The organism is Paludibacterium sp., from assembly GCF_019232825.1.
Classification (GTDB): domain Bacteria; phylum Pseudomonadota; class Gammaproteobacteria; order Burkholderiales; family Chromobacteriaceae; genus Paludibacterium.
Genome location: NZ_JAFAND010000110.1, coordinates 1 through 51,983, shown reverse-complemented (window position 1 = coordinate 51,983; position 51,983 = coordinate 1). Strand labels below are relative to the sequence as shown.

The window sequence follows — 51,983 nt, the reverse complement described above, 5'->3', positions numbered from 1 at the left end:
GGAATCAGCCCCTTGTCGCGGATGCGCGCGGCCGTGTCCCGTGCGCACTGCCGGTCGGCATCGGGACAGTAATCGATGGCAATCACCGGCAAACGGTAGTCGTCGATGACGGGCTTAAGCTGCGCCATCAGCCAATCGCGGTCGTTTTGCGGCACGTCGACGAAACGCTTCTTGCCTTGATCCCAGCCTTTATAGAGCGACTCGAACGCCACGGCATCAACCCATTGATGCGCTTGCGGCAAAATCTCGAAGCCGCGGTTGAATATCAGCCGCGCCTGGGGATAGCGCGTCTTGATGGCATGGATGACCCGAACGAGACCGGCAATCTGCTGCTGCCGTTCGCTCTCGGTCTTGGCGATCAACTGAAAGGAATCGAGCGTATCAAGGAAAAAGCCGCGAAAACCGCGCTGCCACAGCGGCGCGACGACATGCTCGACGAAAAAATCCGGCCAGCCGGGCGCCGACTGATCGACAACCTGCGAGCCCCAGGCTTGGTTGCCGCCTTTGAGCCACGCCTTGGGAATGGCGGAGAAATAACTGCGGGCATGCGTGACTTCGCCGACGCTGGCATAAGCCAGCCAATCGGTATGGGGCGTATCGACTTGCGACGGATCGAAGCCGCTGTCCGGCTCGACCACCACGTGGTCGAAGGCCGACAACGCCGCGACCGGAATCGGTGCCGCGCCATAGTAAAAGGCGTAAGAAGACTGAGTCGCCGTCTTCGCGCCGGCAGGCAGCGCGCTGGCCGGGCGCATCAACAGCAGCAGACCAGACAAGACCAATGCCAGCGGCCGGGCGACGCGGCCCACCCACCCCGTTTTACTCACACACACAGCCATATCCTTGAGGACCTATTTTTATACTTTTTGTTTAAAGTAAATTATCATTGACCATATGTTAAAGAACTTATTGAATAAAGATCAATAAAACATTTTCAATAAGCGTGCTTTCTTTATGACCACGATCAATGACGTACAATTAAACGCCGCCATGCCGTCATTCCAAAATGATTGACACCCGCCGCCACGCCGTGGCAAAGATGTCACACGCACAACGACGCTCTCTCACTCATGCCATATGCATTCAATATATGCGCACACCTTTCGAGACTCAAACCGCTAGCGTACAGTCTCGCACTATATAATGCTGAGATGACCGATTAACGAAGGTTTCCCGTGCCGCTCGCCTGCCCGCCTCTCCCGCCCAAAGCGCTTGCCTGGTTGCATCAACAGGGCATTCGCACCCGCGAGGATCTGCTTCGCCGGGGGGTGGTCCCGACTTTCTTACAGTTCAAGGCGGCCGGACAGCCCGCGAGCGCGCGCCTGTTGTTTGCCCTGGAGGCAGCCGCGCGGGGCGTGCACTGGAATCAGCTGAGCGATGAAGACCGCCTGCGGCTCAAGCGCGCTTTGGCGGCTCACCCACCGGTGCGCATGCCACCCGGCGTCGAGCCCGGCGAACGCTTCATGCGTCATGCCCTGGCACTGGCGGCGCGAGCCGCCGCCGAAGGCGAGGTGCCGGTGGGCGCGGTGGTGGTCTGTGCGGGAGATATCGTCGGCGAGGGCTATAACCAACCGATCGGCCGCGCCGACCCCTCGGCGCACGCCGAACTGCAGGCGATACGTCAAGCGGCCGCAAAGCTCGGCAATTACCGGCTGGCAGGCTGCGATCTTTATGTGACGCTGGAACCTTGTCCGATGTGCAGCGGCGCCATACTGCACGCCCGCATGGACCGGGTGATCTATGCCGCCGCCGACGCCAAGACGGGCGCCGCCGGCAGCGTGGTCGATCTGTTCGCCGAACGACGTCTGAATGCGCACACCGCCTGCTTTGGCGGTGTACTGGCGGAGGAGGCCGGCGCCATGCTATCTGAATTCTTTCGCGCCCGGCGCGCGTCGGCGCCGACATGAAAGCCGGCAGGTGCGCCGGACTGATCGGCTGGCTCGCGGCCATGGCCTGTGCCGCCCCGCCTCCCGAAGCGGACTTCGTGCTGCAACAGGAGCGCAGCGCGCCGATCCAGGTGCTGCATCCCAACCCGCACACCCACGGCCAGCCCTGGCTACGGGTCAGTCTGGCACGGCAAACGCTGACACTGTTCGACGGCATGGGCCGCGCGCAGCGCGTCTATGACGTCTCGACCGCCACGCTCGGCGCGGGTGCGAAAGTGGGCAGTTTTCAGACGCCGCTGGGCTGGCACCAGGTCTGCGCCAAAATCGGCGACGGCGCCGCGCCGGACAGCATCATTTATCATCGCGAAGTCACCCCCTGGCATTACACCGCCGCGTTGCACACGCAATATCCGGACAAAGACTGGATCTTGGCGCGCATCCTCTGGCTATGCGGCATGGAGCCCGGCAAGAATCAGGGGGGCGATGTGGACAGCCATGACCGCGCGATCTACATCCACGGCGCCGGCGCGCACGTGGCGTTCGGCACGCCGACGTCGCGCGGCTGCGTGCGCATGTCCACGGGCAACGTCATCGAGCTCTACGACCAGGTGCCGCTCGGCACGGATGTGGTGATCGATGCGGACTAGCGGGAGTGGAGGCCGGCGTTTACTCCCGCCGTTGCGCTTGCGCGCCCCTCTACTGCGGGAGTAAGAGCAACACCTTGAAAGCGGGAGTGGGACGGGCTTTTACTCCCGCCGTTGCGCTTGCGCCCCCCTCTACTGCGGGAGTAACGGCAACACCTTGAAAGCGGGAGTGGGGACGCGCTTTTACTCCCGCCGTTAAGGTTTTGCTTCTACTCCCTACTCCCTACTTGTGCTTGAACGTCATCCGGCGCAGCGTCTCGTCCTTCACCACAAAGTGGTGCCACAACGCGGCCAATGCATGAATCCCCACCAGGAAATACACCGCGTTGCCGAGCAACTCGTGCACATCCCGCACCGATGTGCGCAGCGCCGGGTTCGGCGCGACCAGATGCGGCAACGTCCAACCGAACAGCGCCACATCGTGGCCGCCGGCCTGCGAGAACACCACACCGGTGATCGGCAGCAGGAACATCACCAGATACAGCACGCCATGCAACGCGCTGGCAGCCGCGGCCTGCAGGCGCGGACCGATGGGCTTGGGGCCGCCGAAACCGACGCGAGAGCCGACGCGGACGAACGCGAACAACAACACCAACAGACCGGCATCGACATGCCAGCCACGCAGCACATCGCGCAACGGCGAACCCTTGGGGACATTGCCGCGCAGTTCGATGAACAGCAGCGCGGCGGCGAACAACAGGAACATCAACCAATGCAACGCGATGGAGACTGGGTGGTAATCACGGCGATCCATAACATTCCTTCATAACCAGATGCGTCAAGGATACGCCGAACGCCTTAAGAAAACATTATTTGCCTGGCATGGCCGCATCACCAAAAAACACGGCCGGGCAATGCCCGGCCGTATGTCCGCCATCCGGCGCGATCAGGCTTCCACGACGGGAATCTTGCCGATGCGCGCGCGCCATTCGGCCGGGCCGGTCTGGTGCACCGAGGTGCCACAGGCATCGACCGCCACCGTCACCGGCATGTCCTTGACCTCGAACTCGTACACCGCCTCCATGCCCAGTTCCGGGAACGCCAGCACGCGCGAGGCCTTGATCGCCTTGGAAACCAGGTAGGCGGCGCCGCCGACGGCCATCAGGTAGACGGCCTTGTTATCGCGGATCGCCTCGATCGCCACCGGACCGCGCTCGGACTTGCCCACCATGCCCAACAGCCCCGTCGCCTCCAGCATCTGGCGCGTGAACTTGTCCATGCGCGTGGCGGTGGTCGGGCCGGCCGGGCCGACGACTTCGTCACGGACCGGATCGACCGGGCCGACGTAATAGATGAAGCGGTTGGTGAAGTCCACCGGCAGTTTCTCGCCACGGTTGAGCATATCGGTCATGCGCTTGTGCGCGGCATCGCGGCCGGTCAGCAACTTGCCGTTGAGCAGCAGCGTCTCGCCCGGCTGCCAGGACGCCACTTCCTCGCGGGTGATGGTATCCAAATTGACGCGACGCCCCTTCGAGGTGTCGAAGGTCAGCGCCGGCCAGTCTTCCAGCGACGGCGGGTCGAGCCGGGCCGGACCGCTGCCGTCGAGATGGAAATGCACGTGGCGGGTGGCGGCGCAGTTGGGGATCATCGCCACCGGCAGCGACGCGGCGTGCGTCGGATAATCCATGATCTTGACGTCGAGCACGGTGGTCAGGCCGCCCAAGCCCTGCGCGCCGATACCCAGCGCGTTGACCTTCTCCATCAACTCCAGGCGCAGCTGCTCGACGCGCGTGAGTTCAGCGCCGCTCGCCGCCTTGTCGCGCAGCTCGGCGATATTCACCGGCGCCATCAGCGACTCCTTGGCCATCAGCATGGCCTTTTCCGGCGTGCCGCCGATGCCGATGCCGAGAATCCCCGGCGGACACCAGCCGGCGCCCATGGTCGGCACGGTCTTGAGGATCCAGTCGACGATCGAGTCGGACGGGTTGAGCATGACGAACTTGGCCTTGTTCTCCGAGCCGCCACCCTTGGCGGCGCAGATGACTTCGATGCCATTGCCGGGCACCACTTCCATATGCACCACCGCCGGCGTGTTGTCCTTGGTGTTCTTGCGCGCGCCGGCCGGGTCGGTCAGCACCGAGGCGCGCAGCTTGTTGTCGGCGTCGGTGTAAGCACGGCGCACGCCTTCGTTGACCATCTCCTGCACGCTCAGCGTGGCGTCCCATTGCACGTTCATACCGACCTTGAGAAACACCAGCGCGATACCGGTGTCCTGGCAGATCGGGCGGTGGCCTTCGGCGCACATGCGGCTATTGATCAGAATCTGGGCCATGGCGTCGCGCGCGGCGCTGCTTTCCTCACGTTGGTAGGCGTCGGTCAAAGCCTTGATGTAATCGACGGGATGGTAGTAGCTGATGTACTGGAAAGCATCGGCAATGCTTTGGATAAAGTCATCCTGGCGGATAAGGGTCATGGGGCTAATCTCGCAATTTCTGAGGACGGGAAGGCGGTCGCGACACGTCTGGCCGGCGGCCGGTCAGTCATCGATTGTAGCACCATGGCTACACGATCGCGCTCGCTCGTTATGCTGCTGTGATGCATATTTTGCATTTGCCGATACCCCTGGCGCGCCAGGTCAATCGGATTGGCACGGCATAGCGATAGGAAAATACCGACCGCCTCCATTCAAAAAACTAAAATTCCCGCAACAGCGCGCAATGCGTGCTCGCCACCAACTTTCCCGCCAACCCCCGGTCTACCTCTCAGCCATCTCGCACCCCATGCCGCACCCCTCAACGCGGATGGCCGTCACCCAGAAGGAGAGGCGCATCATGCATATCATCGATATCCAGCAACTCGACAAAGTCAGCGGTGGGCGGGAATACCGCGAAAGGCAGTCCAGAAAGGATGCCAGCCGGGAGCGCCAAGCGCGCCCAAACGCCTCCGGAGGGCGCCAAACCCTGCCGCCCGGGGATGGTAGCAAGCCCAAGAAGAACTAATCGTCCTGTCTTCTGACCTCAATGGACCCTAGGCATCGGGGCGGCCCGCCCACGCGGACCGCCCCGATCCTTTCACGGGAGAATCGCCGCGCAATGACGAACCCCTCCTTTCCGCCGCTCTTTCGTCCAGCGGCGGTCGAAGCCCAGTCCGACCAGCGGCTCGGCCGCCCCGACTGCACGCTGCCGCTGCGCACCACGCTGTTGGTTTATCTATTTAGCCTACTGATCGCGCTGGCCATCGCCTGGCTTTACTGGGGCAGTTATACCCGGCGGGTGACCGTCGCCGGGCAGATCCAGCCCGGCGACCAAGTATTGCGGCTCTATCCGGGACAAGCCGGCATCGTCGAGGCGCGGCATGTGGAGCAAGGCGAGACCGTGCGCGCCGGGCAGGCGCTGTTCACGCTCAGCGCCGAGCGGCAAAGCGCCCTCGGGCCAACCCAGCAACGCATCGCCGAGGCGTTGGCCGCCCGGCTGCAATCGCTGGCGGCCAGCATCGCGGCCATGCAACAGCTCGGCGCCATGCAGCGGGCCGACCTGCAACGGCGGCTGCGGCTTCTCACCGGCGAGATCGCCCGCGCGGAACAGGAGGCGCATCTGTTGGCGCGCAAACGCGCCTTGGCCCAGCAGGCTTGGCAGCGCTTCAACCAACTCGCAGCCGAGGGCTTCATTTCCCCCGCGCAGCTGCAGCAAAAGGAAGAGGAGCGCCTGGAAGCACAGCGCGCCTGGCTGGCGCAGACGCGCGCGCTCGACGGCTTGCGGCGCGAACAGGCCGGCATCGCCGCCGAGCTCGGCGAGCAGCCGCTGCGGCAGCAAGATCAGCACGAGACGCTGCGACGGACCACCGAAGCGCTGCGGCAGGAAACCGCGCAGCATCAAGCCGGCCACCGTTGGCAAGTGACCGCGCCACGCGCGGGCACCCTGGCGGCGGTCACCGCCAGCGCGGGCGCCCCGGCCGCCGTGCAACAGCCGCTCGCCTTGCTGGTTCCCGCCGATGCGCGACTGGAAGCGCATCTCTATGCGCCGAGCAAGGCGGTCGGCTTCATCCGCCCCGGCACGGCGGTCAAATTGCGCCTGGATGCCTTTCCCTATCAGAAATTCGGCCACATCAGCGGCCGCGTGGTCTCGGTCGCCCGCTCCGCGCTGTTGCCGCAAGAAATAGATCTGCCGACCGACGCGCGCGAATCCCTCTATCGCATCCGCGTACAGCTGGACCGCGCCGACATACAGGCCTATGGCCGCGCCATGCCGTTGATGCCGGCCATGCGGCTCGAAGCCGATCTGCTGCTCGACAGACGCCGGCTGTATGAATGGGTGCTGGAACCGCTCTATAGCGTGAGCGGCAAATGGTGAATCTGGCCGCCATGTTCGGCGGCGGGCATCGTCTCCCCCTTTATTTGCAAAGCGAAGCCGCCGAGTGCGGCTTGGCGTCGCTGGGCATGGTCGCGGCCTTTCACGGCCATCGCGTCGACCTGCCCTTGCTGCGGCAACGTTTCGCCACGTCGCTCAAAGGCGCGACGCTGGCCGACCTGGTGCGCATGGCCGATACCCTCGGCCTGGCTGCGCGTGCATTGCGGCTGGAACCGGCGGAGTTGGCGCAGCTCCCCTGCCCCTGCATCCTGCACTGGGAGATGAACCACTTCGTCGTCTTGGCCGCAGTCGATAAACAGGGCATCCGCATTCACGACCCGGCGCAAGGCCGGCGCCATGTCGGCTGGTCGGAGCTCGATCGCGCCTTTACCGGCATCGCCTTGACGCTGACGCCGACCGACACGTTCCGTCCCACCGAACAACGGCGGCGCTTTCCCTGGCGGCAATGGTTCACCGGCTTCGAAGGGCTGCGCCACGCCATCGCCCAGGTGTTCATGCTGGCACTATCGTTGGAGCTATTGGGTTTGAGCGCGCCGCTGTTCACGCAATGGCTGGTCGACGGCGTCATGCTGGCGGCCGACCGCGATATGCTGCTGGTGTTGGTCAGCGGTTTTCTGCTGGTCTTGCTGGGCGAGGTCGGCATCGGCGCGGTGCGTGCCTGGAGCGTCTTGCAGATCAGCCATATCGTGGGCATGCACTGGTATTTGCGCGTGTTCCATCATTTGCTGCGCCTGCCGTTGTCCTTCTTCGAAAAACGTTTCATCGGCGACATCAGCGCGCGTTTCGGCTGTGTCGGCACCATTCAGCAAACCTTGACCAATCAATGCATCGAGGCGTTGCTCGACGGCTTGCTGGCGCTCGGCACCTGCGCCTTGATGCTGGTCTACAGCCCAACGCTGACGTTGATCTCGCTGGCGAGCCTGGCGCTGTACACGCTGCTGCGCTGGGCGGGCCAGCGGCCGCTGCGCGAGCGCGCGGAGCGCGAAATGATTCAGTTGGCCAAACAGGAAGGACACTTCCTGGAAAGCCTGCGCGGCATGCAGGCGATTCAGTTGTTTCAGCGCCAGGCCGAGCGGCAGGCGGTGTGGAGCAACTTGCTGGTGGAGCAGATTCATGCCGCGGTGCGCGCCGACCGGGCGGAGATTCTCTACAACAGCCTGCAGCGGCTGCTGACCGGGCTCGAATACGCGGCGCTGCTGTGGTTCGGCGCCGAGCTCGTACTGGCGCAACATTTCTCGGTGGGCATGTTCATGGCCTTCTCCGCCTACGCGCGCCAATTCTCGGAGCGCACCAAGGCGCTGATCGACAAGGCGTCGACATTGGCGATGCTGCGCCTGCAGGGCGAGCGGCTGGCCGACATCGTCCTGACCGCGCCGCAAGCGTACGCGGCCGCCGCCTGCGCCTTGCCTCAGCAGGCGGATATCGCGCTACGCGACGTCTGGTTCCGCCACGACGACAACGCGCCCTGGGTGTTGCAGGGGCTCCATTTCCAGGTGGCCGACGGCGAATCGGTGGCGCTTACCGGCCCGAGCGGCTGCGGCAAAAGCACGGTGCTCAAACTGCTGCTCGGGATTCTTACGCCGACGCGCGGCGAGATTTTGATCGGCGGCGTGCCGCTCAAGCAACTGGGCAGCGACGGCGCGCGCACGCTGTGCGCCACCGTCATGCAGGACGACCAGCTGTTCGCCGGCTCGCTGTTGGACAACATCACCTTTTTCGATCCCGCGCCGGACACGGCCCGCGCCGAGCGCTGCGCGCGCCTGGCCGCCGTGCACGACACCATCGCCGCCATGCCGATGGGCTACCACACGCTCTGCGGCGACATGGGCTCGGTACTGTCCGGCGGGCAAAAGCAGCGGCTGCTGCTGGCGCGCGCGCTGTACAAGCAGCCGCGCATCCTGCTCCTGGACGAGGCGACCAGCAGTCTGGACTGCGCGCTGGAACAACAGGTGAATCAGGCCGTGGCGGCCTTGAGACTGACGCGGCTCATCGTCGCGCACCGGCCGGAAACCATCGCCTCGGCCGACCGGGCGGTGTCGTTGGCGGACGGCGCGGCGTCAGGCAATGAAGGGGTAAAAGGCTAAGGCCCCTCTAACAAAACATATTTCGCGGTTGGGTAGCGTGCGTTCGCGAAGCAACGCACGGCCCTAGGGCTCACGCAAGCCGTGCATTGCCTGCGGCGAATGCACGCTACAAGACCTGGGCAGATGCCTTGCCGGTACTTTTGTTAGAGATTCTAAGTCTACGGCGTAAGCGGCATCGAACCGGCACATTTTCAACGGTGCGTCAGGCGACGGGCAACAGCTTTTCAACATGAGGGCGCGGACGCAGGGAGGCCTGCCAAAGGTCGTAGTTCATCTGCATTTGCAACCAGCTTTCCGCACTGGTCCCGAGCGCCTCGGCCAACCGTAGCGCCATATCAGGGCTGATACCGGCATGGCCATGCAGAATGCGGGATAGCGCGGTGCGGGTGATGCCCAATTTGCGTGCCGCTTCAGTCACGCTAACGCCCTCCAGCCAGTTTTGCAGCACCTCACCAGGGTGCGCCGGATTGTGCATGCCGCTCATGATGTTCTCCTAAGGCCTATCGTCAGGTGTTCGGCGCAATGCCGCGCGTCGCGCGTCGATTACGCCCTACCCAACGGGGCATCCTTTCGCGTAGGGTGCACTCGCCGAAGGCAGTGCACCGCCCTATTAACGACACCCCCTAGTGGTCATCAAGGGCTTCCGCCACTTAGGCGGGCCCATCCGGCACGGGCGGCCTGGCCGCCCGCCTCCGTTAGCGCCTTACTCGGCGGTTAAGATCACGCATCCCGCCACCCGTCTCGTGCGCACCACTTCCGGGAAATACAGCCAAGATCGCTCCGAATCGACCCGTAGTGACGCCCACGGCAAGCGGCTGTCGACGATCAGCCGGCACACGCCGGGATCGGCTTGGCCCGCGCGCGGCGCGCACAGCTCGGCGATCAGAGAGAACAGCGGCAGTTGCCGGAGGTCGCGGTTTGAAGCGGCGGTGGGGACTGCAGTACCATGGCAAGTAGCCATATCAATTCTCCTTGGGTTAAGGATGAAGAGTTGATTTGGTCAGCGGGCTCCGGGGTGTTCCAGACCTCGGGGCCCGCGCCTTTTGCGGCAAACGCCGCAATCACCAACGATATCCAGCAAGCGGGGGAATGACAAGGAAGCGCGGCTGACAGGCGGACTTAAGCCGGGAGTCGGGAGTCGGGAGTCGCAGCGATTATCCCCGACGCCCTGCTTTACCACTCCCTACTCCCTACTTCCCACTCCCCCCACTTACACCCCACCCGTCAGCTGATACAGCTGACCGGGGTGCCACAGCTCCGCCTGCGAGGCGACGCGGTCCTCGGTGCGCGTGGTGCGCAGCACCACCAGGCAAGGGTCCTTGGTACTGATGGCCAGGTGCGCGGCGATTTCCCTGCCGGGCAGGCGCGCCTCGACGGTATAATGCGCGCCGGCCAACGGCGCCACCATCGATAGGTAAGCGCTGGGGGTTTGGGTTTTGAAACGCTGCGCCAGATAGTGCGGCGCCACCTCGGGGTTGACCAAGCGGTCCTCCACCTGGATCGGCACGTCGTTCTCGCGATGCACGATCACCGAACGGAACAGCGGCGCGCCGGTTTCGATGCCGAACAGCAACGCCTGGTCGGCGCTGGCCGGCACCGACTCCAGCCGCAGCAGCGCGCTGTCGTAGCGATGGCCCCGCTCGGCGATTTCGTCGGCAATGTTGCGGATTTGCAAAAGCGACGTGTGCACGCGCGGCGGCGCGACGTAGGTGCCCGAACCGCGCCGGCGCACCAGCACGCCGGCTTGGGTCAGCTCCTGCAACGCGCGGTTGACCGTCATGCGCGCCACGCCGAAATCGCGCGCCAGCGTTTGCTCCGGCGGAATCGCCTCGCCAATGCCCCACTCCTTGGCGGCGATGCGGTCGAGCAGATCCTGCTTGATCTGTTGGTAGCGCGGCGTGGCGCTTTTCTCTGCGGAGGTCATGTTGTCTGCCAAAATTTGTCTATACAGCTTCTCAGAACGCAGTGACGTGTCTATATTAGTCTATACAAATCACACGATATGGAGGAGAAACCAATGTCCCACACCGATCCGCGCTTCGACCCGACCCGCCACATCCGCGCGCCGCGCGGCCCCGAACGCACCTGCAAAAGCTGGCTGACCGAAGCGGCCTACCGCATGATACAGAACAATCTCGATGACGAGGTGGCGGAAAACGCGCAGGCGCTGGTGGTCTACGGCGGCATCGGCCGCGCCGCGCGCAATTGGGAATGTTTCGACAAAATCCTGGAAACCCTGCGCCGGCTGGAAGACGACGAAACCCTGCTGGTGCAATCCGGCAAACCGGTCGGGGTCTTCCGCACGCACGCCGACGCGCCGCGCGTATTGATCGCCAACTCCAATCTGGTGCCGCACTGGGCCAATTGGGAACACTTCAACCAGCTCGACCGCCAGGGTCTGATGATGTACGGCCAGATGACCGCCGGCAGCTGGATCTACATCGGCACGCAGGGCATCGTGCAAGGCACCTACGAAACCTTCGCCGAAGCCGGCCGCCAGCATTTCGGCGGCGACAACCCCTGGCAGGGGCGCTGGATTCTGTCCGCCGGGCTTGGCGGCATGGGCGGGGCGCAACCGCTGGCGGCGAGCTTCGCCGGCGCCACCTCGCTGATGATCGAATGCCAGCAATCGCGCATCGACTTCCGCCTGCGCACGCGCTATCTCGACATGCAGGCACGCGATCTGGAACACGCGCTGGAACTGATCGCCCACCACACCGCCCGCGGCGACGCCGTCTCGATCGGCCTCAAGGGCAACGCCGCCGAAATCCTGCCCGAACTCGTGCGCCGCGCGCGCGCCGGCGGCTTGCAGCCGTCGCTCGTCACCGACCAGACCTCGGCGCACGATCTGATCAACGGCTATCTGCCGGCCGGCTGGACGCTGGAACAATGGCAGGCCGCGCAGCGCGACCCCGCGCAACACGAGACGCTGCGCGCCGCCGCCGCCCGCTCCTGCGCCGCGCACGTGCAGGCCATGCTCGACTTCCAAGGCATGGGCATTCCGGTCACCGACTACGGCAACAACATCCGCCAGGTGGCGTTCGACCAAGGGGTGAAAAACGCCTTCGATTTTCCCGGCTTCGTGCCGGCCTACATCCGGCCGCTGTTTTGCGAAGGCAAGGGGCCGTTCCGCTGGGTAGCGCTGTCCGGCGACCCGGCCGACATCCAGAAAACCGATGACAAGCTGCGCGAGCTGTTCCCGGAAAACAAGGCGCTCGCGCGCTGGCTCGACATGGCGGAAGAACGCATCGCCTTCCAAGGTTTGCCCTCGCGCATCTGCTGGCTGGGCCTTGGCGAGCGCCATAAGGCGGGCCTTGCGTTCAACGAGATGGTGGCGCGCGGCGAACTGTCGGCGCCGATCGTCATCGGCCGCGACCATCTGGACACCGGCTCGGTGGCAAGCCCGAACCGCGAGACCGAATCGATGAAGGACGGCTCCGACGCGGTATCCGACTGGCCGCTGTTGAACGCGCTGCTCAACACCGCCGGCGGCGCCACCTGGGTGTCGCTGCACCATGGCGGCGGCGTGGGCATGGGCTTCTCGCAGCATGCCGGCGTGGTCATCGTCGCCGACGGCAGCGCCGCGGCCGCCAAGCGGCTCGAACGGGTATTATGGAACGACCCCGGCACCGGCGTGATGCGTCACGCCGACGCCGGCTACGACATCGCCGAGCAATGCGCGCGCCGCATGCGGCTCGACCTGCCGATGCAAGGAGACAAGTAATGCGTAGCTTGATGTTGAAACCCCAACAACTGACTCTCAAAGACCTGCGCGCCATCTGGCAAGGCGAAGTCGTGCTGCAAATGGACCCGGCCGCCTGGCCGGCGGTGGAGGCCTCGCACCGCGCGGTGGCCGCCATCGTCGAGCGCGGCGCGCCGGCCTACGGCATCAATACCGGCTTCGGCAAGCTGGCCAGCACCCAGATCGCCGAGGCGCAGCTCGCGCAGCTGCAAACCAATCTGATCCGCTCGCATTCGGTCGGCGTGGGCGAGCCCATGGAAGACCGCGTGGTGCGCCTGATCATGGCGACCAAGATCGCGAGCCTGGCGCGCGGCGTATCCGGCATCCGCCGCACGGTGCTGGAAACCATGCTGGCGGCGTACAACGCCGGCATTCTGCCGCTGATCCCGTCCAAGGGCTCGGTCGGCGCCTCGGGCGACCTGGCGCCGTTGTCGCACATGACGCTGGCGCTGATGGGCGAAGGCCGCGTGCGCGTGAACGGCGCCGAACAACCCGCCGCCGAAGCGCTGGCCGCGGCGGGCATCGCGCCGATCGGCCTCGCGGCCAAGGAAGGCCTGGCGCTGATCAACGGCACCCAGGCATCGACCGCGCTGGCGCTGCAGGGGCTCTTTTTGGCCGAGCGCGTCTTCGCGGCGGGCATCGCCGCCGGGGCGCTGACGGTGGATGCGGCGCGCGGCTCGGACGCGCCGTTCGATCCCCGCATCCACGCCGTGCGCGGTCAACCGGGCCAAATGGCCGTGGCCGACCACTACCGCGAACTCTTGGCCGGTTCCGCCATTCGCCAGTCGCATCTCGAAGGCGACGACCGCGTGCAGGACCCCTACTCGCTGCGTTGCCAGCCGCAAGTCATGGGCGCCTGCCTCGATCTGATGCGCCAATGCGCGCGCACGCTGGAAATCGAGGCCAACGCCGTGTCGGACAACCCGCTGATCTTTGAAGAGCGGGACAGCCACATCGTCGTCTCCGGCGGCAATTTCCACGCCGAGCCGGTGGCGTTCGCCGCCGACACGCTGGCGCTGGCGATCGCCGAGATCGGCGCGCTGTCCGAGCGGCGCATCGCGCTGCTGATCGACGCCACCCTGTCCAAGCTGCCGCCTTTCCTGGTGCAGAACCCCGGCCTCAACTCCGGCTTCATGATCGCGCACGTCACCGCCGCCGCGCTCGCCTCGGAGAACAAGTCGCTGGCGCATCCGGCGAGCGTGGACAGCCTGCCGACCTCGGCCAACCAGGAAGACCACGTCAGCATGGCCACCTTCGCCGCGCGCCGCCTGACCGACATGGCGCAAAACAGCGCCCACATCGTCGGCATCGAACTCTTGGCCGCCGCCCAAGGGATCGATTTCCAGCGGCCGTTGAAAAGCTCGGATAAACTGGAAGCGGTACATGCGCAATTGCGCGCCAATGTGCCGTTTTATGGTGAGGACCGCTACCTGGCCCCCGATCTCAACGTGGCACAGCAGATGGTTCTATCGGGCAAATTCGACTTTGCCGCGCACCATCTGCTGCCTTCGATCGAGTAGTGCGCTATGACGACGAACCCGAAACTGGAGTGCAGCGAATTCAATGTCGATTACTGGCATGGCCGCTGCGATGACGAGGAAGCGGGCTTTACCCATCGCTGGCATCAGCAGATCGGCCCGGTCGAGGCGGGCCGCGCCGGCACCACGCTGTTGGGCTTTGCCTGCCATGCCGGCGTGGTGCGCAACCACGGCCGCGCCGGCGCCGAAATCGGACCGCGCGCCCTGCGGCGCGCATTGTCCAATGTACCGCTGTCCGGCCCGGCGGACGTCTTTGATGCCGGCGACGTGTTTTGCAGCGGCGATCGGCTGGAAGAGGCGCAAGCGGCCTTCGCCCATAGCGTGAGCCGCCTGCTCGCCGATGGGCACCGCGTCATCGGCATGGGCGGCGGACACGAAATCGCGCTAGCGAGCTTCAATGGCCTGCTGGACGCGCGCCAAGCCGCAGGCGAGGCGCAACCCAAGATCGGCATCATCAATTTCGACGCCCACTTCGACTTGCGCGCGGGTCCGCGCGGCACCTCCGGCACCCCGTTCAGGCAGATCAGCGAGCGTTGCGCCCGGGACGGCGTGGCATTCAACTATCTGTGCATGGGCATTTCCCGCTTTGCCAATACCGCCGCGCTCTTTGACAAGGCGCGCGCGCTCGGCGCGCGCTGGCGCGAGGACGAGCGCCTGACGCAAGCCGATCTGAATGATGCCAAGAGCGAACTGGCCGCGTTCATCGCCGAGGTCGACCATGTCTATATGACCATCTGCCTCGACGTGCTGCCGCCGTCGCTGGCGCCCGGTGTCTCGGCGCCCTCGGCGCGCGGCGTCGAACAAGCGGTGATCGAGCCGCTCGTCGATGCCGTCGCCGCCAGCGGCAAGCTGAGGCTGTTCGATCTGGCCGAGCTCAACCCGGAGCTGGATCAGGACATGCGCACCGCGCGCGTCGCCGCGCGGCTGGTGGCGCGCGTCACCGAAGCATGGGGGCGCGATGAGCGGTAGCGGGCTGATCGACAACGTCAATCTGGCCACCTTCGACAGCGAGGGCTACGGCGAGATTCGCGACGCGGCCATCGCCTGGCGCGATGGCCATATCGCCTGGTTCGGCCCGCAGGTCGATCTCCCGGGCGAGTACATGGACTTGCGGCGCCAGGACGGCCATGACGGCTGGCTGACGCCTGGCCTGGTCGACTGCCACACCCACATCGTCTACGCCGGCAACCGCGCCGGCGAGTTCGAGGCCCGGCTCAACGGCGCGAGCTACCAGGAGATTGCCGAAGGCGGCGGCGGCATCGCCGCCACCGTGCTCGCCACGCGGCTCGCCAACGAGGACATCCTGCTGGCGATGAGTCTGCCGCGCATCGACACGCTGTTGGCCGAGGGGGTCACGACGCTGGAAATCAAGTCCGGCTACGGCCTCGATCTTGCCAGCGAGCGGCGCATGCTGCGCGTGGCCCGGCGCATCGGCGAGGAGCGCGCGCTGACCGTGCGCACCACCTTCCTCGGCGCGCACGCGTTGCCGGAGGAATACGCCGGCCGGCCCGACGACTACATCGACACGCTGTGCCAAGACTGGCTGCCGCGGCTGGCGGGAGAAGGCCTGGTGGATGCGGTGGACGCCTTCTGCGAGCGCATCGCCTTCTCGCCCGCCCAGGTGGAAAAATTGTTTGCCGTCGCCGACCGCCTGGGTCTGCCGGTCAAGCTGCATGCCGAACAGCTCTCCCTGCTCGGCGGCGCCGCGCTGGCGGCGCGCCACGGCGCGCTCTCGGCCGACCACCTGGAATGGCTGGACGAGCCGGGTGTCGCCGCCATGCGCGAAGCCGGCACGGTGGCGGTGCTGTTGCCCGGCGCGTTCTATTTCCTGCGCGAAACCCGCCGGCCGCCGGTCGACGCCTTGCGCGCCGCCGGGGTGCCGATGGCGCTGTCGACCGACTGCAACCCCGGCACCTCGCCGCTAACCTCGCTGTTGGCCACGGCCAACATGGGCGCGGTGCTGTTCTCGCTGACGCCGCAAGAAGCGCTCGCCGGCATTACCCGCCACGCCGCCCAGGCGCTGGGACTGAGCGACCGCGGCCGCATTGCGGTGGGCGCGCGCGCGGATCTGGCCTTGTGGGATATTCAGGCGCCCGTCGACCTGATCTACCACCTGGGGCAACGCCCGCTCGCCGCTTGCTGGGTCGACGGCGCACGACGGGAACTCCCGTGATCCTGCACCGGCTGACCAGCGACGATTTCCAACGCATGCCCTGGAAAAATGGCGGCGGCGAAACCGTGCAACTCGCCATCTGGCCGCCGGATGCCGGCCTCGATCACTTCGACTGGCGGCTCACCAGCGCCAATGTGGCGCGCTCCGGTCCCTTTTCGCTGTTTGCCGGCGTCGACCGCTCGTTGGCATTGGTCTCCGGCGGCATGCTCAGCCTGCATATCGCCCAGGCCGACGGCCAGCCTGCGGCCGAACGGCTGTTGCATCCCGGCGAACAGCTGGACCAGTTCGCCGGCGAAACGCCGATCTTCGCCGAGGTCACTCCGGGGCGGGCCATCGTCGACTTCAACGTCATGACCCGGCGCGCGCGTTGCCGCCATCGGCTGCAGCGCTGGCGGCTCGATGGCGAACAAACGGTCGAACATCCGCTGTGGTTCGTCTATCTCACCGCCGGCGCCCTGCGCACCGGCACGATGATGCTGTCGCTCGCGGTGGGGGAATTATTGTGGGCGCAAGGCGAAGCCGTGCTCAGAGGCAAGGCGGAGGGCTGGCTGGTGACGATCGAATCAGGCGAATAAGAACCTCTAACAGAACGCATTTCGCGGTTGGGTAGCGTGCGTTCGCGAAGCAACGCACGGCCTGCGCACTCTCACAAGACGTGCATTGCCTGCGGCGAATGCACGCTACAACACCTGAGCGGATGCCTGGCTGGTGCTTTTGTTAGAGATTCCAAGCCGTCACTCCGCATCGGGCTGGTTTTCCGGCGCCGCCGCCTGAAACGCCGGCAACGTCGTGCAGTGCGCATAGATGCGCCGCACGGTCGGCAGATGATCCAGCCGGCAATGAAAACGCTGCGCGTTGAACATCTGCGGCGCCAGGCAGCAATCGGCCATGGTCGGCGTATCGCCGTGACAGCACAGCCCCGTGCGCGCGTCATCCGCCAACAGCCGCTCCACCACCGCCAATCCTTGCTCGGTCCAGTGCCGATACCACGCATCGCGCTGGGATTGATCCAGCGCCAGCTCATCACGCAGATACGCCAGCACGCGCAGATTGTTCAGCGGGTGGATATCGCAGGCAATCGTCTGCGCCAATGCCCGCACCCGCGCCCGGTCCAGCGCGTCGGACGGCAGCAGGGCCGGCAGCGGATAGGTTTCCTCCAGATACTCGATGATCGCCAGCGACTGGGTCAGCGCTTGCCCCGCTTCTTCCAGCGCCGGCACCAGACCGGCGGGGTTCTTGTCGCGGTAGGCGGGCGCATGCTGCTCGCCGCCGTCGCGCAGCAAATGGACCGGCACGGTCTGGTAGTCGAGCCCTTTGAACGCCAGCGCGATGCGCACGCGATAGGCGGCCGAACTGCGGAAATAGCTATAGAGCTTACGCATCGGCGGCGTCTCCCGTCCTCGCCGGCATGATGTGACCGACCGCCGCGCCAAAACCGACGCGCGCTGACGCCGCGCGCTCGGCAAAGCCGCGCAATATCACCGTATCGCCGTCTTGCAGAAAACGGCGCTCTTCGCCATTCGCCAACCGCAGCGGCTGTTTGCCGCCAACGGACAGCTCCAGCAGCGAGCCGGCTTCCCCGGGTTCGGGGCCGGACATGGTGCCGCTGCCCAATAGATCGCCCGGCTGCAGGCCGCAGCCGTTGACGGTGTGGTGCGCCACCATCTGCGCCACACTCCAATACGCATGGCGGAAGCTGGTATGCGACAGGCGCTCCCCCGTCTGCCCCTCGCGCCGCATGCGCTCGGTTTGCAGCCATACCTCCAGCTGGATGTCGAACGCTCCCATCCGCCGCTGCGCGACCGACTCCAGGTAAGGCAGCGGCTGCGGATCCTCGGCCGGGCGCGTCCAAGCCGCCCGATACGGCGCCAGCGCCTCCAAGGTGACGATCCAGGGTGAAATGGTGGTGGCGAAGCTTTTGGCCAAAAACGGCCCGAGCGGCTGATACTCCCAGGCCTGAATGTCGCGCGCCGACCAATCGTTGAGCAAGCACAGCCCGAACACATGCGCCTCGGCGTCGTCCAGTGCAATGGACGTGCCGAGCGCATTGCCGGCACCAATGAAAATGCCGACCTCCAATTCGTAATCGAGCCGCTGGCACGGTCCGACGCTTGGCCGCTCGGCGCCCGGCGCCATGATTTGGCCGCTAGGACGCACAAAACGCTGGCCGGATACGCCGATCGACGACGCGCGGCCATGGTAGCCGATCGGCAGCCATTTATAGTTCGGCAACAACGGATTGTCGGGGCGGAACAGCCGGCCGACGTTGGTGGCGTGATGGATCGAGGCGTAGAAATCGGTGTAATCGCCGATGCGTGCCGGCAATGCGTATTCGGCGTCCCCCTGCGGCACCAGGCAGGGACGCAGCGCGGCGGTTTGCGCCGAACCGGCGCGCAGCGCGCGCGACAGCGCGAGGCGCAAAGCGGACCACGCTTGCGGCCCCCGCGCCATGAAGTCGTTCAGCGTCGGCGCGGCGCAGGCCGCCAGCGCCTGGGCGGCTTCGCCGTCGAATAGCCGGGCCGAGGCCAGCGCGGCCAAATCGACGATCTCGTCGCCGATCGCCACGCCACCTCGGAATGCCTCGCCGCTACCGTCGCGGCGGAACACCGCAAACGGCAGGTTCTGCAGCGTAAAGTCCTGCCCGGCCCGGCTGGCGGATTCCACCCAGCTCTTCAGAGCCGGGTCGTGCGTTTCATTCAGAAGCCCATCCATGCTCACTCCCCGAGATGGCCGCACGCCGACATCATGCGGACCTGTCTGCATTACAGCGCAAAGCTATTTATCACTCAAACAGCGTTTTTTAATGCATTCATCGGATTACCCAATAGATAGCTTAGTCTGGCGTCTTGGCATAGAGGCGGTAGCTTCGCGGCTCGCCGCGAACGATACGGTAATGGCGCAGCATTCCCTCGAAGACGAACCCACAGCGCTCAAGCACCCGCGCCGAAGCCACATTGCTGTCGAGCACCGTGGCCTGGATACGAACATAGCGGCGTTGGCTGAATCCCCATTCGGTCAGCGCGCGGCAACACATCGACGCCCACCCCTGCCCCCAGAGGCCAGCCGAAAACTCATAGGCGATTTCAGCGGTACGATGATGCGGGGAAATGGTATGAAAGCCGATGGTGCCCATGAACTCGCCACCCGGCTGGCTTCGCAGCACGAAGCGGATCGGCGAGGCGCCATCATTGGAAAGGTAGGCCGCCACCAATGGGGAGAGATCGGCGGCCGAGGCGAGCGACCAACTGGTATGCTCCGTCACGCGCGGATCGGAGAGGCACTGATACCACGCCTCAATATCCTGCTCCGTCATTTGCCGCAGCACCGCCGTATCCGTTGGCAAGCATGGCACCTGTTCAATTCGCATGAGACGCATCCTGTCTTGATGACAAGCTCAAGGCTAAGGGATCGGCCGGCATGGCGCAACGCGCCCAGTCCAGTCATGGAGAAACGCACCCATTTGACATAAATGCTGCAGACGCAAATAAAGCGCTTGCAACTAGACGACCGGTCTAGTAGAGTACGTCGCAAACTAGACGACCAGTCTAATCGCTATTTCTCCGGAGCCGTCATGAACCCGACACTCGAACAGATGCATCAACACCATAGCGTGCGCAGTTATCAAGACAAGCCGGTCGACCCGGTCGTGCTGGATGCCATTCTCGACGCCGCCTGGAAAGGCCCGACGTCCATCAATGGACAGCAAGTCTCTCTCGTCGTGGTGCAAGATGCCGTGCGCCGCGCCCGCATCGCCGAGATCGCCGGCGGCCAGCCCTGGATCGCGCAAGCACCGGTATTCGTCGCCGTGGTGATCGACTTCCACAAAACCGCGGTAGGCGCCGAGCTCGCAGGCAAGACACAGGCCATTCACAACAGCGTCGAGGGTTTCGCCGTGGGCGCGGTCGACGCCGGCATTGCGCTGGGCAACCTGATGACCGCAGCCCGCTCGGCGGGGCTAGGCGTGGTGCCGATCGGCGGCATCCGCCGCGACCCGCAAGCCATGATCGATCTCTTGGGCCTACCGCCGCGCACCTTTGCCGTCGCCGGCGCGGTCATCGGCCACATCGACCAGGACGGCAGCGTCAAACCGCGTCTGCCGCGCGCGAGTTTCGTGCACCGCGAACATTACGACACCAGCGTGATCGCACCGTCGATTCAGGCCTATGACATCACGCTGAATCAATACTGGCGCCAGATTGGCCACACCGACGGTCAACCCTGGTCGGCCAACACCGCCGAGACCTACCAAACCGTTTATTTCCCGCTGACCGCCGTGGTGGCGAAAAAGCAGGGCTTTGGCTTCGATCAATAAAACCGGAAAGGACATTCCATGAGCTTTGACAAGCTGTTCACGCCGCTGAAAGTCGGTGCCGTCACCCTGAAAAACCGCGTAGTGATGGCCCCGCTGACGCGCCTGCGCAATACCGAGCCGGGCGATGCGCCCACCGCGCTCGCGGTCGATTATTACCGCCAGCGCGCCAGCGGCGGGCTCCTGATCGCCGAGGGCACGCATATTTCGCCGACCGCCAAGGGCTATGCCGGCGCGCCCGGCATCTACAGCGAAGAACAGGTGCGCGCCTGGCAGCCGGTGACCGCCGGCGTGCATCAGGCGGGCGGGCTGATCGCCTTGCAGTTGTGGCATACCGGGCGTATTTCGCATCGCTCGCTGCAACCCGACAATGACGCGCCGCTCGCGCCGTCGGCCATCCGCGCCGACAGCAACACCAACGTGCGCACCGCCGACGGCGGTCTGGCGCGCGTGCCGTGCGACGAGCCGCGCGCGATGGAGGTGTCCGAAATCGAGGACTTGCTCGAAGACTATCGCCGTGCCACCGACAACGCGCGCCGCGCCGGCTTCGATTTGGTGGAAATCCACGCGGCGCACGGCTATCTGTTGCAACAGTTCTTGTCGCCGCAGTCCAACCTGCGCACAGACGCGTACGGCGGCAGCATCGAAAACCGCGCCCGCCTGGTGCTGGAAGTGGTCGACGCCGTGGTGGGCGAATGGTCGGCGGACCGTGTCGGCATCCGTATCTCGCCGCTGGGCATCTTCAATGGTTTGTCGGACGTCGGCCAAGAAGAAATGGCGCACTACCTGGTCAAGGAACTGGCACGGCGCAAACTGGCGTTCCTGCATATCTCGGAGCCAGACTGGGCCGGCGGCCCGGCGTTGACCGAAGCGTTCCGCCAAGCGGTGCGCGCCGAATATCCGGGCGTGATCATCGCCGCCGGCGGCTACGACGGCGATAAGGCGGAAGCCGTCATCGCCAAGGGCTATGCCGACGCGGTGGCGTTCGGCCGCAGCTACATCGCCAACCCCGACTTGGCGGAACGTCTGCAGCAAGGCGCGGCGCTGAACCAGCCCGATCTGGCCACGTTCTACGGCGGCGGCGCCAAGGGCTATACCGACTACCCGACGCTGTAAGCGCTTCCCGCATCAACAAAAGCGGCCTGATGCAGGCCGCTTCTTTTTTTGACCTTAGGGCGTGCCGTCAGGTGTTTGGCGCAATGCCGCGCATCGCGCGGCGATTGCGCCCTACCGCCCCGGACGCATCTTCCCTTAGGGCGCACTCGCCGAAGGCAGTGCGCCACAGACACGCATGACACAAAACCCAACGGGACACCGCTTAGCGGCCGCTTTCGCAGCCGAGCCAGCGCAAAGCGCCGGGCAGCACGCTCACGCGCACCGGCGCGCTGCCAAGTTGTTCGCCGTCGGCTTCCAGCGGACAACCGGGGGGATCGCTGCTCACCCGCACGCCACGGCTCTTGGCATAACGCACGCGCGCGTCGTCGATGCGGCGCGTCTGGCGCATCAACGGCATGAAGCGTAGAAACGCCACCACCGAGGCATTGCGGATCATGACCACGTCCAACAGACCGTCATCCTGGCGCGCCTCGGGCGCCACCCCCAATCCCCCGCCGAAATAGCGCCCGTTGGCCAGACAGAGATCGACCATCGGCTCCTCGATCACCGTGCCTTCGTCAAACGTCACCTGCATGCGCGACGGCCGCCAGGTCAACAGCGACAACACCGCGCCCAGGCCGTAGGCGGGGCCGGCGGGCAGCCAGCGCGGCATGCGCGCGACGCGCTCGACCACGGCCGAGCTGACGCCGAGCGAGGCAATGTTGGCGAAGTAACGCGTCCACGGCGCCTCGCCCAGCGTGTCGATGCGGCCCAGATCGAGCCAACGCGCGCTGTCGCGCTGAATCAGCCGGTAGAGCCGGGACACCGAGGCGCTCATGCCGAGCGAACGGGCGAAGTCATTGCCGGTGCCGACCGGCAACACACCGAGCGTCACCCGCGCGCGCCGTTCGGCCGGGGCGCGCATCACGCCATTGACCACCTCGTGCACGGTGCCGTCGCCCCCCACGGCGATGACAAAATCGCAACCTTGCGTCACGGCCAGGCAAGCCACCTCCTCGGCGCGCAGGCCCGAGGTGGTGATGTGAATTTGCACGACGAAGCGGCGAGAGAACTGCCGCAACAGCCGGTCTGGCCAATGCGAGGGACTGCGGCGCCCATGCAGAATGAAGCAAATATGCGGTTGAGCCATCAGTGAAGGTTACGGGTTAGCGGCCATACAGCGCAAGCCGCATAAAGGGGAGCAGCCAAGGCGCCCCCCCTCTGATTATGATGGCGGCGGTTGTCGTCAACCGGTCCCACAAGAAGAGGAGTGACATCATGCGCTTTGATGGCGTGACGGAAAAAATTTGCCTAACCCCGGGTATGGGGGCCGCCTTGTTATGCGGATCGCTGTGGCTGGAGGCGAGCTTCGCCGCGCCCGCCGCGGCGCCGCCCCCGGCCTCGCTGGCCGAAAAATTGAAACACATGGAGGTCAGGCCCTACCGGGTGAACTGCTTTTTCAGCCCCATTCAATGCCTGCTCAAGGGAAACGATAAGTTGCGCCTTTCCGTCCTCCGGCCCAAATCGTAGCCCGGATCAGTCAAATCCCACAGCCAGCCGCGGCATCAGCGGCTGGCCCCGCTGCGTGCGTGTGATTACGGTGGAAGACGTAATCCAGCGGCCACAGCCGTTGGACGTTCCCCACAGCCAGATGGAAAGGAATCGATCCATGTTCATCCAACACCGCCACGCCACATTCAGCCTTCTCGCCTGCGCGCTGTGCCACAGCGTCATGTCACCCGCCGCCCTCGCCGCGGAGGCCCGCTCGGCGCAACAGCCAACCGCCAACAGGCTGCACTCATCCAAATTGGCCGAACTGATCCGGAACGGCGCCGTCAAACGGTTCACCCACAACTGCTATTTCAGCCCAATCCAGTGCGTGTATTTGCACGACTAATCCCTCCGAGACAAAGGAACCGAGCCATGCCGACCGCTTCTCGACGCGCCCCTTCGAACCGATTCGCCCGCTTTGGCGCGGCACTGGTATGTTGTCTGCTGTTAGCCGGCGCCGCCGAGGCGTCATCCGGACAGGCGCCGGCAGTGGAAGTGGTGCGCTTCAAGTTCAACTGCTATTTCAGCCCGATCCAATGCTTCCCCAACGCCAGCAATGAACCGCTCTACGTGTTGCGGCGGTCATAGGAGCCCTCATGCCGACACAAAACCAACCGTTCTCCCCCTTCCTTGCCGCCTGCGCGTGCGCCGCACTGTTCTGCGGCCTGGTGTTGCCGCGCGCCGGCGCGGCCGCCCCCTCGCTGACGCGCGCGCCCGTGGACGAGCGCGCCTTGTCGCTGGAGGACAAGCTCAAGCAGCCCGGCGCACGGGTTTACCGGCTCAACTGCCTGCTCAGCCCCGTCCAATGTCTCGCCAACCGTGACGGCCAACGGGTCGTCGTCGTTCGGCGCAAGTCTTGATCCCTCCCCCTGCCCTCTCCCTGGGAGGGGGCGCTCGCTTCGCGAGCATGGGTGAGTCAACACCCTCTGACGATCATCGTTGCCGATGATCGTCTCGCCCTTTTCTCCCGGCTGGATGCAAGCCGCCGACGCTTGAGCCATAAATAAAGCGTGCAGCGAGGCGATGGTGCGGGCGAGGCGCATTCTGGTGGCGCGTTGCGAAAACGGCTACACTATGCGATTGCCTTGGGCGCGCGACAACGCGCCCGACGCCGCGCCGGGTGAGACCGATCCCGTGTGCCGCGACCTCGACTGTTTATCGATGGAACATTGCATGGAACAACATACCGACAAGGCCCTGGTGGTGCTCTCCGGCGGCCAGGACTCGACAACCTGTCTCTTTTGGGCGATCCGCCGCTTTGGCCAGGCCAACGTCTCGGCGGTCACCTTCGACTATGGCCAGCGCCACCGCATCGAGCTGGAGGCGGCGTCGACCGTCGCCAAACTCGCCGGCGTGGCGCAAACGGTGCTGCCGATCGACACCTTTGCCGCCATCGGCGGCAACGCCCTGACCGATGCCTCGCTGACGCCGCAAACCGGCGAAGCGCACACCGACGCGCTGCCCAATACCTTCGTGCCGGGACGCAATCTGATTTTCCTGACCTTCGCCGCCGCCCTGGCCTACACCCGCGGCATCGGCCATATCGTCACTGGCGTCGCGCAAACGGATTACTCCGGCTACCCAGACTGCCGCGAAAACACGCTCAAGGCGTTGGAATTGGCCATCCGGCTCGGCATGGACGCGCCGCGGCTCACGCTGCACGCGCCGCTGATGTACATGACCAAGGCGGAAACGGTGCATCTGGCAGAGGAAGTCGGCGCCATGGCGGCCATGGCCTGGAGCCATACTTGCTACAACGGCGCGGTGCCGCCATGCGGCGAGTGCGACTCGTGCCGGCTGCGCGCGCGCGGCTTCGCCGAGGCCGGCGTCGCCGACCCGCTGATCGAGCGAACCGCGCGGAGCTGACATGCATACCACCTTTCTGTTGGCCGCCACCGGTTTCGAGGCCGCCAGGCGCATCCCCGGCGCCACCGACGAGCGCCTGGTCAATCTGCACGGACACAGCTTCCGTGCGTTGGCGCGCGCCGACGCCACCCATACCGATCAAGCCTCGCTGGAAGCCGCGCTTCGCGATGCCGCCGCCGCGCTGGATTACGCGCAGATCAACGACACGCTGGCCGATCCGAGCGATCTGGGCATCGCGCGCTTTTTAGCCGACAGCATTTCCAGCCCGGTGACCTTGGCGCTGCAAAGTTCGGCGCGCCGTGGCGCGCTGGTCGACAACCAGACCGCGCTCATCCATCTCAACGTCTCGTTCGAGGCCGCGCATCAATTGCCGCAAGTGCCGTCCGGCCACAAATGCGGCCGCCTGCATGGCCACCGTTTCGGCGTGAGGCTATTCGCCGATGCCAGCCGTTGCGACCACATGCAGTTGGAAGCGGCCTGGCTGCCGTTGTTCGATCAGCTCAATCACCACTATCTGAACGACATCGACGGCCTGGACAACCCGACCAGCGAAGTACTGGCCAAATGGCTATTCGAACGCCTGCGAGAGGTATTGCCAGCGCTCGCCTGGGTCGAAGTGCGCGAGACCCACAGCGCGGGCAGTCAATACGATGGCCAGCGCTTCAACATCTGGAAGGAGCAGCGCTTCGAAAGCGCCGTGCCGTTCGACGCCAGCGGCGCCTACACCGGCCACAGCTATCTGATTCGCCTGATGCTGACCGGCGACTTGGACCGCACGATGGGCTGGGTACTCGACTTCGGCGACGTCAAAGACCGCTTCAAGCCGGTCTACCGTCAGCTCGACCACAACCCGCTCGACCGTCTCTCCGGCATCCGCAACGGTAAGAGCACCTCGGTGGCGGAATGGGTGCACATGCACCTGTCGCCGCTGGTGCCCGAACTCGCGCGCATCGATCTGTACGATACCGCCGAACGCGGCGTATCGCTGACCTTCGACCACGACATGCGCTGGCCGCTTTTGTAGGGTGGGGTCATGTACACGGTCAAGGAAATCTTCTACACACTACAGGGCGAAGGCCGGCAAACCGGCCGCGCCGCGGTGTTTTGCCGTTTTGCCGGCTGTAATTTGTGGAGCGGCAAGGAGCGCCACCGCGCCCAGGCCATCTGCCAATTCTGCGATACCGACTTTGTCGGCGCCGGGCCGGACGGCGGCAAGTTCGCCGACGCCGCCCGGTTGGCCGACCGCATCGCCGCCACCTGGCCCGACCTCGGCCAAGGGACGCCCTACGTCGTTTGCACCGGCGGCGAGCCGCTCTTGCAGCTGGATACGCCATTGATCGACGCTTTGCACGCGCGCGGCTTCGAGGTGGCGGTGGAAACCAACGGCACCGTGGCCGCACCGGCGGGCATCGACTGGATCTGCGTCAGCCCCAAGGCCGGCGCGCCGCTCGAGCAGACGTCGGGCGACGAGCTCAAGCTGGTTTATCCGCAGCCCGGCGCGCTGCCGGAGGCTTTCGAGGGGCTCCAGTTCGCCCACTGGTACCTGCAGCCGATGGACGGCCCGGACGCTGCGGCCAATCGGCAGGCCGCCATCGATTACTGCCTGGCGCATCCGCGTTGGCGGTTGTCACTGCAAACCCACAAGGTCATCCACATCCGTTGAGATTTTCTCGCCGGCGGCGGATGCGGCTATGCAATAATCATCGTCAAATAGATTAATCCGACGCCCCGAAGCGTCCCTTCCTCTCTCGAGACGATGACCGCAAACGCGATTACCCTGGTTGTGCAATCTCCCAAGCCGCTCGACGACGCGCGGCTTTCCCGGCTGGTCAAACTGACGAGCGCCAGCGCCGTCGAGCGCACCGCGCCGACGCAAGCGCGCCTCACCGCCGCCAATTTACGCCTGCGCGCCGAGGTCGCCGACCTCTGCCACGACTGGTCGTGGGACGCGGGCTGGATGCCGAGCGCGATGCGTTTTGCCGACCTGGGTCTCGTCGTCTCCGATATGGACTCGACGCTGATCACCATCGAATGCATCGATGAAATCGCCGACATGCAGGGATTGAAAGCGCACGTAGCGGCCATCACCGAGCGTTCGATGCGCGGCGAGCTCGACTTTGCCGCCTCGCTGACGGAACGGGTGGCGCTGTTAGCCGGACTCGACGCTTCCGCGCTCGACCGGGTCTACCATGAACGGCTGCGTCTAACCCCCGGCGCGGAAGCGCTCGTCACCGCCTGTCAGCGGCAGGGGGTGAAATTCATGCTGATTTCCGGTGGCTTCACCTACTTCACCGACCGACTGCGCGCCAGCCTGCGGCTCGACTATAGCCACGCCAATCAATTGGAAATACGCAACGGCAAACTGACCGGCCGCGTGCAAGGAAGGATCATCGACGCCGACGCCAAGCGCGACTTGCTGATCGAAACGCGCGAACGGCTTGGTCTTGCCCCGCACCAGGTATTGGCCGTGGGCGACGGCGCCAACGATTTGAAAATGTTGGGCGAAGCGGGCATCGGCGTGGCGTTTCAGGCCAAACCGGTGGTGCGCGCGCAAGCGGACGCGACGATCAATGCCGGCAGCCTGGATGGCCTCGTGCGTTTGTTCCGCTAATTCCGCCCGATTGTGCTTCAATGATTATTGAATATACCGAGGTCACACATGTCATTGCTCCCAACGCTCGCCACCGCCAGCTTTGACGCCGAGCTGCCGTTTGCCGCCATCCCCCTGCCGGAGAGCGGCTGTACGCCGCAGCAGGTGCGGGAAACCCGGCTGGCGCTCAAGGTGCTGGCCGCGCCGGTCGACAGCGTGGAAAACACCGATCCGCTGTTGCAACGACTGGAGGCCAAGCTTGACCTGGCGTTGGAAGTCAGCCTGTTGTCGCGCTATCCGCAACGGCCGGCGCTGATGGACTGCCGTGTCGGGCTCGATGCCGTGGGTTGGCTTTCGCCGCACCCGTTCACGCTGGGCGAACGGCTGCGGCTGGAAATGTTTCCGCATGCCGACTCGGCGCTGATCCTCTATCTGGCGGTGACCGTCAGTGGCAGCGTCCCGGTGGCGGGCGGGCATCAAATTACCGTCGACATCCGGCCGACATTTGACGAATTCACCTTGCACCTGTGGGAAAAATGGGTGTTCCGGCGTCATCGCCGCGGCATCCTGGCCCGTTAGCTTAGGGCCTAGACAGGCCCTAGCCCCAGGGTGCCGACAACGACCGCGTTTAAGGAGAGGCTTCATGAACACCCCTGACTGTGCCGCGCCCGCGCTCGACCCCTGGGAAGGCTTTCACGGCGGCAAATGGCAACACGCCATCGACGTTCGCGATTTCATCCTGCTCAACATGACGCCCTATAGCGGCGACGACGCCTTTTTGTGCGGCCCCAGCGCGCGCACCCGCGCCATCTGGGCCGCGCTCACGCCGCTGTTGAAGGAAGAACACGAAAAGGGCGTGCTGGATGCCAGCACCGACGTGGGCGCCGGCATTACCGCCTATGGGCCGGGCTACATCCTCAAGGAGCAGGAGCTGATCGTCGGCCTGCAGACCGACAAACCGCTCAAGCGCGCCATCATGCCGTTTTCCGGCATTCGCATGGTCGAAACGGCGCTCAATGCCTACGGTTATCAGCTCGACCCGACGCTGAAGGATACCTTCAACCGCTACCGCAAAGACCACAATCAGGGCACCTTCGACGCCTACAGCGCGGAAATCCGCGCTGCGCGCAAATCGGGGGTCATCACCGGTCTGCCGGATGCTTACGGCCGCGGCCGCATCATCGGCGACTACCGCCGGGTTGCGCTGTACGGCGTCGACCGGCTGATCTCCGATCGGCAGGCGCTGTTCGACGAGCTGGACGAGCGCGACTTCACCGAGGAAGTGATCCGGCTGCGCGAGGAGCTGTCGGAACAGTACCGGGCGTTGGGCGAACTCAAGGCCATGGCGGCCGGCTACGGCTTCGATATCAGCCTTCCGGCGACCACGGCGCAAGAAGCGGTGCAATGGGTGTATTTCGGCTATCTCGCCGCGGTGAAGGAACAAAACGGCGCCGCCATGTCGTTGGGCCGCGTATCGACCTTCCTCGACATCTACTTCACCCGCGACCTCGCCGCGGGACGGATCAGCGAGGAGCGCGCGCAGGAGCTGATCGACGACCTGGTGATCAAGCTGCGCATCGTGCGCTTCCTGCGCACACCGGAATACAACGAATTGTTCTCCGGCGACCCGACCTGGGTCACCGAAAGCATCGGCGGCATGGCCATCGACGGCCGCACGCTGGTGACAAAAAACAGCTTCCGCTTTCTCAACACCCTGCACAATCTGGGGCCGGCGCCGGAACCGAACTTGACCGTACTGTGGTCGGAGCAGCTGCCGCAGGGGTTCAAAGACTTCTGCGCCAAAACCTCGATCGAAACCAGCGCGATCCAGTACGAGAGCGACGACGTCATGCGTCCGCATTGGGGTGACGACTACGGCATCGCCTGCTGTGTCTCCGCCATGCGCATCGGCAAGCAGATGCAGTTCTTCGGCGCCCGCGCCAACCTGGCCAAGGCGCTGTTGTACGCGATCAACGGCGGCGTGGACGAAAAGTCCGGTGCGCGCGTCGCGCGCGGCTTCTCCCCCATAGACAGCGAACTGCTCGATTTCAACGAGGTCATGATCAAGTACGATCTGCTGCTCGACTGGCTGGCGCGTACCTACGTCAAGGCGCTCAACTGCATCCATTACATGCACGACAAGTACGCCTACGAGCGCATCGAGATGGCGTTGCACGATCGCGACATCCTGCGCACCATGGCGTGCGGCATCGCCGGCCTGTCGGTGGCCGCCGACTCGCTGGCCGCCATCAAGTACGCCAAGGTGCACGTGATCCGCAACGAGCAGGGATTGGCGGTGGACTTCAAGATCGACGGCAGTTATCCGGCCTTCGGCAACAACGACGACCGCGTCGACCAGATTGCCGTGGATCTGGTGCGCCGCTTCATGGACAAGGTGCGCAGGCAGAAGACCTATCGCAACGCGATGCCGACGCAATCGGTGCTGACCATCACCTCCAACGTGGTCTACGGCAAGAAGACCGGCAACACGCCGGATGGCCGCCGCGCCGGCGAGCCGTTCGCCCCGGGCGCCAACCCGATGAACGGCCGCGATCATCTGGGCTTCGTCGCCGCGGGCGCCTCGGTGGCCAAGCTGCCGTACGACGATGCGCAAGACGGCATCAGCTGGACCGCCTCGGCCACACCGGATGCATTGGGGCATACGCTGTCGGAGCGCATCGCCAACCTGTCCAATTGCCTGGACGGCTATTGCTGCGCCGGCGGCTTCCACGTCAACGTCAACGTGTTCAACCGCGAAACGCTGGTCGATGCCATGGAACATCCGGAGCAGTATCCGCAGCTGACCATCCGCGTGTCGGGCTACGCGGTGAACTTCATCAAGCTGTCGCGCGAGCAGCAGCTCGACGTGATCAACCGAACCTTCCACGCCAGCATATAACATCGTGGCGCCGGCCCCCCCGGCGCCACGAAAAACGACGCTTGACTACGACAGGGACCCGTTCCGGGCTATACTGACGCCGGTTTCGGCATCTGCGGCCTAGGGTCGTCTGCAAATCCCAATGGCCCGTACCCTCGACAAATTCACAGGCGATCCGGAAAGCAAAAATGAACAAACCGGCAGGGATGGAAGCGGGCACCACCCAGCACGATGTGGAATGGATCCTTACTTTGTTCGGCACTGCCGTGGGCGCCGGCATTCTCTACCTGCCGATTCAGGCGGGGCTCGGCGGTATCTGGCCGGTCCTGATCCTGAGCTGCGTCAGTTTTCCCGTCGTCTGGCTGTCGCATCGCACACTGACGCACTTGGTGGTCACGCACAAGTCGCCGTGCGAATTGCCCCAGGTGGTGGAAGAGGATTTGGGCAACGCCGCCGGATTGGCGGTAAGCCTGTTGTACCTGATTTTTTACTTGGCGCTGGTGGTGGCCTTCGCGACCGGCATGATCAATATCGCCGCGACATTCATCGAGTTTCAGCTCGGGCTGGAAGCGATGCCGCGGCCCATCCTGTGCCTATTGATCGCGCTCGGTCTGTCGGCGGTGATGCTGACCGCCGGCGAAAACGCCATCTTACGCATCACATCCGGCGTGGCCTTCCCCCTCATCGCCGCGCTGCTGTTTCTGTCGGTCTATTTGATTCCCAGCTGGCATGCTGCGCCGTTTTGGCAACTGCCCGACAGCTGGTCTCTGGCCAAGAACCTGCTCCTGGTGGTGCCGATTCTCTTCTTCAGCATGGACTTCTCCGCCATCTGCGCCATGCTGGCCGCCTCCTATCGCCGCCATTACCCCGATGCGCGCGTGGCGATGCGCCGCAGCGATCGCGCCGTGTATTGGAGCAGCCTGATGCTGCTGGTTTTCGTGCTGTTTTTCGCTTTTTCCTGCGTGCTGGCGACACAACCGCATGATCTCAACTTCGCGCTGACGCACAATATCGACGTATTGACCCTGATGTCGCTGCACGTCAAACCGCATTTGCTCAACTATGCGTTGCCGATCCTGGCCTTCGCCACCATTTTGCACTCCTATTTCGCGGCCTTCCTCGGCGCCCGCAACGGCTTGATCGGTCTATTGGGTCAATGGCAGCGCCACCAGCACCAGCCGGAACGCCTGCACTCGCTGGAATGGATCACCACCCTGCTCATCGCCCTGCCGCTGTGGGGCCTTGCCCTGGCCAATCCCTCGATCCTGACATTGATCGGCATGGTGGCCGCGCCGATCATCGCGCTGGTGTGCTATGTCATGCCGGTGTATGTCTTCCGGCGCGTGCCTCGCCTGGCGATCTATCGCGAGCGCGCCAGCGTGCTGGTGCTGCTGGCGGGCGTGTTGATCATGGCGAGTTATTGGCTGGGTAGCCATCAGATGTAAGCAGATGCCGTGCGTTGCGGCGTGAACGCACGGCTGCGCGCAGGGGATTTACCCCGGTAAGCGATCGAGCAGCTTCTGGTGGATGCCGTTGAAGCCGCCATTGCTCATCACCAAAACATGGTCGCCGGGTTTTGCCGCGGCGACGATCGCGGCGAGCATCGCGTCGAAATCGTCGAAGGTATGCGCGCGCGCGCCCAGCGGCGCCAGCGCTTCGGCCGGATGCCACCCTAACCCCGCCGCCGAACAGAACACCAGATCGGCATCGACGAGCGCGCCTGGCAGCGCCTCTTTCATCGTGCCGAGTTTCATCGTGTTGGAGCGCGGCTCCAGCACCGCCAGAATGCGCGCCGCGCCGACCTTGCGCCGGAGCCCGGCCACCGTGGTGGCGATGGCCGTCGGGTGATGGGCGAAGTCGTCGTAGACCGTCACGCCACCCTTCTCGCCGCGCACTTCCATACGTCGCTTCACGTTGCGAAATTGCCCCAGCGCCTCGATTGCCGCCGCGGGCGCCACGCCGACATGGCGCGCAGCCGCGATGGCCGCCAGGGCGTTCATGCGGTTGTGCTCACCCAACAGATCCCAAGCGACACGCCCCTGGAGAACGCCATCGAACAGCACGTCGAAGTGGCCGTGGTCGTCGACCGGGCCGGCTTGCCAACCACCGTCGCCGCCGAAGGTCTCCACCGGCGTCCAAGCGCCGCGCGCCAGCACACGCGCAAGGCTCTCCTCCCTGCCGTTGGCGACGATGCGGCCGTTGGCGGGAATGGTGCGCACCAAGTGATGGAATTGCGTTTCGATGGCGGCAAGATCGGGAAAGATATCCGCGTGGTCGTATTCCAGATTATTGAGAATCGCCGTACGCGGCCGGTAGTGGACAAACTTGGAGCGCTTGTCGAAAAACGCCGTATCGTATTCGTCGGCCTCGATGACAAAGAACGGGCTCACGCTCGCCCCATCCTGCGCGGGGTGGCCGGGCATGCGCGCGGAAACGCCGAAGTTCTGCGGAATGCCGCCGATCAGGAAGCCCGGCGCCAGGCCGGCATGGTCGAGAATCCAGGCCAGCATCGAGCTGGTGGTGGTTTTGCCGTGAGTGCCGGCGACCGCCAATACCCAATGATCGCGCAACACATTCTCCGCCAGCCACTGCGGCCCGGAACAATACGGCAGCCCGCGGTTCAGGATTTCCTCCATCAACGGCTTGCCGCGCGTGACCACGTTGCCCACCACGAACATGTCGGCGCCGATATCCGCCTGTTCGGCGCCAAAGCCTTGAATCAGCTCGATACCCATCGCCTCAAGCTGGGTGCTCATCGGCGGATAAACGTTGGCGTCGCAACCGGTGACGCGATGGCCGGACTCGCGCGCCAGCGCGGCCACGCCCCCCATGAACGTGCCACAGATGCCGAGGATGTGGATATGCATAGAAATAAAGCCAGCGTAGAGAATAAAGCCGGTAGCTTACGCGGGATTGCCCCCCCTCTCAACCGCCACCCCGAGCCGGCTTAGAAAAACACCAACGTCAACAGCACAAACAGCGGCAACAGAAACAGGCCCGACCAGGCGAGATAACCGAAAAAACCCGGCATGCGCACGCGGTGATGGCTGGCGATGCTCTTGATCATGAAGTTGGGTGCATTGCCGATGTAGGTCATCGCCCCCATGAACACCGCCCCCATGGAAATCGCCCGCAAGGTCGAGGATAGCTCCCCCATCAGCCGGTGCGCATCGCCCGCCGCCATATTGAAGAACACCAGGTAAGTGGGCGCATTGTCGAGGAAGCTCGACAACAATCCGGTTATCCAGAAGTAGGCTGGGTCGACCGGCTGTCCGCTGGCGTGGGTGACGACGCGCGACAGGCCGTCAAGCGGCCCCGACGCCCCGGCGCGCAGCATGGCGATCACCGGCGCGATGGTGATGAAGATGCCGACGAACAGTTTGGCCACCTCGGCAATCGGATGCCAATTAAACTCGTTGCTGCCGCGCACCCAGCGCGGCGTCAGCCAAAGCGACAGGCCGGTCAGCACAAGCAGCGTCACGTCGCGCGCCAGGTCCTGCAGCGGCAGCGATACGCCCAGCAGCGATAGCGCCAGACGCGGTTTCCACACCCCGGACAGCAGCACGGCGCCGATAGCCACCATCAGCAGCACCAGATTCACGTGGCCGGACAGACGCAGGGGTTCGTCCGCGGCCTGTGCCGCCGGCAAGTGACGTTCCTTGCGGAAATAATGGCGATCAAGCAGAAAGAACGTCGCCAGCAGCAACGCCTCCGACAGCAGCACCGGCGCCAGCATGTGGATGAAGGTCCAGTTGAAGCTCACCCCATTCAGGAAACCGAGGAACAGCGGCGGATCGCCCAACGGCGTCAGACCGCCGCCGATATTGCCCACGAGAAAAATGAAAAACACCACCACATGCACTTTGTGATGCCGGCCCTTGTTGGCGCGCAGCAACGGCCGGATCAACAACATGGCGGCGCCGGTGGTGCCCATAACCGGCGCGAGCAGCGCCCCCAAGGCCAGAATACGGGTATTGAGCCAGGGCGTGGCGTGCAGGCGCCCTGACAACAGAATGCCGCCGGACAGCGTATACAGCGTCAGCAGCAGAATCAAAAACGGCAGGTATTCAACCAGCAACGCGTGCGCCAACAAGCCGGCAGTGGCCGGCAGGCCGAACCAGGAGGCGAACGGCAGCAGAAACCCGAGCGTGATCGCGGCGACGATCTTGCCGAAGTGGCGGTGCCAGAAGGCCTCGGCAAACATCGGGAACAAGGCGATCGATAGCAGAATGGCGGCGAAAGGCAGCGCCCAGAACAAACTCAGGCGCGCGCCGTCGATGTCGGCGGCCTGCGCGGCCACCGGCACAAGGAACAGCAGACCCGCCAACCCCTTTTGTTGCATCGTTATTCCCTACACTTTTCTGAATGAAGCACAGCGGCAGGGAATACCGGAGCGCCGCCCCGGTCGCCGCCCTAGCGGCTGCGCTTCTGGATAAATTCGATCTTGTAGCCGTCCGGGTCTTCGACAAAAGCGATGACCGTCGTGCCGTGTTTCATCGGGCCTGCCTCGCGCGTCACTTTGCCGCCCTTGGCGCGTACCGCGTCACAGGCGGCGGCGGCGTCGTCGACTTCGAGCGCGATGTGGCCGAATCCGGTGCCCAGTTGGTACTCTGCCGTGTCCCAGTTATGGGTCAGTTCCAATACCGTGTGCTCGGACTCGTCGCCGTAGCCGACAAAAGCCAGCGTGAAGCGGCCTTCCGGAAAATCCTGACGACGCAACAGCCGCATTCCGAGCACCTGTTGATAGAAAGCCAAAGAACGCTCAAGGTTCCCCACGCGCAGCATGGTATGCAACATTCTCATCTGAAGAATCTCCTGTAAATACAGATTTCACCCGATTTCGCCGCCGATGGCAGAGAAATCAGCCGAAGTCGAACAACCGCTCGCCCTCGCGCCGCAACCAGGCGCGCGCGATGCGCCAATCCGGATACAGCCGCGCGGTTTCTTGCCAAAACGCCACGGAATGGTTCATATGCAGCAGGTGCGCCAGCTCATGGGCGATCACATAGTCCAGAATAGCCGGCGGCGCCTGGATCAGCCGCCAGTTCAGGCGGATGCGGCCATCGCGATGACAGCTGCCCCAGCGCGTGCGTGCCGAGGAGAGCAGCAATTGGCCGGGCTCGCGTGCCGCCAACGGCGCGAGACGGCGCCAATGGCGGGGAAATTGCTCGGCGGCCAGGCCAAAGAGGAAATGCGCCACGCGCGCGCGCAAATCATGCGCCGCGCCGCCGAGCACCAGTCCGCCGCCCGTCAGCACCGGGGTTAACAGCGCGGCGGGATCGTGACACAACGGCACTTCCCGGCCCTGCAACCACACGCTGCTAGGCGCATGCGCGCGCGCCTCGGCTTGTGCCGCGCAGCGTTGCCAGTGACGCCAGATCCAATCCGCTTTTTCGTCGAGCACGCGCTGCAGCGTGGTCAGCGGCACGCGGGCTGGCGCCACCAGCTCGACGTGGCTGTCCCGCACGCGAATACCGATGGACTTGCGCGCGCGGCGCACGACCACGATCTCCGGGCAAGTCCCGTCAGGCAGCGTCAGCCGTAGCACCGGGACGCGCCAGACCGGCGCACGGGCCGACGCCGCCAATTTCCTGCTGGCGGGCCTCGATCCAGTCGGCGGCCTCCGTCATCAGGTCGTCAGCGCTCTTGCCGGCCTCCGGCCAGATAGCGGGACCGATCACCACGGTAATCAGTCCCGGGTATTTGAGAAAGGAGTTGCGCGGCCAAAACTCGCCGGCGTTATGCGCGACCGGCACCAGCGGAATCTGCAGGTCGATCGCCATGCGCGCCGCGCCCAGTTTGTATTTGCCGCGCACGCCAGGCTTCACGCGCGTGCCCTCGGGAAACACTGTGATCCAGAAACCGTGCTTCAAGCGCTCGCGGCCCTGCTCGATGATCTGTAGATTGGCGCGGGAGCGGTTGGAACGATTGATCATGATGGCGTTCATCAACGCCAGGCCCCAACCGAAAATCGGAATCCACAGCAGCTCACGCTTGGCGACGTAGATCTGGTAGGGAAAGATGGTTTGCAGCGACAGCGTTTCCCAGCCGGATTGGTGCTTGGAGCAAATGATCGACGGCGTCTTTGGAATATGCTCGCTGCCGAGCACCCGGTATTTCAAACCGATCACATGTTCCAACATCCACATCAGCACCTTGGTCCAGGCCACGCCGAGGAAATGACGCCGACGCCGTGGCAGCGGCGCCAACAGCAACAGACAAAGGAAGAAGATGGTGGTGGAGATGCACAGCACCACCCAGTAGAGCAAATTTCGGATCCAGAGCAACATCGGGCCTCGGTGCGCTTAATTGTAGTCGGGGGACTGAATCAGATATTCGGCGGCATCGTAAAGATTGTCGAATACCCGGGTGCGTTCCGGCAGATCGCCGCCGGCGAGCGTTTTTTGGCCCTTGCCGGTCTTCACCAGAATCGGCAGGCCGCCGACGGCGTCGATGGCTTGCAGATCGCGCAGGCTGTCGCCGATCATCGGCAGCGTTTCCGGCCGGACGTGAAAACGTTCGGCAATCTCCAGCACCATGCCGGGTTCCGGCTTGCGGCAACGGCATTGATCGTTGCGCGTGTGCGGGCAGAACACCACCGCGTCGATGCGGCCGCCGGCCTGCCCGACCAGGCGATGCATCTTTTCGTGCATGCCGTTGAGCGCGTGCATGTCGAACAGGCCGCGGCCGATGCCGGATTGATTGGTGGCCACGACAACGCGCCAGCCATCTTGAGTCAGGTTGGCGATCGCCTCCAGACTATCGGGCAACGGCACCCATTCGGCCGGGCTTTTGACGAAATCATCGCGATCTTGGTTGATGACGCCGTCACGATCGAGAATCACCAGCTTCATGCGGACCTCCGGTCGGGAAACGCCGGCGCGCAAGGCGCCGGCGGGCACAGGCAAAGAACGGTTATTCGGCCAACAGCGAGATATCGGCCACGCGGTTGAACAACGCGGCCAAGCGCGCCAAGAGCGCCAGGCGGTTTTTGCGCACCGCCATATCCTCGTCCATGACCATCACGCCGTCGAAGAAGGCATCCACCGGCGCCTTGAGACTCGACAGCGCGGCGAGCGCGGCGGCGAAGTCGTGCGCGGCGAACTGCGCCTCGACGGTCGGCGCCAGCGCTTCCAGCGCGTCGAGCAGCGCCTTTTCGGCATCGTGCTGCAACAGCGCCTTATCGATCGCGCCGTCTTCACCGTTGGCTTTCTTCAGCAAATTCTTGACGCGCTTGTTGGCGGCGGCAAGCGTGGCGGCCTCCGGCAACCGCTTGAACGCGGCCACGGCGGCCAGCACCGCCGGCACCTCGTGCACGGCGGCCGGCGACAACGCCAACACGGCATCGATCTCGTCGACCTGATAATCACCCGCCAGATAGTTTTTCAACCGCTCCTGGCAGAAGCCGAACACCTCTTCCACCACGGCATCCGACAGCAACCCCGGCGGGAAGGCATCCGCGGCCAGGCGCAGCAAATCGCGCAAGTCCAGCGGCGCGGCCAGCAGCATGCGCAGCACGCCCAGCGCGGCGCGGCGCAACGCGAACGGGTCCTTGTCGCCCGACGGCACGAGGCCAATGCCCCAAATGCCGATCAGCGTCTCCAGCTTGTCCGCCAGCGCCACGCTCGTGGCCACCGCGCCTTGCGGCAACGTATCGGCGGCATTGCGCGGATGATAATGCCCCTCGATCGCCGCCGCGACTTCCGGCTGTTCGCCATCGATCTGGGCGTAATACATACCCATGATGCCTTGCAGCTCGGGAAATTCACCCACCATGTCCGACACCAGGTCAGCCTTGGCGAGCCGGGCAGCGCGCTCGGCTTGGGCCGCGTCCGCGCCCAGGCGTCCGGCGATGGCGCCGGCGATCACTTGCAACCGCTCCACGCGCTGCCATTGACTGCCGATCTTATTGTGGTAAACCACATCGGCCAGACGCGACAGGCGCGACTCAAGCCGCACCTTCTGATCCTGCTCGAAGAAGAACTTGGCATCGGACAGGCGCGCGCGCAGCACGCGCTCATTACCGCCGACGATGGCGGACGGATCGCTCGTCTCCAGGTTGGAGACCAACAGGAAACGGTTTTTCAGCTTGCCGGCGCCGTCGAGCAGCGGGAAATACTTTTGATTCTGCTGCATGGTCAGAATCAGACATTCTTGCGGCACCTTGAGGAAGTCGGTGTCAAAGCCCGCCTCCAGCACCACCGGCCATTCCACAAGCCCGGTCACCTCGTCGAACAACGCCTCGTCGGCGGCGATGGTGGCGCCTTGACGCGCGGCGGCATCGACCAGGCGATGGTGGATCAGTTCGCGGCGCGCGGCGAAGCTCGCCACGACGCGGCCACGCTCGAACATGACGCGGGCGTAGGAGTCGGCATCCGGCAGCGACACCGGCGCCGGGCACAGGAAGCGATGGCCGAGCGTCTCGCGACCGCTCGCGAGTCCCAGCACCTCGCCCGCAACCACCTGGTCGCCGTGCAGCATCACCAAGCCATGGACTGGGCGGACGAACTGATGCTCGGAATCGCCCCAGCGCATCAGCTTGGGCGCCGGCAACTTCTTCAGCGCGCCGACAACGATGGCGGACAATACCTCGGCGAGCGACTGGCCGGCCTTGACGGTGCTCCATGCGTAGACGTCCTGCTTGCCGTCGTGCATCGTCGTCAGCGCGGACACCTCGACGCCGCAGGAACGGGCAAAGCCCAAGAGCGCCGGCGTCGGCTCGCCGCCCTTCATCCCGGCCGCCACGGCCGGCCCCTTGCGCACGATATGCTGCTCGGGCTGCACCGACAGCACTTGCGGCAGCGACACGGCCAAGCGGCGCGGGCTCGCGAATACGGTCGGCGTCGCGTCGGCGGCGACGAATTGCATTTTCTTCAGCTCTTCGTCGATGGTTTCGGCGAAGCTGGCCGCGAGCCTGGGCAAGGCCTTGGGCGGCAGTTCCTCGGTGAGGAGTTCGATCAACAGAGTAGCGTTCATGGCTTATTCGGGTTTCTTGCGCGAGGCAGGGTTGCTGCACACCAGGTCGATCATCGCGCCGGCGAGCGTGTCCTGGTACACCGGCTGCCATTTCCAGGCATAGCGCGGCACCGGATACATCGTCGACCAGACGTGCCTGTTGGTGTCGGTGTAGAAATCGGTGCTCACCAGCACGTACTGATACTTCTTGCAGTCAGCGTAACCGGTGGTGCGGCGAATCCAGTAATTGATCTGGTAGTGCTTGTCATACTGGCGTTGAGTAAAGCGCTCCTGATTGACGAAGTGCGCCAGGCCATCGGGGGTCTGCCAAAGGGCGTTGCGGTCGATCGACAACTCCAGCGCCGCCCCTTGCTGATACACCTGCCAATCAGCCAGACGCTCGGCCGCCGCCGGCATGGCGCAGGCGGCGAGGCAGATTGTCGTCAGCAGCGCGCGCTTCATCCGGCGTTCTTCTGGCACATCGGGAAGCCCAGCGCTTCGCGCGAGTCGTAATAGGCTTGCGCCACTTGGCGCGCCAGGGTGCGAATGCGGCCAATGTAGGCGGCGCGCTCGGTCACCGAAATGGCGCCGCGCGCGTCGAGCAGGTTGAAGGCATGCGCGGCCTTGAGGATCATCTCATAGCCCGGCAGCGCCAAACCGGCGTCCAGCAGGCGCTTGGCCTCGCCTTCGAAGTGATTGAACTGCTCGAACAGGAACGGCACGTTCGAGTGCTCGAAATTGTAACGCGACTGCTCGACCTCGTTTTGGTGGAAAACGTCGCCATAGCTGACCTTCTGGCCGTTCGGGTACACGGTCCAGGTCAAGTCGTAGACGTTTTCCACGCCTTGCAGGTACATGGCCAGCCGTTCCAGGCCATAGGTGATTTCGCCCAGCACCGGCCGGCAGTCCAAGCCGCCGACTTGCTGGAAGTAGGTGAACTGGGTCACTTCCATGCCGTTGAGCCAGACTTCCCAACCCAGGCCCCAGGCACCGAGCGTCGGATTTTCCCAGTCGTCCTCGACAAAGCGGATGTCGTGCACGGTCGGATCGATACCGAGCTCCTTCAGCGAGCCCAGATACAAATCCTGAATATTCGACGGCGACGGCTTGAGCACCACCTGGAATTGGTAATAGTGCTGCAATCGGTTGGGGTTTTCGCCATAACGGCCGTCCTTCGGACGGCGCGACGGCTGCACGTAGGCCGCGTTCCACGGCTCCGGCCCGATGGCGCGCAGGAAGGTCGCGGTGTGCGAAGTCCCCGCGCCCATTTCCATATCGTAAGGCTGCAGCAGGGCGCAACCCTGGCGGTTCCAATAGTTCTGCAGCGTAAGGATAATTTCCTGGAAAGTAAGCATGACGCCGTTCAGCAATAAAGAAAATTAAACGAGGATTCTACCGTTTCGCGGGCGCGTAGGAAAGCAAAGCCCGCTGCAAAGCCCTTGATTCGCCATGCGTTCGCCTTTTTCTTCGCACAACGGCGCCGGCGTGGGCTGCGCCGGCCGATCAAGTCCGGCCATAAATCGACTGGCCTTATGGCCAGCCTCCCTTGTCACCGCCCCCTCGCCGGCATGTATCATTCACATTTCATAAATAATTAAAAATATTTAGTCAAAATAACGAAAAAGGAAAAATTACATGCCCTCCGCTCGCCCCTGGCGAAGGCTGTTGCAAGCCATCGCGCTCGTTGCCCTATTCGGGCACGCCCCGGCACAGGCCGTGCCGGCCTTCGCCCGCCAAACCGGCCTGGATTGCGCCGCCTGTCACGTCGGCGCCCCGGAGCTCACACCATTGGGCAGAGCATTCAAACTGTCGGGCTATACGCTAGGCAGCACCTCGCTGTTCCCCGTGTCGGCCACGCTGACCGCCTCTCGCACCGGCGTGGCCAACAACGTGCAGGGCTACCCCAAAAACAATCAAGGCGTCATCGAGGGCGGCAGCCTGTTTCTCGCCGGCAAGCTGGACGAGCACTTGGGCATCTTATCGAAATGGACGTACGACAACCTGTCGTCCAACACCGATAACAACGGCAATACGCAGTTCGACGCCGGGTTGACCAGCGACAACACCGACCTGCGTCTCGTCGACCATATCGCTCGCCAAGATCTGGATCTGGTCTATGGGCTGTCGCTCAACAATAGCCCCACCGTGCAGGACGTCTGGAACAGCACGCCCGTGTTCGGCTTTCCGTATCAAGTGTCCAATTTGGCGTACAACACCTGGCTCGACTCGCCACCCGCGCCGCTGATCGCCCAAGGACTGGCGCAGCAAGCCATCGGCTTGTCCGCTTACGTATGGCTCAATCAGCGCTGGTATGCCGAGCTCGGCGACTATCAGGCCGCCGACGGCAAGTTCAGTCTGTTTAGCCAAGGCATGACCTTCTACAACCGGCTGGAAGGCAACAACCCCTACTGGCGCCTAGCCTGGAACCAGGACTGGGGGCCGCATTCGCTCGAAATCGGCACGTTCGGGCTCGATGCCCGCGTCAGCACCGTCCCCGGCAACAACGGCGCGCCCGCGAATCATTTGCGCGACATGGGGCTGGATGCGCAATACCAGTACTTGGCCGCTCCCCACAGCATCACCCTGCAAGCCTCGTATATCGATGAGCAGGCCAATTGGAACCAGGCCGGTCTCGGCGTCAACCAAAGCAACGCCAAAGACACGCTGCACAGCGCGCAGGCAAAAATCTCCTACTGGTATCAGCGCCGCTGGGGGCTGACGCTCGGTCTCTTCAACGTCAACGGCAGCCAAGACGCCTTACTCTATCCAGCCTCCGCCAACGGCAGCCCCAACACCCGCGGCCAAATCGTCGAACTCGACTATATGCCGCGCCCATGGTGGCGTCTGGGCTTACAGTACACGGCGTACAACGCCTTCCTGGGCGCGGCGACCAATTACGACGGCAACGGCACCAACGCCCACGACAACAACACCCTTTACCTCTATTCCTGGATGGCCTTCTAGGGCCGTAAAAACACAAAACCCCGCGGGGCACCCGCGGGGTTCAGAATGAGAACGTCGAGGGACTTACGCCCAGTCGAGAATCACCTTGCCCGACTGACCGGACAGCATGGCGTCGAAGCCTTGCTGGAAATCGTCGATCTTGTAGTGGTGGGTGATGATCGGCGAGATGTCGAGGCCGGACTGCAGCAGCGCCACCATCTTGTACCAGGTCTCGAACATTTCGCGGCCATAGATACCCTTGATTTCCAAGCCCTTGAAGATCACCTGGTTCCAGTCGATCGCGGTGTTGGCCGGCGGAATGCCAAGGAGCGCGACCTTGCCGCCGTGGTTCATGGTTTCGAGCATCTGGCGGAACGCCTGCGGGTTGCCGGACATCTCCAGTCCCACGTCGAAGCCCTCGCACATATGCAATTCGCCCATCACCTGGCGCAGATCCTCGCGCGCCACGTTGACCGCGCGGCTCGCGCCCATCTTGCGCGCCAGTTCCAGCCGGTAGTCGTTGACGTCGGTGATCACCACGTGGCGCGCGCCGACGTGGCGGGCGATAGCCACGGCCATGATGCCGATCGGGCCCGCGCCGGTGATCAGCACATCCTCGCCCACCAGATTGAACGACAGCGCGGTGTGCACGGCATTGCCGAACGGATCGAAGATCGACGCCAGATCATCGGAGATGTCCGTCGGAATCTTGAAGGCATTGAACGCCGGGATCACCAGGTATTCGGCGAACGCGCCCTCGCGGTTGACGCCGACACCGACGGTGTTGCGGCACAAGTGGCGACGGCCGGCACGGCAATTGCGGCAATGGCCACAGGTGATGTGGCCTTCGCCGGAAACGCGATCGCCGATCTCGAAGCCGGTGACCTCCGAGCCCATGCCCGCCACCACGCCGACATATTCATGACCGACGTGCATCGGCACCGGAATGGTCTTCTGCGCCCATTCGTCCCAGTTGTAGATATGGATGTCGGTACCGCAGATGGCGGTTTTACGGATCTGGATCAACAGATCGTTGTGACCGATTTCGGGTTTGGCCACATCGGTCAGCCACAACCCGCGTTCAGACTTGAGTTTTGCCAGCGCTTTCATTGTTCTGTCTCCCTGGCGCGGCATCCGCCGCGCCGGTTATGTCTCATCAAAGACCTCAGGCGATCACGCCTAGCTCACGGCCGACGCGAATGAACGCGCTCACCGCCAGTTCGACTTGCTCCGCGGTGTGCGCCGCCGACATCTGCGTGCGGATGCGCGCTTTACCCTTGGGCACCACGGGGAAGGAGAAGCCGATGACGTACACGCCCTCTGACAGCAGCGCGGCCGCCATTTCCGCCGCCAGGCGCGCGTCGCCCAGCATCACCGGAATGATCGGGTGCTGGCCCGGCACCAGGGTAAAGCCGGCCGCGCTCATCTTCTGGCGGAACAGCTCGGCATTGCGCTTGAGGTTGGCGCGCATGCGCGCGCCGTCCTCGGCGAGGATCTCGAACACCTTGAGGCTCGCCGCGGCAATCGCCGGCGCAAGGCTATTGGAGAACAGGTAGGGACGCGAGCGCTGACGCAGCAGCTCGACGATCGCCTTGCGCCCCGACACATAACCGCCGGAGGCGCCACCGAGCGCCTTGCCCAGCGTGCCGGTGTAGATGTCGACCCGGTCGGCCACGCCGCACAGCTCGGGCGTGCCGGCGCCGTGCTCGCCGATGAAGCCGACCGCGTGCGAATCGTCGACCATCACCAGCGCGCCGTAGCGGTCGGCCACTTCGCACAGCGACTTCAGATCGGCGATGATGCCGTCCATCGAGAACACGCCGTCGGTAACGACCAGCTTGAAACGCGCGCCGGCGGCGTCGGCCGCCTTGAGCTGCGCTTCCAGATCGGCCATGTCGTTGTTCTTGTAGCGGTAGCGCTGCGCCTTGCACAAACGCACGCCATCGATGATCGAGGCATGGTTGAGTTCGTCCGAGATCACCGCGTCCTCGTCGGACAGCAGGGTTTCGAAGACCCCGCCATTAGCGTCGAAGCAGCTGGAATACAGGATGGTGTCGTCGGTGTCGAGAAAGCGCGAAATGGCCGCTTCCAGATCTTTGTGCACCTGCTGGGTGCCGCAGATGAAGCGTACCGAGGCGCAGCCGTAGCCGTATTGATCGAGGCCGGCTTTGGCCGCCTCGACCAGCCGCGGATCGTCGGCCAGGCCAAGATAGTTGTTGGCGCAGAAGTTGAGGACATGCTTGCCGTTGCCGAGCGCGACATCCGCCCCTTGCGGGGTGGCGATCACCCGTTCCGGTTTTTCAAATCCGTCGGCGCGGATCTGGGCCAGGGTGGCGTCCAAATGAGCGAGATAGGTGTGGTTCATGGCGTTGACTCATCGATTTGAGGGAAGAAAGGCACGCGGCCGCTCCTGCGCGCTGTTACCACGCGCTGATTTCGACCGTCACCGGCCCCAAAAGGCTGCCGCTGTGCCATAAGATGCCCGGTTTCACTTGCCGCGCTTGATCAGGCGCGCCGCGTCCAGAGCGAAATAGGTCAAGATGCCGTCGGCGCCGGCGCGCTTGAAGGCCAGCAGGCTTTCCATCATGCAAGCCTCTTCATTGAGCCAGCCATTGACGAACGCCGCCTTGAGCATCGCGTATTCGCCCGACACCTGGTACGCGTAGGTCGGCACGCCAAAGGTGTCTTTGACGCGGCGGATCACGTCCAGATACGGCAGGCCCGGCTTGATCATCACCATGTCGGCGCCCTCCTGCAGGTCCATCGCCACCTCCTGCAGCGCCTCGTCGCTATTGGCCGGATCCATCTGGTAGGTGTACTTGTTGCCCTTGCCCAGATTGCCGCTGGAACCCAGCGCGTCGCGGAACGGGCCATAGAAGCTGGACGCGTATTTGGCCGAATAGGCCAGGATCTTGGTATGGATGAAGCCCTGCCCTTCCAGTTCCTCGCGCAGGTAGCCGATGCGGCCGTCCATCATGTCGGAGGGCCCGAGCACGTCGACGCCCGCGGCGGCGTGACACAACCCCTGCTTGATCAGAATCTCGACCGTTTCGTCGTTGAGCACGTAGCCGTTGTCGTCGATCACGCCGTCCTGGCCGTGGATGGTGTACGGATCGAGCGCCAAATCGGTCATCACCCCGAGTTCCGGGAAGCGCGACTTGAGCGCGCGCACCACGGTGGGGACCAGCCCCTTCTCGTTATAGGCTTCCTCGGCGGTATTGCTCTTGCCGCCCTCGATCACCGGAAAGAGCGAAATCATCGGGATGCCGAGTTCCAGCATCTCTTCCGCCGTCTTCAGTAGCAGATCCAGGCTGACCCGGTCCTGTCCCGGCATCGACGCCACCGGCTCGCGGCGATTGTCGCCCTCTTGCACGAATACCGGATAGATCAGGTCGTCGGCGGTCAGCACGTTTTCACGCATCAGACGACGGGAAAAATCGTCACGGCGCATGCGACGCATGCGCGAGAAAGGGAAATCTCGATTGGCAAAAATCATTTCTGGTCTTTTTCTAGTGATAGAGGGGAAGGCGAAAGGGCTTCATCGGCGCCGTCCGCAACGGAATCGCCCGCCTGGCGGGGCAGCATCGGAGGAGGCTCCAGGCGCGACAGCCGCGCCAGGATGGCGACAACCGTTGCGATGGGGCCGGCGATCACCAGCGCCCAAAACCAGGTGGCATGCAGCAGGTTCATTATTCCACAGGTTAAATAATGACAAGGCTATTGTACGCCGATTGGCTTGGCATGCATCAGTTTTTGCCGATATAGCCAAACAATGTGGCACAAACAATATGAAAATTACTGAATCAAAGCATTAAAAAACCCGCAAATCCATGATATGCGGGTTTTTTTGTGCCTAAAGTGTGGCGTGCGAGCCAATCAGGAGAAGAAGTCCTTCAGCTTGTCCATGAACGACTTGGCGCGCGGGTTGTGCGCCGAGACGTCCTGTTGGCTGATTTCCTCGAACTCGCGCAGCAATTCCTTTTGCCGCTCGGTCAGATTGACCGGCGTTTCCACCACCACGTGGCACATCAGATCGCCATAGGTATTGCCGCGCACAGCCTTGATGCCCTTGCCGCGCAAACGGTAGACGCGGCCGCTTTGGGTCTCGCCGCTGATCTTGACCTTGGCCATGCCGTCGAGCGTGGGGATTTCCACCTCGCCACCCAGCGCCGCGGTGGTGAAGCTGATCGGCATTTCGCAGTGCAGGTCCATCGCCTCGCGCTGGAACACCGCGTGCGGCTTGATGTGCGTCACCACGTACAAATCGCCGTTGGGGCCGCCGTTCTCTCCCGGCTCGCCTTCGCCCGCCAGGCGAATGCGATCGCCCTCATCGACCCCGGCCGGGATTTTGACGTTGAGCGTCTTGGTGGTCTTGATCTGACCGGCGCCGTGGCACTTCGGGCACGGATCGGTAATCTGCTTGCCGGTGCCATGGCAGGTCGGGCAGGTTTGCTGCACCGAGAAGAAGCCCTGACTCATGCGCACTTGACCATGGCCGCCGCAGGTGGCGCAGGTCTTGGGCTGCGTGCCTGGCTTGGCGCCGGTGCCGTGGCAGGTGTCGCAGTGCTCGTGCGCCGGAATGCGGATCTGGCGCTCGCAACCGCGCGCCGCCTCTTCCAGCGAGATTTCCATGTTGTAGCGCAGGTCGGCGCCGCGGAACACCTGAGCGCGGCCGCCGCGGCTGCCGCCGAAAATGTCGCCGAAAATATCGGAGAACGCGTCGGAGAAATCACCAAAGCCCTGGCCGCCGCGGAAGCCGCCGGCACCGGCGTTCTGGTCGACCCCGGCATGGCCGAACTGGTCGTAGGCCGCGCGCTTTTGCCCATCGGACAGAATCTCGTAGGCTTCCTTCACCTGCTTGAACTTGTCCTCGGCTTCCTTGCTATCCGGATTGCGATCCGGATGGTATTTCATCGCCAGCTTGCGGTAGGCCTTTTTGATGTCTTCCTCGGCGGCGTCGCGGTTGACCCCCAGTACTTCGTAGTAATCTCGTTTTGACATGTGCTTGACCAGTAACAAAGCACAGAGCCCCCTTGCAGGCGCCCTGTGCTCTCAGTGGAACGAAGGATTACTTTTTGTCCTTAACTTCTTCGAACTCGGCGTCGACCACGTTACCGTCGTCGTGCTTGTCGGCGCCGGCCGCCGCCTGCTGTTCGCCCTCGGGGTTCTGCGCGGCGTACATCTGCTCGGCCAGCTTGTGCGACACCTTCATCAACGCTTCCACCTTGGCGTCGATGGCTTCCTTGTCCTCGCCCTTGAGCACGTCCTCGACTTCCTTGATGGCGGCCTCGATCGCGCTCTTCTCTTCCGCCGACACCTTATCGCCGAAGTCGGTCAGCGATTTCTTGACCGAATGCACCAGCGACTCGCCCTGGTTGCGCGCGGTCACCAGTTCATGCAGTTTGCGGTCTTCCTCGGCGTTGGCCTCGGCGTCCTTGATCATGTTCTGGATTTCCTGCTCGGACAAGCCGCTGGACGCCTGGATGGTGATGTTGGCTTGCTTGCCGGTCGCCTTGTCCTTGGCGCTCACATGCAGGATACCGTTGGCGTCGATATCGAAGGTGACTTCGATCTGCGGCATGCCGCGCGGCGCCGGCGGGATATCCGCCAAGTTGAACTGGCCCAGGCTCTTGTTGGCCGCGGCGCGCTCGCGCTCGCCTTGCAGCACGTGAATGGTCACCGCGGTCTGATTGTCTTCGGCGGTCGAGAAGGTCTGGGTCGCCTTGGTCGGGATCGTGGTGTTCTTCTGGATCAGCTTGGTCATCACGCCACCCATGGTCTCGATGCCCAGCGACAGCGGGGTCACGTCCAGCAGCAGCACGTCCTTGCGTTCGCCCGACAATACCGAGCCTTGGATCGCGGCGCCGACGGCCACGGCTTCGTCCGGGTTGACGTCGCGGCGCGGTTCCTTGCCGAAGAATTCCTTCACCTTATCGATCACCTTGGGCATGCGGGTTTGGCCGCCGACCAGGATCACGTCTTGAATGTCGCCGATCGACAGGCCGGCGTCCTTCAGGGCCACGCGGCACGGCTCGATCGAGCGTTCGATCAGGTCTTCCACCAGCGATTCGAACTTGGCGCGGGTAATCTTCATCGCCAAGTGTTTCGGGCCGGTGGCGTCCATGGTGATGTACGGCAGGTTGACTTCGGTCTGCTGGCTGGAGGACAGCTCGATCTTGGCCTTTTCTGCCGCTTCCTTCAGACGTTGCAGCGCCATCACGTCCTGCTTCAGATCCACGCCCTGGTCGCGCTTGAACTCGGCGATGATGTAGTCGATCACGCGCTGGTCGAAGTCTTCGCCGCCGAGGAAGGTGTCGCCGTTGGTCGACAACACCTCGAACTGGTGTTCGCCGTCGACGTCGGCGATTTCGATGATCGAAATGTCGAACGTGCCGCCGCCCAGGTCATAAACCGCGATCTTGCGGTCGCCTTCCTGCTTGGCCAGGCCGAAAGCCAGCGCCGCGGCGGTCGGCTCGTTGATGATGCGCTTGACTTCCAGGCCGGCGATGCGGCCGGCGTCCTTGGTCGCCTGACGCTGGCTGTCGTTGAAGTAGGCCGGCACGGTGATCACCGCTTCGGTCACTTCCTCGCCCAGATAGTCTTCAGCGGCCTTTTTCATCTTACGCAGCACTTCGGCCGAGATCTGCGGCGGCGCTTGTTCGCCGTCGCGCACCTTGACCCAGGCGTCGCCGTTCTTGGCCTTCATGATCTCGAACGGCATCAGGTCGATGTCCTTCTGCACTTCCTTGTCCTCGAAGCGGCGGCCGATCAGGCGCTTGATCGCGTACAGGGTGTTCTTCGGGTTCGTCACCGCCTGGCGCTTGGCCGGGGCGCCCACCAGGATCTCGCCGTCTTCCATGTAGGCGATGATCGACGGGGTGGTGCGGTTGCCTTCGGCGTTCTCGATGACTTTCGGGTTGCCGTTTTCTACCACGGCAACGCAGGAGTTGGTGGTGCCGAGGTCAATGCCAATGATTTTGCCCATAGTGTTTCCCTTTTAATTCGGTGGAAAACCGCGCTGATCGTGCGGCCTTCTTGATTCATGTTCTGCAAGTCGTGGCGAAATGCACTTTTTCAAGAGTCTTGCCAGTACTTTCCGACAGTTATTTCGCCACCACCACCATCGCCGGGCGCAGCAGGCGGTCGGCGATGCAATAGCCCTTCTGCATCACGCGCACGACGGTATTGGCCTCGGCCTCGGCAGCCTCGCTGCTGATCGCCTGGTGCTTGTGCGGATCGAGCGGTTGCCCCAGCGGATTGATCTCTTCGATCTGAACCTTTTCGAACGCGCTGACGAGCTGCTTGAGCGTCAGATCCACGCCGAACTTGAGGTTGTCGAACTGGCCGCTTTGGTCGGACAGCGCCATCTCCAGGCTATCCTTGACGCTCAACAGCTCCATGGCGAATTTGTTGATCGCGTACTTCTGCGTGCTCGCCAGTTCTTCCTGATAACGGCGGCGCGCATTCTCCATGTCCGCTTTGCTTCTCAGGTACTGATCCTTGACTTGGGCCAGCTCGGCCTCCAATACGCCGATGCGCTCTTCGGCGCTGGCTTCGCTGATGATCTCGGTATGCGATTCCGTCGTCTCGACGGCCTCTACCGCTTCCGTGGCGGCGCTTTCCGGTTTTTCCTGCATGGCGGGTCCTCGATGGATCGGCTACTAAACGTTAACTTTTTGCAAAGTAAGGTCTTTGGCGCCGAATTCAAGAGGTTCATCGCGCGCGACATAAAATCTTCATATCGAATCAATAGCATCATTGCCGCATCCATGCGCGCTTTCGCCCACCTCTATTCGGAAATGCAAAATAAATAACCCGATTTCTGTTCGTTTTCGCTCAAAATTGTTAGCAATTGAAAATAAAGGATTTTTCTGTGCTGCGCTGCACACAAGCACAATTATTTATGCTTAAATAAGTCCACAACATAAACGTCATATGACGTCTTATAGCGGCCGCGCCACCCCAACGACGGCCGTCGCAAAGAGAGAAAACGGCCCCGGAAATCCCGGAACTGCTTCGCCACCGGACACTTACCCCCTGCCGGTGGCGGCCACGAGGAAGTCGCTTGCCGGCGACTTGGAAGAAACACATCGATGAAGGGTAACGTATGACTACTCGCGAACAACGCATTGCCGCCATCCAACAAGACTGGGACCAAAACCCGCGCTGGAAAGGCATCACCCGCGGTTACACGGCCGCTGACGTCGAACGTCTGCGCGGCACCGTGCTCATCGAGCACACCCTGGCCCGCCGCGGCGCCGAGAAACTGTGGAAACTGATCAACGAAGAACCGTTCGTCAACGCGCTCGGCGCACTGACCGGCAATCAGGCCATGCAGCAAGTGAAAGCCGGCCTGAAAGCGATCTACCTGTCCGGCTGGCAAGTCGCCGCCGACGCCAACCTCGGCAGCGAGATGTACCCTGACCAGTCGCTCTATCCGGCCAACTCCGTGCCGGCGGTGGTCAAGCGCATTAACAACACCTTCCAGCGCGCCGACCAACTGCACCATGCCGAAGGCAACGACGACACCGATTTCTTCGCGCCGATCGTGGCCGACGCCGAAGCCGGTTTCGGCGGCGTGCTCAACGCGCATGAGCTGATGAAGAGCATGATCGAAGCCGGCGCCGCCGGCGTGCACTTCGAAGACCAGCTCGCCTCGGTGAAGAAGTGTGGCCACATGGGCGGCAAGGTGCTGGTGCCGAGCCGCGAAGCGGTGGAAAAGCTGGTCGCCGCCCGCCTGGCGGCCGACATCTACGGCGTGCCGACCATCCTGGTGGCGCGCACGGACGCCGAAGCCGCCGACCTGCTGACCTCCGACATCGACGAGCGCGACCGTCCGTTCTGCACCGGCGAGCGCACGGTGGAAGGCTTCTACCGCACCAAGCCCGGTCTGGAACAGGCGATCTCGCGCGGTCTGGCCTATGCGCCCTATGCCGACCTGATCTGGTGCGAAACCGGCAAGCCGGATCTGGAATACGCGCGCAAGTTCGCCGAGGCGATCCACGCCAAGTTCCCGGGCAAGCTGTTGGCCTACAACTGCTCGCCGTCGTTCAACTGGAAGAAGAACCTGGACGATGCCACCATCGCCCGCTTCCAGAAGGAACTGGGCGCGATGGGCTACAAGTTCCAGTTCATCACGCTTGCCGGCTTCCACAGCCTGAACTACTCGATGTTCAACCTGGCCCACGGCTACGCCCGTCAACAGATGACCGCCTTCGTCGAGCTGCAGCAGAACGAATTCGCGGCCGCGGAGAAGGGCTTCACCGCCGTCAAGCACCAGCGCGAAGTCGGCACCGGCTACTTCGACGCCGTGACCCAAACCATCCAGGGCGGGCAGTCGTCGACCACCGCGCTGACCGGTTCGACCGAGGAAGAGCAGTTCCACTAAGTCGGTCGCCGCTCGGCCACCAAAAAGCCGCCTC

General features: G+C 63.9%; 51 protein-coding genes and 1 pseudogene. 26 read left to right on the top strand and 26 right to left on the bottom strand.

Annotated elements, in window-relative coordinates:
* A partial coding sequence (locus JOZ06_RS14120; protein WP_293233508.1) for an endo alpha-1,4 polygalactosaminidase occupies positions 1-833 on the bottom strand: 833 nt, incomplete at its 3' end.
* A 342-nt stretch (positions 834-1,175) separates the two neighbouring features.
* On the opposite strand from JOZ06_RS14120, the gene tadA reads away from it, so the two are divergent.
* Positions 1,176-1,907: a tRNA adenosine(34) deaminase TadA gene (gene tadA, locus JOZ06_RS14115; protein ID WP_293233506.1), complete on the top strand. Its 732-nt coding sequence runs from the start codon at positions 1,176-1,178 to the stop codon at positions 1,905-1,907.
* Entirely contained in the window at positions 1,904-2,533 is a 630-nt protein-coding gene (locus tag JOZ06_RS14110; RefSeq protein ID WP_293233504.1) for a L,D-transpeptidase, read from the top strand. The genes tadA and JOZ06_RS14110 overlap by 4 nt, the downstream gene beginning before the upstream one ends.
* Positions 2,534-2,753: 220 nt before the next feature.
* On the opposite strand, the gene JOZ06_RS14105 is transcribed toward JOZ06_RS14110, so the two are convergent.
* Complete coding sequence (locus tag JOZ06_RS14105; RefSeq protein ID WP_293233502.1) at positions 2,754-3,284, bottom strand: cytochrome b; 531 nt, start codon at positions 3,282-3,284, stop codon at positions 2,754-2,756.
* A gap of 132 nt (positions 3,285-3,416) precedes the next feature.
* A complete protein-coding gene (locus tag JOZ06_RS14100) occupies positions 3,417-4,943 on the bottom strand; it encodes a fumarate hydratase (protein ID WP_293233500.1) in 1,527 nt (508 codons plus the stop codon).
* Between the two features lie 358 nt (positions 4,944-5,301).
* Here JOZ06_RS14100 and JOZ06_RS14095 point away from each other — a divergent pair, with 358 nt between their 5' ends.
* From JOZ06_RS14095 to JOZ06_RS14085, 3 genes are all read left to right on the top strand, one after another.
* Positions 5,302-5,469, top strand: a complete 168-nt coding sequence (locus JOZ06_RS14095; protein WP_293233498.1) for a hypothetical protein — start codon at positions 5,302-5,304, stop codon at positions 5,467-5,469.
* Positions 5,470-5,562: 93 nt separating this feature from the next.
* Positions 5,563-6,819 (top strand): HlyD family efflux transporter periplasmic adaptor subunit, encoded by a 1,257-nt coding sequence (locus JOZ06_RS14090; protein ID WP_293233496.1) that lies wholly within the window; start codon positions 5,563-5,565, stop codon positions 6,817-6,819.
* The gene (locus tag JOZ06_RS14085; RefSeq protein ID WP_293233494.1) at positions 6,813-8,921 is read left to right on the top strand and encodes a peptidase domain-containing ABC transporter; all 2,109 of its coding nucleotides are present in this window, start codon (positions 6,813-6,815) and stop codon (positions 8,919-8,921) included. The genes JOZ06_RS14090 and JOZ06_RS14085 overlap by 7 nt, the downstream gene beginning before the upstream one ends.
* Before the next feature lie 202 nt (positions 8,922-9,123).
* On the opposite strand, the gene JOZ06_RS14080 is transcribed toward JOZ06_RS14085, so the two are convergent.
* The 3 genes from JOZ06_RS14080 to hutC form a co-directional block, all read right to left on the bottom strand.
* Positions 9,124-9,405, bottom strand: coding sequence for a HigA family addiction module antitoxin (locus JOZ06_RS14080; RefSeq protein WP_293233492.1), 282 nt, complete (start codon positions 9,403-9,405; stop codon positions 9,124-9,126).
* Positions 9,406-9,624: 219 nt separating this feature from the next.
* Positions 9,625-9,882 carry a hypothetical protein gene (locus tag JOZ06_RS14075; RefSeq protein WP_293233490.1) on the bottom strand — a complete coding sequence of 86 codons (258 nt, stop codon included), beginning with the start codon at positions 9,880-9,882 and terminating at the stop codon, positions 9,625-9,627.
* A 249-nt stretch (positions 9,883-10,131) separates the two neighbouring features.
* The gene (hutC, locus tag JOZ06_RS14070; RefSeq protein WP_293233488.1) at positions 10,132-10,845 is read right to left on the bottom strand and encodes a histidine utilization repressor; all 714 of its coding nucleotides are present in this window, start codon (positions 10,843-10,845) and stop codon (positions 10,132-10,134) included.
* A gap of 93 nt (positions 10,846-10,938) precedes the next feature.
* On the opposite strand from hutC, the gene hutU reads away from it, so the two are divergent.
* From hutU to JOZ06_RS14045, 5 genes are read left to right on the top strand one after another with little or no spacing between them, the layout of a single operon-like run.
* Entirely contained in the window at positions 10,939-12,645 is a 1,707-nt protein-coding gene (gene hutU, locus JOZ06_RS14065; RefSeq protein WP_293233486.1) for a urocanate hydratase, read from the top strand.
* Entirely contained in the window at positions 12,645-14,183 is a 1,539-nt protein-coding gene (gene hutH, locus JOZ06_RS14060; protein ID WP_293233484.1) for a histidine ammonia-lyase, read from the top strand. The genes hutU and hutH overlap by 1 nt, the downstream gene beginning before the upstream one ends.
* 6 nt (positions 14,184-14,189) lie before the next feature.
* Positions 14,190-15,170 carry a formimidoylglutamase gene (gene hutG / locus JOZ06_RS14055; RefSeq protein WP_293233482.1) on the top strand — a complete coding sequence of 327 codons (981 nt, stop codon included), beginning with the start codon at positions 14,190-14,192 and terminating at the stop codon, positions 15,168-15,170.
* Complete coding sequence (gene hutI, locus JOZ06_RS14050) at positions 15,160-16,374, top strand: imidazolonepropionase (protein WP_293233481.1); 1,215 nt, start codon at positions 15,160-15,162, stop codon at positions 16,372-16,374. Before hutG ends, hutI begins: the two co-directional genes overlap by 11 nt.
* Complete coding sequence (locus JOZ06_RS14045) at positions 16,371-16,949, top strand: HutD family protein (protein ID WP_293233479.1); 579 nt, start codon at positions 16,371-16,373, stop codon at positions 16,947-16,949. The genes hutI and JOZ06_RS14045 overlap by 4 nt, the downstream gene beginning before the upstream one ends.
* Positions 16,950-17,108: 159 nt before the next feature.
* On the opposite strand, the gene maiA is transcribed toward JOZ06_RS14045, so the two are convergent.
* From maiA to JOZ06_RS14030, 3 genes are all read right to left on the bottom strand, one after another.
* Entirely contained in the window at positions 17,109-17,756 is a 648-nt protein-coding gene (gene maiA / locus JOZ06_RS14040; RefSeq protein ID WP_293233477.1) for a maleylacetoacetate isomerase, read from the bottom strand.
* Positions 17,749-19,086, bottom strand: a complete 1,338-nt coding sequence (gene fahA, locus JOZ06_RS14035) for a fumarylacetoacetase (protein ID WP_293233475.1) — start codon at positions 19,084-19,086, stop codon at positions 17,749-17,751. The genes maiA and fahA overlap by 8 nt, the downstream gene beginning before the upstream one ends.
* Positions 19,087-19,207: 121 nt before the next feature.
* Positions 19,208-19,741, bottom strand: a complete 534-nt coding sequence (locus JOZ06_RS14030) for a GNAT family protein (RefSeq protein ID WP_293233473.1) — start codon at positions 19,739-19,741, stop codon at positions 19,208-19,210.
* A 204-nt stretch (positions 19,742-19,945) separates the two neighbouring features.
* Here JOZ06_RS14030 and JOZ06_RS14025 point away from each other — a divergent pair, with 204 nt between their 5' ends.
* Positions 19,946-20,686, top strand: a complete 741-nt coding sequence (locus JOZ06_RS14025) for an NADPH-dependent oxidoreductase (RefSeq protein ID WP_293233471.1) — start codon at positions 19,946-19,948, stop codon at positions 20,684-20,686.
* An 18-nt stretch (positions 20,687-20,704) separates the two neighbouring features.
* Positions 20,705-21,799, top strand: a complete 1,095-nt coding sequence (nemA, locus tag JOZ06_RS14020; RefSeq protein WP_293233469.1) for an N-ethylmaleimide reductase — start codon at positions 20,705-20,707, stop codon at positions 21,797-21,799.
* A 202-nt stretch (positions 21,800-22,001) separates the two neighbouring features.
* Here nemA and JOZ06_RS14015 read toward each other — a convergent pair whose 3' ends face one another.
* The gene (locus JOZ06_RS14015; RefSeq protein ID WP_293233467.1) at positions 22,002-22,928 is read right to left on the bottom strand and encodes a diacylglycerol kinase family protein; all 927 of its coding nucleotides are present in this window, start codon (positions 22,926-22,928) and stop codon (positions 22,002-22,004) included.
* Between the two features lie 128 nt (positions 22,929-23,056).
* Here JOZ06_RS14015 and JOZ06_RS14010 point away from each other — a divergent pair, with 128 nt between their 5' ends.
* The 12 genes and pseudogenes from JOZ06_RS14010 to JOZ06_RS13955 all read left to right on the top strand — a co-directional run bounded on the left by JOZ06_RS14010 (position 23,057) and on the right by JOZ06_RS13955 (position 32,108).
* Positions 23,057-23,308 (top strand): hypothetical protein, encoded by a 252-nt coding sequence (locus tag JOZ06_RS14010; RefSeq protein WP_293233465.1) that lies wholly within the window; start codon positions 23,057-23,059, stop codon positions 23,306-23,308.
* A 139-nt stretch (positions 23,309-23,447) separates the two neighbouring features.
* Complete coding sequence (locus JOZ06_RS14005; RefSeq protein WP_293233463.1) at positions 23,448-23,675, top strand: hypothetical protein; 228 nt, start codon at positions 23,448-23,450, stop codon at positions 23,673-23,675.
* A 26-nt stretch (positions 23,676-23,701) separates the two neighbouring features.
* Positions 23,702-23,917, top strand: coding sequence for a hypothetical protein (locus JOZ06_RS14000; RefSeq protein ID WP_293233461.1), 216 nt, complete (start codon positions 23,702-23,704; stop codon positions 23,915-23,917).
* 8 nt (positions 23,918-23,925) lie between these two features.
* On the top strand, positions 23,926-24,189 hold the full coding sequence (locus JOZ06_RS13995) for a hypothetical protein (protein WP_293233459.1): 264 nt from the start codon (positions 23,926-23,928) through the stop codon (positions 24,187-24,189).
* A gap of 313 nt (positions 24,190-24,502) precedes the next feature.
* Complete coding sequence (gene queC, locus JOZ06_RS13990) at positions 24,503-25,195, top strand: 7-cyano-7-deazaguanine synthase QueC (RefSeq protein WP_293233457.1); 693 nt, start codon at positions 24,503-24,505, stop codon at positions 25,193-25,195.
* Between the two features lie 331 nt (positions 25,196-25,526).
* Positions 25,527-25,853 (top strand): annotated as a pseudogene (locus JOZ06_RS13985) (6-carboxytetrahydropterin synthase); the annotation flags it as partial.
* 39 nt (positions 25,854-25,892) lie between these two features.
* Positions 25,893-26,219: a 6-carboxytetrahydropterin synthase gene (locus JOZ06_RS13980; protein WP_293233512.1), complete on the top strand. Its 327-nt coding sequence runs from the start codon at positions 25,893-25,895 to the stop codon at positions 26,217-26,219.
* A 9-nt stretch (positions 26,220-26,228) separates the two neighbouring features.
* The gene (gene queE, locus JOZ06_RS13975) at positions 26,229-26,858 is read left to right on the top strand and encodes a 7-carboxy-7-deazaguanine synthase (protein ID WP_293233455.1); all 630 of its coding nucleotides are present in this window, start codon (positions 26,229-26,231) and stop codon (positions 26,856-26,858) included.
* 93 nt (positions 26,859-26,951) lie between these two features.
* The gene (gene serB / locus JOZ06_RS13970; RefSeq protein ID WP_293233453.1) at positions 26,952-27,806 is read left to right on the top strand and encodes a phosphoserine phosphatase SerB; all 855 of its coding nucleotides are present in this window, start codon (positions 26,952-26,954) and stop codon (positions 27,804-27,806) included.
* Between the two features lie 48 nt (positions 27,807-27,854).
* Positions 27,855-28,364 (top strand): hypothetical protein, encoded by a 510-nt coding sequence (locus JOZ06_RS13965; RefSeq protein WP_293233451.1) that lies wholly within the window; start codon positions 27,855-27,857, stop codon positions 28,362-28,364.
* A 64-nt stretch (positions 28,365-28,428) separates the two neighbouring features.
* The gene (gene pflB, locus JOZ06_RS13960) at positions 28,429-30,684 is read left to right on the top strand and encodes a formate C-acetyltransferase (RefSeq protein ID WP_293233449.1); all 2,256 of its coding nucleotides are present in this window, start codon (positions 28,429-28,431) and stop codon (positions 30,682-30,684) included.
* Between the two features lie 167 nt (positions 30,685-30,851).
* Positions 30,852-32,108, top strand: a complete 1,257-nt coding sequence (locus JOZ06_RS13955; protein WP_293233447.1) for an amino acid permease — start codon at positions 30,852-30,854, stop codon at positions 32,106-32,108.
* A gap of 48 nt (positions 32,109-32,156) precedes the next feature.
* On the opposite strand, the gene mpl is transcribed toward JOZ06_RS13955, so the two are convergent.
* The 9 genes from mpl to glyQ all read right to left on the bottom strand — a co-directional run bounded on the left by mpl (position 32,157) and on the right by glyQ (position 40,973).
* A complete protein-coding gene (mpl, locus tag JOZ06_RS13950) occupies positions 32,157-33,530 on the bottom strand; it encodes a UDP-N-acetylmuramate:L-alanyl-gamma-D-glutamyl-meso-diaminopimelate ligase (protein ID WP_293233445.1) in 1,374 nt (457 codons plus the stop codon).
* 80 nt (positions 33,531-33,610) lie between these two features.
* Positions 33,611-35,005: a sodium:proton antiporter gene (locus JOZ06_RS13945; RefSeq protein ID WP_293233443.1), complete on the bottom strand. Its 1,395-nt coding sequence runs from the start codon at positions 35,003-35,005 to the stop codon at positions 33,611-33,613.
* A 71-nt stretch (positions 35,006-35,076) separates the two neighbouring features.
* Positions 35,077-35,466: a lactoylglutathione lyase gene (gene gloA, locus JOZ06_RS13940; RefSeq protein ID WP_293233441.1), complete on the bottom strand. Its 390-nt coding sequence runs from the start codon at positions 35,464-35,466 to the stop codon at positions 35,077-35,079.
* 58 nt (positions 35,467-35,524) lie between these two features.
* Positions 35,525-36,211, bottom strand: coding sequence for a SprT family zinc-dependent metalloprotease (locus JOZ06_RS13935; protein WP_293233439.1), 687 nt, complete (start codon positions 36,209-36,211; stop codon positions 35,525-35,527).
* Entirely contained in the window at positions 36,189-36,950 is a 762-nt protein-coding gene (locus JOZ06_RS13930) for a lysophospholipid acyltransferase family protein (protein WP_293233510.1), read from the bottom strand. Before JOZ06_RS13930 ends, JOZ06_RS13935 begins: the two co-directional genes overlap by 23 nt.
* A gap of 18 nt (positions 36,951-36,968) precedes the next feature.
* Positions 36,969-37,517 carry a D-glycero-beta-D-manno-heptose 1,7-bisphosphate 7-phosphatase gene (gene gmhB, locus JOZ06_RS13925; RefSeq protein WP_293233437.1) on the bottom strand — a complete coding sequence of 183 codons (549 nt, stop codon included), beginning with the start codon at positions 37,515-37,517 and terminating at the stop codon, positions 36,969-36,971.
* Positions 37,518-37,578: 61 nt separating this feature from the next.
* Positions 37,579-39,639, bottom strand: coding sequence for a glycine--tRNA ligase subunit beta (glyS, locus tag JOZ06_RS13920; RefSeq protein WP_293233435.1), 2,061 nt, complete (start codon positions 39,637-39,639; stop codon positions 37,579-37,581).
* 3 nt (positions 39,640-39,642) lie between these two features.
* Entirely contained in the window at positions 39,643-40,080 is a 438-nt protein-coding gene (locus JOZ06_RS13915) for a surface-adhesin E family protein (protein ID WP_293233433.1), read from the bottom strand.
* Positions 40,077-40,973: a glycine--tRNA ligase subunit alpha gene (gene glyQ / locus JOZ06_RS13910; protein ID WP_293233431.1), complete on the bottom strand. Its 897-nt coding sequence runs from the start codon at positions 40,971-40,973 to the stop codon at positions 40,077-40,079. The genes JOZ06_RS13915 and glyQ overlap by 4 nt, the downstream gene beginning before the upstream one ends.
* 280 nt (positions 40,974-41,253) lie before the next feature.
* On the opposite strand from glyQ, the gene JOZ06_RS13905 reads away from it, so the two are divergent.
* Positions 41,254-42,582 carry a hypothetical protein gene (locus JOZ06_RS13905; RefSeq protein ID WP_293233429.1) on the top strand — a complete coding sequence of 443 codons (1,329 nt, stop codon included), beginning with the start codon at positions 41,254-41,256 and terminating at the stop codon, positions 42,580-42,582.
* A gap of 63 nt (positions 42,583-42,645) precedes the next feature.
* Here the strand turns inward: JOZ06_RS13905 and tdh are convergent, their stop codons facing one another.
* From tdh to grpE, 7 genes are all read right to left on the bottom strand, one after another.
* Entirely contained in the window at positions 42,646-43,671 is a 1,026-nt protein-coding gene (gene tdh / locus JOZ06_RS13900) for an L-threonine 3-dehydrogenase (protein ID WP_293233427.1), read from the bottom strand.
* Between the two features lie 55 nt (positions 43,672-43,726).
* Positions 43,727-44,926, bottom strand: a complete 1,200-nt coding sequence (locus tag JOZ06_RS13895) for a glycine C-acetyltransferase (RefSeq protein WP_293233425.1) — start codon at positions 44,924-44,926, stop codon at positions 43,727-43,729.
* Between the two features lie 123 nt (positions 44,927-45,049).
* Positions 45,050-46,057: a porphobilinogen synthase gene (hemB, locus tag JOZ06_RS13890; RefSeq protein ID WP_293233423.1), complete on the bottom strand. Its 1,008-nt coding sequence runs from the start codon at positions 46,055-46,057 to the stop codon at positions 45,050-45,052.
* Positions 46,054-46,251 carry a hypothetical protein gene (locus JOZ06_RS13885; RefSeq protein WP_293233421.1) on the bottom strand — a complete coding sequence of 66 codons (198 nt, stop codon included), beginning with the start codon at positions 46,249-46,251 and terminating at the stop codon, positions 46,054-46,056. The genes hemB and JOZ06_RS13885 overlap by 4 nt, the downstream gene beginning before the upstream one ends.
* 186 nt (positions 46,252-46,437) lie before the next feature.
* Positions 46,438-47,562: a molecular chaperone DnaJ gene (gene dnaJ / locus JOZ06_RS13880; protein WP_293233419.1), complete on the bottom strand. Its 1,125-nt coding sequence runs from the start codon at positions 47,560-47,562 to the stop codon at positions 46,438-46,440.
* Between the two features lie 67 nt (positions 47,563-47,629).
* The gene (gene dnaK, locus JOZ06_RS13875; RefSeq protein WP_293233417.1) at positions 47,630-49,546 is read right to left on the bottom strand and encodes a molecular chaperone DnaK; all 1,917 of its coding nucleotides are present in this window, start codon (positions 49,544-49,546) and stop codon (positions 47,630-47,632) included.
* Between the two features lie 118 nt (positions 49,547-49,664).
* On the bottom strand, positions 49,665-50,198 hold the full coding sequence (gene grpE / locus JOZ06_RS13870) for a nucleotide exchange factor GrpE (RefSeq protein ID WP_293233415.1): 534 nt from the start codon (positions 50,196-50,198) through the stop codon (positions 49,665-49,667).
* Between the two features lie 470 nt (positions 50,199-50,668).
* Here grpE and aceA point away from each other — a divergent pair, with 470 nt between their 5' ends.
* Positions 50,669-51,949 (top strand): isocitrate lyase, encoded by a 1,281-nt coding sequence (aceA, locus tag JOZ06_RS13865; RefSeq protein WP_293233413.1) that lies wholly within the window; start codon positions 50,669-50,671, stop codon positions 51,947-51,949.
* Positions 51,950-51,983: the final 34 nt, after the last annotated feature.

Coding starts and splice junctions, on each gene's coding strand:
- gmhB (WP_293233437.1), bottom strand. CDS start 37,517: ATGAAGCTGGTGATTCTCGATCGTGACGGCGTCATCAACCAAGATCGC.
- JOZ06_RS14110 (WP_293233504.1), top strand. CDS start 1,904: ATGAAAGCCGGCAGGTGCGCCGGACTGATCGGCTGGCTCGCGGCCATG.
- JOZ06_RS14080 (WP_293233492.1), bottom strand. CDS start 9,405: ATGAGCGGCATGCACAATCCGGCGCACCCTGGTGAGGTGCTGCAAAAC.
- fahA (WP_293233475.1), bottom strand. CDS start 19,086: ATGGATGGGCTTCTGAATGAAACGCACGACCCGGCTCTGAAGAGCTGG.
- serB (WP_293233453.1), top strand. CDS start 26,952: ATGACCGCAAACGCGATTACCCTGGTTGTGCAATCTCCCAAGCCGCTC.
- JOZ06_RS14095 (WP_293233498.1), top strand. CDS start 5,302: ATGCATATCATCGATATCCAGCAACTCGACAAAGTCAGCGGTGGGCGG.
- JOZ06_RS14015 (WP_293233467.1), bottom strand. CDS start 22,928: ATGGCTCAACCGCATATTTGCTTCATTCTGCATGGGCGCCGCAGTCCC.
- JOZ06_RS14010 (WP_293233465.1), top strand. CDS start 23,057: ATGCGCTTTGATGGCGTGACGGAAAAAATTTGCCTAACCCCGGGTATG.
- JOZ06_RS14005 (WP_293233463.1), top strand. CDS start 23,448: ATGTTCATCCAACACCGCCACGCCACATTCAGCCTTCTCGCCTGCGCG.
- JOZ06_RS14000 (WP_293233461.1), top strand. CDS start 23,702: ATGCCGACCGCTTCTCGACGCGCCCCTTCGAACCGATTCGCCCGCTTT.
- nemA (WP_293233469.1), top strand. CDS start 20,705: ATGAGCTTTGACAAGCTGTTCACGCCGCTGAAAGTCGGTGCCGTCACC.
- JOZ06_RS13955 (WP_293233447.1), top strand. CDS start 30,852: ATGAACAAACCGGCAGGGATGGAAGCGGGCACCACCCAGCACGATGTG.
- hutG (WP_293233482.1), top strand. CDS start 14,190: ATGACGACGAACCCGAAACTGGAGTGCAGCGAATTCAATGTCGATTAC.
- tdh (WP_293233427.1), bottom strand. CDS start 43,671: ATGAAAGCGCTGGCAAAACTCAAGTCTGAACGCGGGTTGTGGCTGACC.
- glyQ (WP_293233431.1), bottom strand. CDS start 40,973: ATGCTTACTTTCCAGGAAATTATCCTTACGCTGCAGAACTATTGGAAC.
- hemB (WP_293233423.1), bottom strand. CDS start 46,057: ATGATTTTTGCCAATCGAGATTTCCCTTTCTCGCGCATGCGTCGCATG.
- mpl (WP_293233445.1), bottom strand. CDS start 33,530: ATGCATATCCACATCCTCGGCATCTGTGGCACGTTCATGGGGGGCGTG.
- JOZ06_RS14100 (WP_293233500.1), bottom strand. CDS start 4,943: ATGACCCTTATCCGCCAGGATGACTTTATCCAAAGCATTGCCGATGCT.
- hutU (WP_293233486.1), top strand. CDS start 10,939: ATGTCCCACACCGATCCGCGCTTCGACCCGACCCGCCACATCCGCGCG.
- hutI (WP_293233481.1), top strand. CDS start 15,160: ATGAGCGGTAGCGGGCTGATCGACAACGTCAATCTGGCCACCTTCGAC.
- JOZ06_RS14105 (WP_293233502.1), bottom strand. CDS start 3,284: ATGGATCGCCGTGATTACCACCCAGTCTCCATCGCGTTGCATTGGTTG.
- JOZ06_RS13945 (WP_293233443.1), bottom strand. CDS start 35,005: ATGCAACAAAAGGGGTTGGCGGGTCTGCTGTTCCTTGTGCCGGTGGCC.
- JOZ06_RS13965 (WP_293233451.1), top strand. CDS start 27,855: ATGTCATTGCTCCCAACGCTCGCCACCGCCAGCTTTGACGCCGAGCTG.
- queC (WP_293233457.1), top strand. CDS start 24,503: ATGGAACAACATACCGACAAGGCCCTGGTGGTGCTCTCCGGCGGCCAG.
- grpE (WP_293233415.1), bottom strand. CDS start 50,198: ATGCAGGAAAAACCGGAAAGCGCCGCCACGGAAGCGGTAGAGGCCGTC.
- maiA (WP_293233477.1), bottom strand. CDS start 17,756: ATGCGTAAGCTCTATAGCTATTTCCGCAGTTCGGCCGCCTATCGCGTG.
- JOZ06_RS14090 (WP_293233496.1), top strand. CDS start 5,563: ATGACGAACCCCTCCTTTCCGCCGCTCTTTCGTCCAGCGGCGGTCGAA.
- JOZ06_RS14025 (WP_293233471.1), top strand. CDS start 19,946: ATGAACCCGACACTCGAACAGATGCATCAACACCATAGCGTGCGCAGT.
- hutH (WP_293233484.1), top strand. CDS start 12,645: ATGCGTAGCTTGATGTTGAAACCCCAACAACTGACTCTCAAAGACCTG.
- JOZ06_RS13995 (WP_293233459.1), top strand. CDS start 23,926: ATGCCGACACAAAACCAACCGTTCTCCCCCTTCCTTGCCGCCTGCGCG.
- JOZ06_RS13905 (WP_293233429.1), top strand. CDS start 41,254: ATGCCCTCCGCTCGCCCCTGGCGAAGGCTGTTGCAAGCCATCGCGCTC.
- dnaK (WP_293233417.1), bottom strand. CDS start 49,546: ATGGGCAAAATCATTGGCATTGACCTCGGCACCACCAACTCCTGCGTT.
- hutC (WP_293233488.1), bottom strand. CDS start 10,845: ATGACCTCCGCAGAGAAAAGCGCCACGCCGCGCTACCAACAGATCAAG.
- JOZ06_RS13915 (WP_293233433.1), bottom strand. CDS start 40,080: ATGAAGCGCGCGCTGCTGACGACAATCTGCCTCGCCGCCTGCGCCATG.
- JOZ06_RS14085 (WP_293233494.1), top strand. CDS start 6,813: ATGGTGAATCTGGCCGCCATGTTCGGCGGCGGGCATCGTCTCCCCCTT.
- pflB (WP_293233449.1), top strand. CDS start 28,429: ATGAACACCCCTGACTGTGCCGCGCCCGCGCTCGACCCCTGGGAAGGC.
- gloA (WP_293233441.1), bottom strand. CDS start 35,466: ATGAGAATGTTGCATACCATGCTGCGCGTGGGGAACCTTGAGCGTTCT.
- JOZ06_RS13885 (WP_293233421.1), bottom strand. CDS start 46,251: ATGAACCTGCTGCATGCCACCTGGTTTTGGGCGCTGGTGATCGCCGGC.
- aceA (WP_293233413.1), top strand. CDS start 50,669: ATGACTACTCGCGAACAACGCATTGCCGCCATCCAACAAGACTGGGAC.
- JOZ06_RS14030 (WP_293233473.1), bottom strand. CDS start 19,741: ATGCGAATTGAACAGGTGCCATGCTTGCCAACGGATACGGCGGTGCTG.
- queE (WP_293233455.1), top strand. CDS start 26,229: ATGTACACGGTCAAGGAAATCTTCTACACACTACAGGGCGAAGGCCGG.
- JOZ06_RS13895 (WP_293233425.1), bottom strand. CDS start 44,926: ATGAACCACACCTATCTCGCTCATTTGGACGCCACCCTGGCCCAGATC.
- JOZ06_RS14075 (WP_293233490.1), bottom strand. CDS start 9,882: ATGGCTACTTGCCATGGTACTGCAGTCCCCACCGCCGCTTCAAACCGC.
- dnaJ (WP_293233419.1), bottom strand. CDS start 47,562: ATGTCAAAACGAGATTACTACGAAGTACTGGGGGTCAACCGCGACGCC.
- glyS (WP_293233435.1), bottom strand. CDS start 39,639: ATGAACGCTACTCTGTTGATCGAACTCCTCACCGAGGAACTGCCGCCC.